The 57671-nt window shown below is 38.5% G+C and carries 53 protein-coding genes, 2 tRNA genes, 1 pseudogene and 1 riboswitch (1 of these 57 running past the window's edge); of the genes and pseudogenes, 11 read left to right on the top strand and 45 right to left on the bottom strand.

Annotated features, from left to right (window positions below):
• Positions 1 to 357: 357 nt before the first annotated feature.
• From BQ7352_RS00570 to tsaE, 9 genes are all read right to left on the bottom strand, one after another.
• A tRNA-Ser gene (locus BQ7352_RS00570) sits at positions 358 to 446 on the bottom strand.
• A gap of 31 nt (positions 447 to 477) precedes the next feature.
• Positions 478 to 563: transfer RNA gene (locus tag BQ7352_RS00575), tRNA-Ser, on the bottom strand.
• 53 nt (positions 564 to 616) lie between these two features.
• A complete protein-coding gene (gene ispD, locus BQ7352_RS00580; RefSeq protein ID WP_072446008.1) occupies positions 617 to 1321 on the bottom strand; it encodes a 2-C-methyl-D-erythritol 4-phosphate cytidylyltransferase in 705 nt (234 codons plus the stop codon).
• A 13-nt stretch (positions 1322 to 1334) separates the two neighbouring features.
• Entirely contained in the window at positions 1335 to 2360 is a 1026-nt protein-coding gene (gene tsaD, locus BQ7352_RS00585) for a tRNA (adenosine(37)-N6)-threonylcarbamoyltransferase complex transferase subunit TsaD (protein WP_072446010.1), read from the bottom strand.
• An 11-nt stretch (positions 2361 to 2371) separates the two neighbouring features.
• The gene (locus BQ7352_RS00590; RefSeq protein WP_072446012.1) at positions 2372 to 3280 is read right to left on the bottom strand and encodes a ribonuclease Z; all 909 of its coding nucleotides are present in this window, start codon (positions 3278 to 3280) and stop codon (positions 2372 to 2374) included.
• Positions 3281 to 3340: 60 nt separating this feature from the next.
• Positions 3341 to 3589: a hypothetical protein gene (locus BQ7352_RS00595; RefSeq protein ID WP_072446014.1), complete on the bottom strand. Its 249-nt coding sequence runs from the start codon at positions 3587 to 3589 to the stop codon at positions 3341 to 3343.
• Positions 3590 to 3702: 113 nt separating this feature from the next.
• Entirely contained in the window at positions 3703 to 4137 is a 435-nt protein-coding gene (gene rimI / locus BQ7352_RS00600; RefSeq protein WP_072446016.1) for a ribosomal protein S18-alanine N-acetyltransferase, read from the bottom strand.
• Entirely contained in the window at positions 4130 to 4852 is a 723-nt protein-coding gene (gene tsaB / locus BQ7352_RS00605) for a tRNA (adenosine(37)-N6)-threonylcarbamoyltransferase complex dimerization subunit type 1 TsaB (protein ID WP_072446019.1), read from the bottom strand. Before tsaB ends, rimI begins: the two co-directional genes overlap by 8 nt.
• Before the next feature lie 15 nt (positions 4853 to 4867).
• Positions 4868 to 5305 carry a tRNA (adenosine(37)-N6)-threonylcarbamoyltransferase complex ATPase subunit type 1 TsaE gene (tsaE, locus tag BQ7352_RS00610; protein ID WP_072446021.1) on the bottom strand — a complete coding sequence of 146 codons (438 nt, stop codon included), beginning with the start codon at positions 5303 to 5305 and terminating at the stop codon, positions 4868 to 4870.
• A gap of 131 nt (positions 5306 to 5436) precedes the next feature.
• On the opposite strand from tsaE, the gene BQ7352_RS00615 reads away from it, so the two are divergent.
• Entirely contained in the window at positions 5437 to 5955 is a 519-nt protein-coding gene (locus BQ7352_RS00615; RefSeq protein WP_072446023.1) for a peptidylprolyl isomerase, read from the top strand.
• 7 nt (positions 5956 to 5962) lie between these two features.
• On the opposite strand, the gene BQ7352_RS00620 is transcribed toward BQ7352_RS00615, so the two are convergent.
• The gene (locus BQ7352_RS00620) at positions 5963 to 6619 is read right to left on the bottom strand and encodes a YigZ family protein (RefSeq protein ID WP_072446025.1); all 657 of its coding nucleotides are present in this window, start codon (positions 6617 to 6619) and stop codon (positions 5963 to 5965) included.
• A 162-nt stretch (positions 6620 to 6781) separates the two neighbouring features.
• On the opposite strand from BQ7352_RS00620, the gene BQ7352_RS00625 reads away from it, so the two are divergent.
• The gene (locus BQ7352_RS00625) at positions 6782 to 9370 is read left to right on the top strand and encodes a transglycosylase domain-containing protein (RefSeq protein WP_072446027.1); all 2589 of its coding nucleotides are present in this window, start codon (positions 6782 to 6784) and stop codon (positions 9368 to 9370) included.
• A 58-nt stretch (positions 9371 to 9428) separates the two neighbouring features.
• Here the strand turns inward: BQ7352_RS00625 and BQ7352_RS00630 are convergent, their stop codons facing one another.
• From BQ7352_RS00630 to ftsH, 4 genes are all read right to left on the bottom strand, one after another.
• The gene (locus BQ7352_RS00630) at positions 9429 to 10370 is read right to left on the bottom strand and encodes an ROK family glucokinase (protein ID WP_072446029.1); all 942 of its coding nucleotides are present in this window, start codon (positions 10368 to 10370) and stop codon (positions 9429 to 9431) included.
• Entirely contained in the window at positions 10370 to 11311 is a 942-nt protein-coding gene (gene hprK, locus BQ7352_RS00635; protein ID WP_072446031.1) for an HPr(Ser) kinase/phosphatase, read from the bottom strand. The genes BQ7352_RS00630 and hprK overlap by 1 nt, the downstream gene beginning before the upstream one ends.
• A gap of 85 nt (positions 11312 to 11396) precedes the next feature.
• Positions 11397 to 13265: an excinuclease ABC subunit UvrC gene (gene uvrC / locus BQ7352_RS00640; protein WP_072446033.1), complete on the bottom strand. Its 1869-nt coding sequence runs from the start codon at positions 13263 to 13265 to the stop codon at positions 11397 to 11399.
• 68 nt (positions 13266 to 13333) lie between these two features.
• Positions 13334 to 15244, bottom strand: coding sequence for an ATP-dependent zinc metalloprotease FtsH (ftsH, locus tag BQ7352_RS00645; protein ID WP_072446035.1), 1911 nt, complete (start codon positions 15242 to 15244; stop codon positions 13334 to 13336).
• Between the two features lie 218 nt (positions 15245 to 15462).
• Here ftsH and BQ7352_RS00650 point away from each other — a divergent pair, with 218 nt between their 5' ends.
• Positions 15463 to 16938: a DUF1846 domain-containing protein gene (locus BQ7352_RS00650; protein WP_072446037.1), complete on the top strand. Its 1476-nt coding sequence runs from the start codon at positions 15463 to 15465 to the stop codon at positions 16936 to 16938.
• A 275-nt stretch (positions 16939 to 17213) separates the two neighbouring features.
• Here BQ7352_RS00650 and galE read toward each other — a convergent pair whose 3' ends face one another.
• The 7 genes from galE to BQ7352_RS00680 form a co-directional block, all read right to left on the bottom strand.
• Positions 17214 to 18230: a UDP-glucose 4-epimerase GalE gene (gene galE / locus BQ7352_RS00655; RefSeq protein ID WP_072446039.1), complete on the bottom strand. Its 1017-nt coding sequence runs from the start codon at positions 18228 to 18230 to the stop codon at positions 17214 to 17216.
• Positions 18231 to 18331: 101 nt separating this feature from the next.
• The gene (locus tag BQ7352_RS00660; protein ID WP_072446041.1) at positions 18332 to 19429 is read right to left on the bottom strand and encodes a phosphotransferase enzyme family protein; all 1098 of its coding nucleotides are present in this window, start codon (positions 19427 to 19429) and stop codon (positions 18332 to 18334) included.
• A 2-nt stretch (positions 19430 to 19431) separates the two neighbouring features.
• Positions 19432 to 20358 (bottom strand): nucleotidyltransferase family protein, encoded by a 927-nt coding sequence (locus BQ7352_RS00665; protein WP_072446043.1) that lies wholly within the window; start codon positions 20356 to 20358, stop codon positions 19432 to 19434.
• Positions 20359 to 20515: 157 nt separating this feature from the next.
• Complete coding sequence (locus BQ7352_RS14580) at positions 20516 to 20683, bottom strand: DUF6903 family protein (RefSeq protein WP_200791350.1); 168 nt, start codon at positions 20681 to 20683, stop codon at positions 20516 to 20518.
• Between the two features lie 12 nt (positions 20684 to 20695).
• Positions 20696 to 21568 (bottom strand): carbohydrate ABC transporter permease, encoded by an 873-nt coding sequence (locus tag BQ7352_RS00670; protein ID WP_072446045.1) that lies wholly within the window; start codon positions 21566 to 21568, stop codon positions 20696 to 20698.
• An 18-nt stretch (positions 21569 to 21586) separates the two neighbouring features.
• Positions 21587 to 22477, bottom strand: a complete 891-nt coding sequence (locus BQ7352_RS00675) for a carbohydrate ABC transporter permease (RefSeq protein ID WP_072446047.1) — start codon at positions 22475 to 22477, stop codon at positions 21587 to 21589.
• Between the two features lie 75 nt (positions 22478 to 22552).
• On the bottom strand, positions 22553 to 23959 hold the full coding sequence (locus tag BQ7352_RS00680; protein WP_442855664.1) for a carbohydrate ABC transporter substrate-binding protein: 1407 nt from the start codon (positions 23957 to 23959) through the stop codon (positions 22553 to 22555).
• Between the two features lie 324 nt (positions 23960 to 24283).
• Here BQ7352_RS00680 and BQ7352_RS00685 point away from each other — a divergent pair, with 324 nt between their 5' ends.
• Positions 24284 to 25744, top strand: a complete 1461-nt coding sequence (locus tag BQ7352_RS00685) for an arylsulfatase (protein WP_072446051.1) — start codon at positions 24284 to 24286, stop codon at positions 25742 to 25744.
• A 300-nt stretch (positions 25745 to 26044) separates the two neighbouring features.
• Here the strand turns inward: BQ7352_RS00685 and BQ7352_RS00690 are convergent, their stop codons facing one another.
• Positions 26045 to 27139: an anaerobic sulfatase maturase gene (locus tag BQ7352_RS00690; protein WP_072446053.1), complete on the bottom strand. Its 1095-nt coding sequence runs from the start codon at positions 27137 to 27139 to the stop codon at positions 26045 to 26047.
• Positions 27140 to 27278: 139 nt separating this feature from the next.
• Here BQ7352_RS00690 and BQ7352_RS00695 point away from each other — a divergent pair, with 139 nt between their 5' ends.
• A complete protein-coding gene (locus BQ7352_RS00695; protein ID WP_072446055.1) occupies positions 27279 to 28172 on the top strand; it encodes an AraC family transcriptional regulator in 894 nt (297 codons plus the stop codon).
• Between the two features lie 91 nt (positions 28173 to 28263).
• Positions 28264 to 28992 (top strand): glucosamine-6-phosphate deaminase, encoded by a 729-nt coding sequence (nagB, locus tag BQ7352_RS00700; RefSeq protein ID WP_072446057.1) that lies wholly within the window; start codon positions 28264 to 28266, stop codon positions 28990 to 28992.
• Positions 28993 to 29172: 180 nt separating this feature from the next.
• Here nagB and BQ7352_RS00705 read toward each other — a convergent pair whose 3' ends face one another.
• The 7 genes from BQ7352_RS00705 to BQ7352_RS00735 all read right to left on the bottom strand — a co-directional run bounded on the left by BQ7352_RS00705 (position 29173) and on the right by BQ7352_RS00735 (position 34749).
• The gene (locus BQ7352_RS00705; protein ID WP_072446059.1) at positions 29173 to 30429 is read right to left on the bottom strand and encodes an ABC transporter permease; all 1257 of its coding nucleotides are present in this window, start codon (positions 30427 to 30429) and stop codon (positions 29173 to 29175) included.
• Entirely contained in the window at positions 30426 to 31322 is an 897-nt protein-coding gene (locus BQ7352_RS00710) for an ABC transporter ATP-binding protein (RefSeq protein ID WP_072446061.1), read from the bottom strand. The genes BQ7352_RS00705 and BQ7352_RS00710 overlap by 4 nt, the downstream gene beginning before the upstream one ends.
• Positions 31323 to 31333: 11 nt before the next feature.
• The gene (locus BQ7352_RS00715) at positions 31334 to 32095 is read right to left on the bottom strand and encodes a DUF3169 family protein (RefSeq protein WP_072446063.1); all 762 of its coding nucleotides are present in this window, start codon (positions 32093 to 32095) and stop codon (positions 31334 to 31336) included.
• Entirely contained in the window at positions 32088 to 32300 is a 213-nt protein-coding gene (locus BQ7352_RS00720) for a helix-turn-helix transcriptional regulator (RefSeq protein WP_009247077.1), read from the bottom strand. Before BQ7352_RS00720 ends, BQ7352_RS00715 begins: the two co-directional genes overlap by 8 nt.
• 208 nt (positions 32301 to 32508) lie before the next feature.
• On the bottom strand, positions 32509 to 33234 hold the full coding sequence (locus BQ7352_RS00725) for a CPBP family intramembrane glutamic endopeptidase (RefSeq protein WP_072446065.1): 726 nt from the start codon (positions 33232 to 33234) through the stop codon (positions 32509 to 32511).
• Complete coding sequence (locus BQ7352_RS00730) at positions 33235 to 34533, bottom strand: glutamate-5-semialdehyde dehydrogenase (RefSeq protein WP_256381122.1); 1299 nt, start codon at positions 34531 to 34533, stop codon at positions 33235 to 33237. It abuts the gene before it with no gap.
• A 21-nt stretch (positions 34534 to 34554) separates the two neighbouring features.
• Positions 34555 to 34749, bottom strand: a complete 195-nt coding sequence (locus BQ7352_RS00735) for a DUF6472 family protein (protein WP_072446395.1) — start codon at positions 34747 to 34749, stop codon at positions 34555 to 34557.
• A gap of 171 nt (positions 34750 to 34920) precedes the next feature.
• Here BQ7352_RS00735 and trkA point away from each other — a divergent pair, with 171 nt between their 5' ends.
• Positions 34921 to 36279, top strand: coding sequence for a Trk system potassium transporter TrkA (trkA, locus tag BQ7352_RS00740; RefSeq protein WP_072446067.1), 1359 nt, complete (start codon positions 34921 to 34923; stop codon positions 36277 to 36279).
• 15 nt (positions 36280 to 36294) lie between these two features.
• A pseudogene (locus BQ7352_RS15110) lies at positions 36295 to 37587 on the top strand (TrkH family potassium uptake protein).
• 49 nt (positions 37588 to 37636) lie between these two features.
• On the opposite strand, the gene BQ7352_RS00750 reads toward BQ7352_RS15110, so the two are convergent.
• From BQ7352_RS00750 to BQ7352_RS00800, 11 genes are all read right to left on the bottom strand, one after another.
• On the bottom strand, positions 37637 to 38038 hold the full coding sequence (locus BQ7352_RS00750) for an arsenate reductase ArsC (RefSeq protein WP_072446069.1): 402 nt from the start codon (positions 38036 to 38038) through the stop codon (positions 37637 to 37639).
• Positions 38039 to 38063: 25 nt separating this feature from the next.
• Positions 38064 to 38399 carry a thioredoxin family protein gene (locus BQ7352_RS00755; RefSeq protein WP_072446071.1) on the bottom strand — a complete coding sequence of 112 codons (336 nt, stop codon included), beginning with the start codon at positions 38397 to 38399 and terminating at the stop codon, positions 38064 to 38066.
• Between the two features lie 16 nt (positions 38400 to 38415).
• Complete coding sequence (locus tag BQ7352_RS00760) at positions 38416 to 39429, bottom strand: permease (protein WP_072446073.1); 1014 nt, start codon at positions 39427 to 39429, stop codon at positions 38416 to 38418.
• 76 nt (positions 39430 to 39505) lie between these two features.
• A complete protein-coding gene (locus BQ7352_RS00765) occupies positions 39506 to 39811 on the bottom strand; it encodes an ArsR/SmtB family transcription factor (RefSeq protein ID WP_004220817.1) in 306 nt (101 codons plus the stop codon).
• A gap of 140 nt (positions 39812 to 39951) precedes the next feature.
• Entirely contained in the window at positions 39952 to 41292 is a 1341-nt protein-coding gene (locus BQ7352_RS00770; RefSeq protein WP_072446075.1) for a sensor histidine kinase, read from the bottom strand.
• Positions 41289 to 41963 carry a response regulator transcription factor gene (locus BQ7352_RS00775; protein WP_072446077.1) on the bottom strand — a complete coding sequence of 225 codons (675 nt, stop codon included), beginning with the start codon at positions 41961 to 41963 and terminating at the stop codon, positions 41289 to 41291. The genes BQ7352_RS00770 and BQ7352_RS00775 overlap by 4 nt, the downstream gene beginning before the upstream one ends.
• 21 nt (positions 41964 to 41984) lie before the next feature.
• Positions 41985 to 43745, bottom strand: a complete 1761-nt coding sequence (locus BQ7352_RS00780; RefSeq protein WP_072446079.1) for a Na/Pi cotransporter family protein — start codon at positions 43743 to 43745, stop codon at positions 41985 to 41987.
• A 99-nt stretch (positions 43746 to 43844) separates the two neighbouring features.
• Positions 43845 to 44348, bottom strand: coding sequence for a GreA/GreB family elongation factor (locus BQ7352_RS00785; RefSeq protein ID WP_072446081.1), 504 nt, complete (start codon positions 44346 to 44348; stop codon positions 43845 to 43847).
• Between the two features lie 116 nt (positions 44349 to 44464).
• On the bottom strand, positions 44465 to 46996 hold the full coding sequence (locus BQ7352_RS00790) for an FAD-dependent oxidoreductase (RefSeq protein ID WP_072446083.1): 2532 nt from the start codon (positions 46994 to 46996) through the stop codon (positions 44465 to 44467).
• A 91-nt stretch (positions 46997 to 47087) separates the two neighbouring features.
• Positions 47088 to 49742: a translation factor GTPase family protein gene (locus tag BQ7352_RS00795; RefSeq protein WP_083429811.1), complete on the bottom strand. Its 2655-nt coding sequence runs from the start codon at positions 49740 to 49742 to the stop codon at positions 47088 to 47090.
• An 83-nt stretch (positions 49743 to 49825) separates the two neighbouring features.
• Complete coding sequence (locus BQ7352_RS00800) at positions 49826 to 51160, bottom strand: MATE family efflux transporter (RefSeq protein WP_072446087.1); 1335 nt, start codon at positions 51158 to 51160, stop codon at positions 49826 to 49828.
• A 149-nt stretch (positions 51161 to 51309) separates the two neighbouring features.
• On the opposite strand from BQ7352_RS00800, the gene BQ7352_RS00805 reads away from it, so the two are divergent.
• The gene (locus BQ7352_RS00805) at positions 51310 to 52068 is read left to right on the top strand and encodes an adaptor protein MecA (RefSeq protein ID WP_072446089.1); all 759 of its coding nucleotides are present in this window, start codon (positions 51310 to 51312) and stop codon (positions 52066 to 52068) included.
• 58 nt (positions 52069 to 52126) lie between these two features.
• Here the strand turns inward: BQ7352_RS00805 and BQ7352_RS00810 are convergent, their stop codons facing one another.
• A complete protein-coding gene (locus BQ7352_RS00810) occupies positions 52127 to 52327 on the bottom strand; it encodes a DUF1858 domain-containing protein (protein WP_072446091.1) in 201 nt (66 codons plus the stop codon).
• Positions 52328 to 52500: 173 nt separating this feature from the next.
• Between BQ7352_RS00810 and BQ7352_RS00815 the strand changes: the two genes are divergently transcribed.
• Positions 52501 to 52671: a DUF362 domain-containing protein gene (locus BQ7352_RS00815; RefSeq protein ID WP_009247091.1), complete on the top strand. Its 171-nt coding sequence runs from the start codon at positions 52501 to 52503 to the stop codon at positions 52669 to 52671.
• Between the two features lie 59 nt (positions 52672 to 52730).
• On the opposite strand, the gene BQ7352_RS00820 is transcribed toward BQ7352_RS00815, so the two are convergent.
• On the bottom strand, positions 52731 to 53168 hold the full coding sequence (locus BQ7352_RS00820; RefSeq protein WP_072446093.1) for a helix-turn-helix domain-containing protein: 438 nt from the start codon (positions 53166 to 53168) through the stop codon (positions 52731 to 52733).
• Positions 53169 to 53281: 113 nt separating this feature from the next.
• Positions 53282 to 53382, top strand: a riboswitch (TPP riboswitch).
• A gap of 82 nt (positions 53383 to 53464) precedes the next feature.
• Between BQ7352_RS00820 and thiC the strand changes: the two genes are divergently transcribed.
• The gene (gene thiC, locus BQ7352_RS00825) at positions 53465 to 54772 is read left to right on the top strand and encodes a phosphomethylpyrimidine synthase ThiC (RefSeq protein WP_072446095.1); all 1308 of its coding nucleotides are present in this window, start codon (positions 53465 to 53467) and stop codon (positions 54770 to 54772) included.
• A gap of 67 nt (positions 54773 to 54839) precedes the next feature.
• Here the strand turns inward: thiC and dnaB are convergent, their stop codons facing one another.
• The 3 genes in view from dnaB to BQ7352_RS00840 are tightly spaced (at most 19 nt apart) and all read right to left on the bottom strand, a layout consistent with a single transcriptional unit that may run on beyond the window.
• On the bottom strand, positions 54840 to 56168 hold the full coding sequence (dnaB, locus tag BQ7352_RS00830) for a replicative DNA helicase (protein ID WP_072446096.1): 1329 nt from the start codon (positions 56166 to 56168) through the stop codon (positions 54840 to 54842).
• A 19-nt stretch (positions 56169 to 56187) separates the two neighbouring features.
• Positions 56188 to 56634 carry a 50S ribosomal protein L9 gene (gene rplI, locus BQ7352_RS00835; RefSeq protein WP_022239557.1) on the bottom strand — a complete coding sequence of 149 codons (447 nt, stop codon included), beginning with the start codon at positions 56632 to 56634 and terminating at the stop codon, positions 56188 to 56190.
• Positions 56631 to 57671: the 3' portion of a DHH family phosphoesterase gene (locus BQ7352_RS00840; protein WP_072446097.1), read on the bottom strand. Its footprint extends 1005 nt past the window's final position; only the last 1041 of its 2046 coding nucleotides appear in the window; its start codon lies beyond the right edge, outside the window; the stop codon is at positions 56631 to 56633. Before BQ7352_RS00840 ends, rplI begins: the two co-directional genes overlap by 4 nt.

The raw sequence follows: 57671 nt of genomic DNA on the forward strand, positions 1-57671 counted from the left end.
TTTTACTGTTTTTGGTTTTTCAAACCGTTTTTAAAAATGAATGTAAAAGAATTTTCGTTTTCATGTGTTTCACTGTTTAATTATCAAGGTTCCTGTCATTTGACAGCTCCGATATTTTATCATATCGTTTTTAGCTTGTCAAGTACTTTTTTAAAAAGTTTTTTGCCGTCTTTCGGCATCTCTGCTCTTTTGCGACAGCCAGACTAGATTATCACATCTGTATCTTTCTGTCAAGAACTTTTCTAACTTTTTTCAGTCTTTTTCGACTGTTTCGTTGTCGTTTTGTGACAGCTGATTTATAATATCACATCAAACTATATTTGTCAACAACTTTTTTTCACAGCTTAACAGCTGTAACGGAGAAAGAGGGATTTGAACCCTCGCGCCGCTATTAACGACCTACTCCCTTTCCAGGGGAGCCCCTTCAGCCTCTTGGGTATTTCTCCTTAGCCTGAGCTTTCAGTTATTTAACCGAAGCGGAGAGAGTGGGATTCGAACCCACGCGCCCTTGCGGACAAACGGTTTTCAAGACCGCCTCGTTATGACCACTTCGATATCTCTCCGAATACGCTGTGTCAGCGACAGGTAGTATATTAACATGCTTTGACAGTATATGTCAAGACTTTTTATAAATTTTTTCCAAATTTTTTTCAGCTATTAAAATATCCTCTGGCGTTGTTATTTTTATGTTTTCGTATGCACCTTCTACCACATATACATCCACATTTTTATACTTTTCCACCACCATAGCATCGTCTGTTATATCACACATAATTTCTTTTCTTGCTAAATCATGAGCTTCCTTAATTAACTGATAAGAAAATGCCTGCGGAGTTTGAACAGACCATACACTGCTTCTTCTGGGTGTACTGGTAACTATTCCTCTGTCATCCACTATTTTAACTGTGTCTTTCGGAGGTACCGCCGCTATACATGCATTATAAGCCAGAACGCCTTCCTTTGTCCGCTTAATAATTTCCTCCGTGACAAAAGGTCTCGCCCCATCATGTATAAACACATAATCTGTATCTGCAGAACACGCAGTTAATCCCGCATAAACGGAGTCATAGCGTTCTTTTCCACCTTCTACAATATTTCTTACCTTTGTAAAGCCATACAAATCTACAATCTCATTCTTGCAATAATCAATGCTATCTTTTCCCGTAACAATGATAATTTCATCTATTTCATCGTTTTTCTGAAAACAAGCAAGGCTATAATACAGCAAAGGTCTGCCCTGCAAAATCAAAAATTGCTTCTGAACCTTACTTTTCATTCGCTTTCCTTGTCCTGCTGCCAGAACAATTGCCGTACACTTCATACCTGCACCCTCCTTATCTTTCTCCCAATTTTAAATTTGGAACTGCATTCAAATCCCATCCGTGGCGAGTACCTTTTAAATATTCATAATACGCTGCCACGCCAATCATCGCCGCATTATCTGTACAGAAAATAGGCGATGGATGATAAAACTTAATTCTATTCTCCTTACAAGCCTCTTCCATGGCACTTCGCAAAGTCTGGTTTGATGCCACGCCGCCGGCAATGGCAAGCTTATCTATCCCATAATCTTTTGCGGCCGCAATCGCATGCTCTACCAGCACCTCCACTACGCATCGCTGAAAAGAAGCTGCAATATCTGCTTCTACAATAGGTTCTCCCTGCATTTTACATTTATTAATATGATTTAAAACAGCAGATTTTACTCCACTGAAGCTAAAATCATAAGGTGCATCTTCGATTTTTGCTTTTGGAAAGTCCATGGCATAAGCATTGCCTTCTTTTGAAAGCTTATCAATTTTCGGCCCTCCCGGATATCCCAGACCAATAGCACGAGCTACTTTGTCAAAAGCCTCTCCTGCTGCATCATCTCTGGTTCTTCCCAAGATTTCAAATTCTCCATAATCCTTTACAATTACCAGATGTGTATGACCGCCTGATACAACAAGGCATAAAAACGGAGGTTCTAACTCTAAATTTTCTATATAATTAGCAGAAATGTGTCCTTCAATATGATGAACCCCCACCAACGGAATATCTTTTGCAAAGCTGATTGCCTTTGCTTCAGCCACTCCTACTAAAAGCGCCCCTACCAATCCCGGTCCGTAAGTAACTCCTATGGCATCTAAATCATCCAGTGTAACATCTGCCTCCTTTAAAGCTTCCTCAATTACCTGATTGATTTTCTCAATATGCTTTCTGGATGCGATTTCCGGAACAACGCCTCCATATAATTTGTGTAAATCTATTTGGGAAGAAATAACATTCGACAAAACAGTACGTCCGTTTTTCACTACAGATGCAGCTGTTTCATCACAGGAACTTTCTATTGCCAAAATCAATACATCTTCCTTATTCATGGGTTCTCTCCTTATTCTTCAAACATCAGCTCCACAGACTGTCTGTCTCTGGCAGCAATTGTATTTGGAAATATATCTGCTGCTTCCTTTACCGCTTCTTCCGGTCTTACCAGAGAAGGGCTATAATGTGTCAGCCACATTTCCGCCACCTGGGCTTCCTTTGCCAACTGTGCAGCTTCTTTAAATGTCATGTGTTTATACGCCTTTGCCTTATCGTCCTTGTCCTGTTCTCCATACATGCCTTCACAAATAAACAAGTCCGAACCTGCTGCATGGTCTGAAATCGCCTTTACCGGTCTGGTATCTGTAGTATAGGTAAGTTTAATTCCCTTTCTGGGCGCTCCTAAAACCATATCCGGTGTATAAGTATTCCCTTCACATACCACCGTTTCACCTTTTTGAAGGGAATTCCAGCATTTCAAAGGAATGTTTTGTTCCTTTGCCCTCTGGGCATCAAATTTCCCTGCCCTTTTAATCTCCAGTGTATAGCCGTAGCAGGTCACATTATGATTTACACGAAAAGCAGTGATATGATAACCATTCAGCTCATAAGTTTCCTCCGGTTGTGTAAGCTCAATACACTGAATTTCAAAAGGAAGCTCCGGTGCAATGACACGAAGAGCAGAAACCACACGAACCAGCCCCTTGGGTCCAATCAAAGTAAGCGGTTCTGTTCTTTCTGCATTCCCCATAGTAAGCAAAAGTCCCGGCAAACCGCTGATATGGTCTGCATGATAGTGGGTAAAGCAAATAACATCAATAGGTTTAAAACTCCATCCTTTTTCCTTTACTGCCACCTGCGTTCCTTCTCCACAGTCAATCATCAGGTTACTTCCATTATATCTCGTCATTAAAGATGTCAATTTTCTTCTGGGCAGAGGCATCATTCCCCCCGTTCCTAATAAGCATACATCTAACATCTCATTATCCTCATTTCTATCTGTTATAGCATTTCTTATCATAGCACAGTTTTTTTCACGCTACAACATTTCATTTTCCATTTCCTTCTCTACCGGAATTTGAAAACCTGCAATCCATTTATCATAACAGCTTTCACATAAATCAAAAGTATGCTTTTCTCCGTCTTTTTCCGAGAAATATCCCCAGAAGGCTGTCACAGGCAGAACCCCTTCCATAATCACACCATCTTTTACATTCATTTTTTTTCCACAACAATTACAGTACACTTCAACAACCTGATTTCCCTTTTTTTCTTCGTATTTTCTCATTTCTTCCTCCTGCTTGTGGAATAATTTTTCGACTACGCTGTTTATTATACATGAAGGCCGTTTCAAAACCCAGTGGGAAATCACTCTAAATCTAGAAAAAGATAGCACTTCTGCTATCTTTTACACATTACAACTCCATTTTCCACCGGTTCTTCATAAAAATTTTTTCTTACACTCAAAACAGAAAAGCCGCAGGACTCATACAGTCTACGGGCATTCTGATTGCTTTCACGCACTTCTAAAAAATATGAGCTTACCCCTTTTATCCTGCCTAAAATTTCCAGTTTTTCTAACAATGCTCTGCCGATTTTTTGCCCCTGGTATTCTTTTTTTACAGAGACATTTGTAATTTCCCCTTCATCAAGCACCATCCACATTCCAATATATCCAGCCATCGCCTTATCCACATACGCCACAAGATACAAAGCTTTTTCGTCCTTTACGGCACCCAGAAAATCTGCTTCTTTCCATGGTTTTGAAAAATTTTCTGCCTCTATCTGGGCTGCTGCTGCTACATCTGACTCCTGCATTTCTCTAATTTCAAGCATTTTCCGTCTTTGCCAGGCGTTCTGCCCGTTCCCTTTCTGCCTGAGATACCCGCAGATAATCCGGCTGATGTTCCACGGCAGTCTGAATTTTTCCCTGCTTAAAATAAATACCAGCCAACGCTCCCACTGCTCCTGCCCGTTGACGATTTAAATGTGCAGGTGCAAAACTGTATTCAACTTTACAATTTTCTCTAATTGTTTCTTTAAAAACAGGAACTCCATCACCTAAAAAGATAACTTTCTTTCCAATTCCATTTAACACCTCTAAAAGTTCGTGAATAGACAATGCATCCTGCTCTTTTACAATAACAAGCTCATGATTTTGAAATTTATAAATACCTGTATATACCTGATTTCTTCTTGCATCCATAATTGGACACACAACAGTATCTTCTCCTGTATCATAGAGATTATATGCCAGTGCGTCTACTGTCGGCACTGCAATCAAAGGTTTGTCAAGAGCCAGCCCCAGCCCCTTCGCTGTGGCAGAACCAATGCGAAGCCCTGTAAATGAACCAGGACCTGCTGCCACTGCAATGGCATCAATGCTGTTTAAATCAAGCTGAATGTTATTTTTTATTTCATTCAGCATAGGAAGCAACGTCTGTGAATGTGTTTTTTTATAATTCATCGTATATTCTGCTACAAGGGTATCATCTTCCATCACCGCAACAGATGCTACCAGCCCGGAACTGTCTAATGCCAATATTTTCATATAAGATACTCCTTTCTATATCTGTAATTCCAATCCCTCAATTATAATTTTTCGATAATCAAAACCTTTTTCCAAATCCTTTTCAATCGTAATGGAAATAATATCAGAAGGTAAAATCTCCTCAATCAGCTCTGCCCATTCAATCAGGCACACACCTTGTCCAAAAAAATAATCATCATACCCTATTTCTTCCATTTCTTCTATATCACCGATGCGGTACACATCAAAGTGGTAAAAAGGAAGTCTTCCTTCTTCATATTCCTGAATAATGGTAAATGTCGGACTGTTTACCGGTTCTGTAATTCCAAGTCCTCTGGCTACCCCCTGAGTAAATACAGTCTTCCCCACTCCCAAATCTCCGTTTAATGTATAAATTTGCCCAGGAAGCGCCTGTTGTCCTATTCTTTCTCCCAGACAAAATGTCTCTTTTGCATTATATGTTTCTATTATCATAGATTGTCCTCTTTATCTTTACTTACTATCAGTTCAGTACATTAGTATAGCACACAAAATTCCAGCTTGCACCTTTTATTTTTTCCGTTTATAATCAAATAAACTACTGAAAAATAAAGGAGATTTTTATTATGGCAAATCCAATCGTAACCATTACAATGGCAAACGGCGATGTTATGAAAGCAGAATTATATCCTGAAATCGCCCCAAATACAGTAAATAACTTCATCAGCCTTATCAATGATGGCTTTTATGATGGTTTAATTTTCCACAGAGTTATCCGCGGCTTTATGATTCAGGGCGGCTGTCCAAACGGTACAGGCATGGGTGGCCCAGGTTATAGCATTAAGGGTGAATTCTCTCAGAACCATTTTGAAAACAATCTGGCACATACACCTGGTGTTCTCTCTATGGCACGTGCAATGCATCCTAATTCCGCAGGAAGCCAGTTCTTTATTATGCACGAAACATCTCCACACTTAGATGGTGCTTATGCTGCATTTGGAAAAATCACAGAAGGAATGGACGTTGTAAATAAAATTGCTGAAACACGTACAGATTACAGCGATCGTCCTTTAGAGGAACAGAGAATTCAAACTATGACAGTGGAAACTTTTGGTGTAGAATATCCTGCTCCTGAAAAGTGCTAATCCCTTTCTAATCATCAAACAGAAGGTATTCTCCTTCTGAAACTGCAAAATACAGTTCTTTCAGGTCTGTGACAGTGGCTCTCGCATTAGTAGCTTCTGTCACAGCCTTTTTTATTTCATCAACTCTGTTTGCAGGTATAAGAACCTGCATCTTTACAGACTCCTCATACTGAGAATTCATAATCGGAATTTCCTTTTGTGCGAACAGATATTGAAGTTTCCCTACTCCATTATAATCTGTCCCCACCTCTGTAAGTATGCCGTGACATTTCGTGATAATTCTGCTTTGTGCCAGCCCTTCCTGTACAGATTTGGAATAAGCCCTTACAAGCCCGCCTGTTCCAAGAAGTGTTCCTCCAAAATATCTCGTTACCACAACGGCTGTATTGTAGAGTTCTTCTCCCAAAAGCACATCAAGCATTGGCTTTCCTGCTGTTCCCTGTGGTTCCCCATCATCACTGCAGCGCATAATCTCTCTTCTTTCCCCAATGACATACGCGGAGCAATTGTGGGTTGCATCCCAATACTTCTTTTTCATTTCTTCTATAAACTTTACAGCTTCTTCTTCTGTCTTCACAAGACGGACCGTAGCGATAAATCTGGATTTTTTTTCTATTAGTTCTCCCTGTCCGCCTTCGTAGATTGTCCTGTATTGCTCTAACATATTATTCCTCATTTCTTTTTTCTTTCCTGCTATTTTAGCATATTTTCCCTGAAATTGGGAATATTTATGACTAAAAAAGCGGAAATCTTACGTGCCGGTTCAAAGTTTCTTGAATTAGGTTCTGTCATTTGATATAATGTACGGGAAAAGGAGGCAAACTACATGAATTTTGGAAAACGCGCCACGAATAAGAAACGCAATGCCCTTACTTCCCGCTCTTCCATGATGGGAAAGAAAGCACATGTTTCTTTTCTACGTATTATTTTCATCTCTCTGATGGCAATTTTGATTATCGGAGGCTGCATGGGTATAGGTGCTTTTAAAGGTCTGATTGATAACGCACCTGATATTTCAGAAGTAAATATTGTCCCCGTTGGCGAAGCTACCTTTGTTTATGATGCTAATGGCAATCAGTTGCAAAAACTGACTGCTCCCAATTCCAATCGTATGCCTGTAAGCATTGAACAAATTCCTCTGGACTTGCAGCATGCTGTGGTAGCTATTGAAGATGAACGTTTCTATGAACATAATGGTATTGATATAAAAGGTATCCTGCGTGCCGGTGTTAAAGGTATTTTAAACGGCGGAAACTTCACTGAAGGTGCCAGTACCATTACACAGCAGTTATTAAAGAACAACGTTTTTACAGGCTGGACAAATGAGTCTGTTGTACAGCGTTTTAAACGTAAGTTTCAGGAACAGTACCTTGCCATTCAGTTAGAAAAGCAGATAAAGGATAAAAACATTATCCTTGAAAATTACTTGAATACAATTAACTTAGGAAATGGTAACTTCGGTGTACAGGCTGCTGCACAGGACTATTTTGGTAAAAATGTCAGTGACTTAACACTTTCTGAATGTACGGTAATTGCCGGCATCAGCCAGAACCCTACAAAGTTTAACCCTGTTATTAACCCTGACAAAAATGCCCTGCGCCGAAAAGATGTTTTAGACCACATGCTGGAACAGGAATATATTACCAAAGAACAGTATGACGAATGTCTGGCTGATAACGTGTATGACAGAATTAAAACCGTTGACCAGCAGCAGGAGCAGGAAACCCAGACTTACAGTTACTTTATTGACGAATTAACAGAACAAGTTGTAAAAGATTTACAGGAACAGCGCGGATTTACAGAAGCGCAGGCTTATAATGCTCTTTACAGTGGCGGACTTCGCATTTACACCACACAGGATCCTGCAATTCAGCTTATTTGTGATGAAGAATACGGAAATCCGGGGAACTTCCCTTCCGGTACTCAGGTAACCTTAGATTATCGCCTGACTGTAAAACATCCAAATGGAGAACAGGAAAATTACAGCAAAGAAATGCTTCAGGAATATTTCATTCAGAATGAAGATAAAGATTTCACATTATTGTTTGACAGTCCTGAAAGTGCTCAGGCTCATGTAGATACTTATAAGGCATCTATTCTGGCAGACGGAAGTGAAGTAATCAGCGAAAATATGTATTTAACTCCCCAGCCTCAGTCATCTATTTGTATTATTGACCAGCACACAGGCTATGTAAAAGCAATTGTAGGCGGACGAGGAGAGAAATCCTCCAGCCTTTCTTTAAATCGTGCAACCAATACTTTACGTCAGCCCGGTTCTACATTTAAACCATTAGCTACTTATGCTGCTGCTTTAAATGAAGGCGGCATGACATTATCTACTACGTTTAAGGATGAACCTTTTAAATACGACAGTGGACAGCCATTATACAACTATGACCGTCAATATCACGGAACTGTAACCATGCGTACTGCAATCATTAAATCTTACAACATTCCTGCTGCAAAAGCCATGGTAGAAATCACACCAGAAGTCGGCGTATCTTACCTGAAAAAATTCGGTTTTACTTCCATTCTGGATACACTGACAGAACTTCCGCAGGGAAGCGGAAACTTCTACACAGATGTGAACGTTGCAACCTCTATCGGTGGTATTACAAAAGGTGTAAGTAATCTGGAACTGACAGCTGCCTATGCCGCTATTGCAAACAATGGAACTTATATTAAACCGGTATTTTATACAAAGATTTTAGACTCTGACGGCAATGTTGTCATTGACAATACTCCTGAGGAAACAAAAGTAATCAAGCCAAGTACTGCATATCTTCTTACTTCTGCAATGGAAGATGTTGTAAAAAGAGGAACCGGTACTCGTTTACAGTTAAAAAATATGCCGGTAGCAGGAAAGACCGGTACAACAGATAACTACAAAGATTTGTGGTTCTGTGGATATACTCCGTATTATACCTGCTCTGTATGGGCCGGATATGACAATAACATTGTTCTCCCAAAAGGACAGGCAAGAACTTATCAGCAAACTTTGTGGCAGAAAATCATGCAGCGTATTCACAACGAGCTGCCGGAAACAGACTTTAAAATTCCTTCCACAGTGGAAAAGAAATCTATTTGTAAGGACACAGGATTATTAGCAAGTTCCTCTTGCGATGCTGTAACGGAATATTATGATACGGAAACACTCCCTAAGAAATATTGTTCCGGCCATGCCAAAGCAAAAGAGGAAGAAGAGGAGGATACAGAAGAAAAACCTCCTAAACCAGATAATTCTGTAGATGTTCCGGAAGAAACCACTCCGGAAACTCCTACTACTCCGGAAACTCCTACTACTCCGGAAACTCCTGCCACTCCGGAAACCCCTACCACTCCGGAAAAACCGACTACTCCAGAAAAGCCGACTGTTCCGGAAACTCCTACCACTCCAGAGGAGGAAAATGATTAAAGACCAAAAAAGGCATTTGTTCAGTTTTTTTATGAACAAATGCCTTTTTATTTTATTTTTATCTACTTAAAATCAATTTTGCTGCTCCGTAAATACCGGCGTCATTGCCAAGTGTTGCCAGTTTAATCGGTGTTTTTTTACATACCGGAAATGCATGTCTTTCGTAATGCCGCTGTACACATTCTACAAGTACATCTCCGGCCTTTGATACACCGCCTCCAATAACAATAACATCCGGATCTGTGACACATGCAAAAATTGCAAGAGCATGACCTAAGTAAGTTGAAAACTTTTCAACGATTTCTCCGGCCAGTTCATCTTTCTCTTTATATGCATCAAACACATCTTTTGCTGTTACCTTTTCTCTGTTTCTTAGAAGAGACTCTTTATCTGATTTTTCCAATGCCTCTCTTGCCAGCTTTGCAATACCTGTAGCAGAAGCATATTGTTCCAGACATCCTTTATTTCCACAATTACATGCGACTGTTTCTTCAGGATTTACTAATGCATGTCCAATTTCTCCACCGGCGCCATGTGCTCCTGTCACAATTTTCTCATTGACAATAATTCCGCCGCCTACACCTGTTCCCAAAGTTGCTAAAATCAAGTTTCTGGCACCTTTTCCGCCGCCTTTCCACATTTCACCAAGGGCAGCCACATTTGCATCATTTCCGGCCTTTACAGGCATTCCTGTTAATTCTCCTAACTCTTTTTCAATATTTTTTCTGCCCCAATGAAGATTGACTGCACATGCAATTTCTCCGTTTTCTTCAATCGGTCCCGGCAGTCCAATACCGATGCCCTCTACTTCTGCCTTATTAATCTGTTTTTCTTTCAGTTTCGCATCAATTCCATCTGCAATATCAGGAAGAATTCTCTCCCCTCCATTCTCTGTGTTTGTTTTAACTTCCCACTTATCTAAAATTGTTCCATCATTTAAAAACAGCGCACACTTAATTGTTGTTCCTCCTACGTCAATTCCAAAGCAATATTTACTCATTACTCTTCTCCATTCCCTCGTTTTTTTGTCATATTTTCCTGCACTCTTCTATATAATTCCTGAGCTGCATTATAACCCATTTTCTTTTGTCTGTGATTAACTGCCGCCGACTCTACAATAACAGCCAGATTACGTCCGGGGCGAATTGGCAGAGAATGGCACACAATTTTATTTCCTAAAAACTCTGTATATTCCTCTTCCATGCCAAGACGGTCGTATTCCTTATCCTTGTTCCATTCCTCTAATTTAATAACCAAATCAATGGACTGAGTATCTTTTACACTCTCTACACCAAATAAAGTCTTAACATCAATAATTCCAATTCCCCGAAGTTCAATAAAATGGCGGGTAATATCAGGTGCAGAACCAACCAGTGTAACGTCACTGACACGGCGTAATTCTACTACATCATCACTGACCAGACGATGTCCTCTCTTAATAAGCTCTAAGGCAGCCTCACTCTTTCCGATACCACTTTCACCTGTAATCAGAACACCTTCACCATAAACATCCACTAAAACTCCATGAATGGAAATACATGGCGCAAGCTGTACATTCAGCCAACGGATAATCTCTGCCATAAACACAGAAGTTGTATTGTGCGTTACCAACACCGGTACATCATATTTCTTTGCAAGACTTAACATATCTTCATCAGGCTCTGTCATGGTAGTAAATACCACACATGGAATTTTGCTGGAGACAAATCTCTCGAAAGCTACGATTTTTTCTTCTCTGCTCAAATGAAGCAGATAGGTATATTCTACATACCCGATAATCTGTACTCTCTCATTTTCGAAATGCTCTAAATACCCTGTCAACTGCAATGCAGGACGGTTAATTTCCGGTGTATTAATCATTTTCTTTGAAATGTCAACTTCCGGTGTTTTATTGTACAGATTTAATTCCTGTACCATTTTCTTCAATTCTACACCATTCATGTTCCCTTCTCCTTCTATTCTGTCTTAAACTTCTTCTTTTATTTTATCATATCTATTTTTACATGACAAGCCAACTGCCCGACCTTTATCGCTCCTTTTTATGAAAAAAGTCATAGACTTGTCTGGCTGCTCTCTCGTTCATAGACTCTATATTAGAAAGAGTTTCCACAGATGCTTCTCTAATCCCTTCCAGACCTTTAAAGTGCTTCATAAGCGCCTTTCTTCTTGTTTCCCCAATTCCCGGAATATCATCTAAAACAGAATGAACCTGTCCTTTACTTCTCAAGGAGCGGTGATATTCAATGGCAAATCGGTGGGCTTCATCCTGTATTCTGGTAATCAGTTTAAAACCTTCGCTGTCTCTGCTGATAGGGATTTCCTGATTATTATAATATAAGCCTCTTGTACGGTGCTTATCATCCTTTACCATTCCGCAGACAGGTATACTAAGATGCAGTTTATCCAACACTTCCAATGCAATATTCACCTGACCTCTTCCCCCATCCATAAGGATTAAGTCCGGAAATCGGGTAAAACTTCCGAATTCATCTTCCAACTGCTGCTGCCTTCTCTCTTCCCGTTCATCCATCCCATGAATAAATCGACGTGTAAGTACTTCTTCCATACTGGCATAATCATTAGGTCCCTGTACACTTTTAATCTTAAACTTTCGATAATCACTGCGTTTAGGCTTTCCTTTCTCATACACCACCATAGAGCCCACCGACTGAAAGCCACTGATATTAGAAATATCATAAGCTTCCATCCTCTGAACACCTGATAATCCTAACAGCTCCTCAATTTCCTTCACCGCCCCTATTGTTCTTCCTTCTTCCCTTTTTATCCGCTCTTTATCCTGCCTTAAAACGAGTTTTGCATTGTGATATGCCATTTCTACCAGCTTTTCTTTTGTGCCCTTTTTCGGCACAGAAATACGCACTTTCTTCCCTTTTCTGCTCTCCAGCCATTTGGCAATCAGCTCTTGATCTTCTACTTCTTCCTGGAGCATGATTTCCTTTGGTATAAAAGGAGTTCCCGCATAAAACTGTTTCAAAAAGCTGGATAAAATCCCTTTTCTGTTTTCTCCCGGCGCTGATTTCATGTAAAAGTGGTCTCTTCCAATAAGCTTTCCATCCCTTACAAAAAATACCTGTACCACTGCATCTGCATCTTCCATTGCCGCCGCAATAATATCTTTATCTTCTCCCGGATGATCTGTAATTTTCTGTCTTTCCCCTATTTTTTTCACACTCTGAATTAAATCTCTATATTGCGCAGCATCCTCGAATTCCATTTTTTCAGATGCTTCATACATTTTCTCTTCCAACTGTGTAAGGATCTTCTTATGGTTTCCATTTAGAAAGTCAAGAAGCTCCTCTACCTGTGCTCTGTAGGCAGACTCGGTAATATATCCCTGACAAGGAGCATCGCACTGCTTAATATGGTAGTAAAGACAAGGCCGTTCTTTTCCTATATCTCTCGGCAGATTACGGCTGCATGTTCTCAAATGATAAAGCTTACGTGTAAGCTCAATAACATCTTTTACGGCTCCTGCACTAGTATATGGTCCAAAGTATTTAGACTTATCCTTTTTCATGCTTCTGGCTGTCATAATTCGAGGAAATGCCTCTCCTGCAGTCACCTTAATAAAAGGATAATTCTTATCATCTTTTAACATCGTGTTATACTTGGGGCAATGCTCCTTAATTAAATTGGACTCTAAAACCAGCGCTTCTAATTCTGAGTCTGTCACAATATATTCAAAACGGGCAATCTGTTCCACCATCTGTTCTTTTTTAATTCCCAGATTTCTGCTTTTCTGAAAATACTGTCTGACTCTGTTTTTTAAACTAATCGCCTTCCCTACATAAATAATGGCATCCTGTTTGTCATGCATAATATAGACCCCGGGAAGGGAGGGTAATTTTTTCAATTCTTCCTCAATATGAAACATTCTGCTATCCTTTCAGAATAATAAATGGAGCTGCCGGATAAGGTTTAAAGCGACAACTCCATTTCTATTTACTCATTTATTTCTGTTTCTGCAACGGTTACTTCTTCTGTAGGCTCCTTTATTCCTTTTATTTCATGGAAAATTTTCATAAATTCCTTACCTGTAATTGTTTCCTTCTGGATAAGAAATTCTGCAATTTTATCAAGAGCTTCTCGATTTTCACTTAAAAGTTTTTTTGCCTCATCGTATGATTTCTTCAAAAGTTTCATAACTTCATGGTCAATTTCTGTAGCTGTAGAGTCACCGCAGTTAAGCATTGTTCTGCCATCCAGATACTGATTTTGGCTCTCTGCAAGTCCCATTAAACCAAATCGATCTGACATACCATACTGAGTAATCATAGCTCTGGCAACCTTTGTAGCCTGTTCAATATCATTTGCAGCGCCGGTGGTAACTGTATCAAACACAATCTCCTCTGCTGCACGCCCGCCTAAGTATCCTACTAACATTGCTTCCAGTTCTTTTTTCGTATTCAAGAATTTTTCTTCTTCCGGAACATGCATAACATATCCCAAAGCTCCCATCGTTCTGGGAACAATGGTAATCTTCTGCACCGGTTCAGAGTCTTTCTGTAATGCACTTACCAGAGCATGTCCCACTTCATGATAAGAAACAATCTTTCTCTCTTCTTTACTTAAAATTCTGTCTTTCTTTTCCTTACCTACCAGAACAACCTCTACGGCCTCTAATAAGTCTTTCTGAGATACAGCCTGTCTTCCGTTCTTTACTGCTAAAATTGCCGCTTCGTTGACCATATTTGCCAGGTCAGACCCAACAGCTCCTGAAGTTGCCAGAGCAATTCCCTCTAAATCTACTGTTTCATCTAAAGATACATTCTTTGCATGCACTTTCAGGATACTAATTCTTCCTTTTAAATCCGGACGATCTACAATCACTCGTCTGTCAAAACGTCCCGGTCTTAAAAGCGCCGGATCTAAAACTTCCGGTCTGTTCGTTGCAGCTAAAATTAAAAGTCCTTTAGAAGTATCAAATCCATCCATTTCAGCAAGAAGCTGATTTAATGTCTGTTCACGTTCATCATTACCGCCATATCTGGAGTCTCTGCTCTTTCCAATGGCATCCACTTCATCAATGAAAATAATACACGGTGCATTTTTCTTTGCTTCCTCAAACAAATCACGTACTCGTGATGCACCTACACCAACAAACATTTCCACAAAGTCAGAACCGGATAATGAAAAGAAAGGTACATGGGCTTCTCCTGCAACTGCTTTTGCCAGAAGTGTCTTACCTGTACCCGGAGGTCCTACAAGCAATGCACCTTTTGGAAGTTTTGCACCAATAGCTGTATATTTTCCCGGATTATGAAGAAAATCAACAACTTCCTGTAAAGACTCTTTTGCCTCATCCTGTCCTGCCACATCTTTAAATGTAATTCCTGTTTCCTTCTGTACATAGGCTTTGGCTTTACTCTTTCCTACGCCGCCCATCATACCGCCATTTTTATTCATACGGCGGAACAGCATATTCAGCAGGAAAAACATCAAAACAATCGGTACAATAAGACTAATCAGACTGAACAGAATTTCCATAACTACATTAGGTTTTTCTGTATAATAATCATTGACACCTGCTCGTTCCAATCGCTTTACCAAATCTGTTTTGTCTTCTGAAAGAACTGTATAGACTTCTTTTTTTGCACCCATACGTTTTTGCTCTTTCAAAGTAACTCTTAAAGTTTCTCCTTTAATCTGTACCTCCTGAACTTTACCCTGGTCCAGTAAATCCACAAATTCACTGTATTTGATTTCACTGGAACCACCCTGCATGGCCATCGTCAGAAGATTTACACAAAACATACTTACCATAATGCAAATTAAAAGCACCAGTAAGGGTTGTTTATTCTTAGGCCCGTTATTATTATTATTTTGAGGACCCTGATTTTGATTTTGTTCCATTTTTATCCTCCTCATACTATCTCTTCTATTATAAAGATTACCGTACTATAAATCAACATTTAGATTGTGAAAAAGCGAACACATTTATTAAACTTTTGTAAATTTATGTTGAATATACACAAAATAAAACATTTTTCCTTTTACCACTGGAATTCTCCCTTGCTTTTGTAGTATACTATCGCAGTGGTTTAAAAAATTTATAGAAAAGGGGCATGAATATGAAAATAGGATTTGATAATGACAAGTACTTATCAATGCAATCAGAACACATTAAAGAACGTATCAGCAAGTTTGATAACAAGCTGTATCTGGAGTTTGGCGGTAAACTCTTTGATGACTATCACGCCTCCAGAGTTTTACCCGGATTTGCCCCAGACAGCAAACTTAGAATGTTAATGCAGCTTTCTGAGCATGCTGAAATCGTAATTGTTATCAGTGCCGGAGACATTGAAAAAAATAAAGTAAGAGGCGACTTAGGAATTACTTATGATCTGGATGTAATTCGTCTTATTGACGCCTTTAAAGAGAGAGGATTTTTTGTCGGCAGCGTAGTTATTACACAATACTCCGGACAAAACAGTGCAAATATCTTCAAATCAAAATTGGAAAATTTAGGAATTAAGGTCTATATTCATTATCCAATTGAAGGTTATCCAAGTAATATTCCTCTCATTGTAAGCGATGAAGGTTATGGAAAAAATGACTATATTGAAACCTCCCGTCCTTTAGTTATCATTACTGCACCGGGACCCGGAAGTGGAAAAATGGCTACTTGCCTGTCCCAGCTTTATCATGAACATAAACGCGGTATTCATGCCGGGTATGCTAAGTTTGAAACTTTCCCTATCTGGAATATCCCATTAAAGCACCCGGTTAATCTGGCTTATGAAGCGGCTACAGCAGACTTAAATGATGTCAACATGATTGACCCATTCCATCTGGAAGCTTATGGCGAAACAACTGTAAACTATAATCGTGACGTAGAGATTTTCCCTGTGTTAAGCGCAATCTTTGAACGTATCTTCGGAAAATGCCCATACCAGTCTCCTACAGATATGGGTGTCAACATGGTTGGGAACTGTATTATTGACGATGAAGTGTGTCGTGAAGCTTCCAAACAGGAAATTATCCGCAGATATTATCAGGCGCTGGAAAGACGTCTGGAAGGGGAAAACAACGATGAAGAAGTCTTTAAATTAGAGCTGTTAATGAAGCAGGCCGGCATCTCCACAGAAGACAGAAAAGTAACAACTGCTGCCCTTAACTGTGCCAAAGAAACAGGCGCACCTGCTGTTGCCCTTGAACTGGAAGACGGAAAAATCATTACAGGAAAAACTTCTGATTTATTAGGAGCTTCTGCTGCCCTGATGTTAAATACCTTAAAAGAACTGGCAGATATTCCTCATAAAGAACATGTCATTTCTCCTGCAGCGATCGAGCCAATCCAGAAACTGAAAACAGAATATCTGGGAAGTCAAAACCCTCGCCTGCATACAGACGAAGTATTAATCGCACTTTCCAGTACCGCAGCTACCAGCGACCTTGCAAAATTAGCATTGGCACAGCTGCCTAAATTAAAAGGCTGTCAGGTACATTCCTCTGTAATGCTTTCTGCAGTAGACAAAAAAGTATTCAAAAAACTGGGTGTTCAACTTACTTGTGAAGCAGTTTATGAACACAAGAAATTATACTAGGTAAAAAAGTGGTATAACGTACGTATAAGGAAGTCCCCTGTATTTCACGCTCAGTCTGCGTTCCCTTTGAGCCTATGGTCTCAAAGCGTACTCGACAAATTCGCTAAAATTCAGGGGACTTTCATATACTGTGCTACACTTGTTTTAAGTATAAATCGAGAAATGTAGTATTTTTATGTACGAAAGGAATTGATTTTTCAGAGAAAAAGAGGAAAGCGTTTGCCTAATATAACTACGGCAAGCTCTTTCCTTTTATCTTGTTTTTTTACTTTATTTTATTCTTCGTATCCGTTTGGATTGTTTGACTGCCATCTCCAGGAGTCTTCGCACATTTCTTTAATGCCGAATTCTGCTTTCCAACCCAGTTCTTCTTCTGCTTTCTTTGCGCTGGAATAGCAGGTAGCAATATCACCTGCACGGCGTGGTTTGATTACATAAGGCACTTTTACACCAGTAGCTTCTTCGAAGTTTTTTACGATATCCAGAACACTGTATCCTACACCTGTTCCCAGATTGTAAATTTTAAGTCCTGCTTTTTCTTCGATTTTCTTTAAAGCTTTTACATGGCCTTTTGCAAGGTCTACAACATGGATGTAATCTCTTACGCCTGTACCGTCATGTGTATCGTAGTCATTTCCAAATACACCCAGTTCTTTTAATTTTCCTACTGCAACCTGTGTAATATATGGCATCAGGTTGTTTGGAATACCATTTGGATTTTCTCCGATTGTTCCGCTCTTATGTGCTCCGATTGGGTTGAAGTATCTTAAAAGAACAATGTTCCATTCTGGATCTGCTTTCTGGATATCAGATAAAATCTGTTCCAGCATAGATTTTGTCCAGCCATAAGGATTTGTACACTGTCCTTTTGGACATTCCTCAGTGATTGGAATAATTGCAGGATCTCCATATACAGTAGCGGAAGATGAGAAAATAATATTCTTTACATTATGTTTTCTCATAACATCTACTAAAGTAAGCGTACCGGCAATATTGTTTTCATAATATTCCCATGGTTTTGCCACTGACTCTCCTACTGCCTTTAATCCAGCAAAGTGAATACAAGAGTCAATATCTTCTTTTTCAAAGATTTCATTTAACGCATCTCTGTCTAAAATATCTGCCTTATAAAATTTAACAGGTTTTCCTGTGATTTTTTCTACTCTTTCCAGAGATTTTTCACTGGAGTTTGAAAGATTGTCTACGACTACTACATCATAACCTGCGCCCTGAAGTTCTACTACTGTATGGCTGCCGATATATCCGGCACCGCCTGTTACTAATATTGCCATTTTTATTCCTCCTTTGAGAAAAGCACTATTTTTTATGTTCCAAAACACTTTTTATGTTTGTTTATACTCTACCACTTTCTTCCTGAAAATTCAAGTAAAGCTTAGCGATATTTATTCACAATTCCATTCATCTGTTCCAACTTTTCTTCCATATCTTTTACCAGTTTAAACTGTGTACGACAACGATCCAGATTATGACCTTCTCTATGTACTTTAAAATAATGGTCACCTTCTAAATAATCAGTAAGGAAACGCATACCACATTCATAAGTCATTGTCATCGCACCGATTGGAAGCATATCCAATTCTTCCTTTGTAAGACTTCCGTTACATCCTTCAATAAAGCCCTTTGTATATAACTCAAACAGTTCCATGCTGCAAGATACTTTTGATAAGTCTCTTTCATCCTCTTCTCCTGTACTTGCGCCGAAACGAATAGAGTCACCAAAATCATTTACTGCAAGTCCCGGCATAACTGTATCTAAATCAATCACACAGATTGCTTTACGTGTTTCATCATCGATCATAATGTTATTTAATTTTGTATCATTATGTGTTACACGGAGAGGAATTTTTTTCTCAGCCTGCATATCACATAAAATATGTGCAAGCTTTTCTCTTTCTAATACAAAATTAATTTCTTCCTGAACATCTTTTGCTCTGCCGCAAGCATCTTCTTCCACTGCTTTTTTAAATTTAGCAAAACGGTCTACTGTATTGTGGAAGTTCACAATTGTCTCATGAAGAGTTTCTGCCGGATAATCTGCAAGAAGTCCCTGAAAATGTCCAAATGCAACAGCGCTCTGATAAAAATCTTCTTTATTCTGAACTAAATCGTAAGTAGTTGCTCCCTCAATAAACAGGTATGCTCTCCAGTAATCTCCTTCTTCATCTACATAGAATGCATTTCCTTCTTTTGTAGGAACAATATTTAAAGTTTCTCTTTCTGTGTCTCCACCATTCTCCTGAATTTTCTTACGCAGCCAGGAAGTAACTCCCACTACGTTTTCCATTAACTCTTCTGGATTTAAGAAAATATTCTTATTCATTCTCTGTAAAATATATCTTCTTGTTGTTCCATTGTCGTCACAAGTAACACGGAAAGTATCATTAATATGTCCGCTTCCGTAAGGAATACATTCTACACAAGTTCCCTGAAACTGAAAGCTCTCGATTGTTGCTGTTTTTACCTCTGCCATTTTTATTTTTCCTCCCACAGTTTTTCAGGATATAATCCACTGTCTTTTAAACTCTGAATTGCCGCTACTACTACCGGTTTATCTTCTTTATAAGTTACACCATACCATTTATCAAGAGATTTTAACACCTGAACAGTCGCTTTTCCTTCGTTTAATAATTCATCTACTACAAATGGCAGGAAATATTCACATTTTAATGGATTTTTCTCCAGATTTTCATCTAAGAATTTTGAAAAACGTGCTTTCAGTTCTGCCAGAATACTTGGTGTAAATCCCCACATATTCATAGATACTGTACTTCCCTCCGGAATAACAGTCCATGTCTGTCCGTCATCTTCTGTATATGCAGTACCATTTTCTCTTTTTTCAATATGTGTTCTTTCATTAATTTTCTGAAGATATCCATTTTCATCTGTTACACAGACACCTCTTGCAACATGTCCGTTTTCTGTCAATGTATTTTCTACTACATATCCAACCATTGTATAACGATATTTATCATCATCTTCATGTGTTGTCAGATAGTCATAAATCATTTTAAATGCGTGGCTTCCATAGTAATCATCTGCGTTAATAACTGCAAATGGAGCATCAATTGATCCAAGACAACTTAAAATTGCATGACCTGTTCCCCATGGTTTCACACGTTCTGCAGGAACTTCATATCCTTCCGGAATATTCTGTAAATCCTGAAATACATATTCTACATCAATAACTTTACTTAAACGATCACCGATTGCAGCTTTAAAATCTGCCTCATTTTCTTTTTTAATAATAAAGATTACTTTTCCAAATCCCGCTTTTACTGCATCATAGATAGAAAAGTCCATAATGATATGTCCCTGTGCATCTACCGGATCAATCTGTTTTAATCCGCCGTAACGACTTCCCATACCTGCTGCCATAACTACTAATACTGGTTTTTTCATAGTAATTTCTCCTTTTCCTATTAAAATATTTTCCTGATTTCTTTATTCTTATTTTAGCAAAAACTCTTTTAAATTCCTTTGCACAAACTGATTTCTTTTTGTCATTTTTATGTAAAAAGGCGTTGCATCTTTCTAATAATGCAACGCCGCTTTTTCTTTATTTATATTTCTTATTATAAAGAAATAATAATACCAACAGACCAACTAACCCAACTAATTCCATAGCCAGACCTGTAAGACTGATATTCTTCTGCCCCACAATAATCAAACCGAGGCAAACAATAAAAACAATACTTTTTATAATAATCTTTACTGCATTATTCATTACTATTTCCTCCTATCCTTTCAGACCGCCGAGAGTCATACCCTCCGTTAAACGTTTCTGTACTGCAATATACAGAATTAATGTAGGAAGCATAACAATTACAAGACCTGCATACATGATACCATAGTTTGTAGCTGTTTTTTCTACTGCCATCAGGTTTTTAAGTCCCATAGATACTGTATCATTTCCATCCATCAATGTGTATGCGATGATATATTCATTCCAGAAAGAAAGGAAGTTAAACAAAATAACAGTAATAATACTTGGTTTTGCCATTGGGATCATAATCTTTGTCATTGTTTTAAAATAACCACATCCGTCAATATACGCCGCTTCCTCAAATCCCTTTGGAAGAGTTTTAAAGTAACCGCTTAACAGATAAATTGTAAACGGAAGACTGGTCGCCGCATAAATCAATGCCAAAAGAAAACGATTATTTAAGAAAAACTCAACACCCAAAGCCTTATTCGCATCTGTTAACATCAAGAAGATTGGAACTACAATATAGTTTACATTGATGAACAGACCGGCCATACAAGCCATATTTAAAATAGCTTTACATTTAAAATTAAATCTTGCCAATACATAAGATGCCGGAAGAGCAATTAAAAGTAAAAGGCAAAGAGATAATGCTGTTACAATTACTGAGTTCAAAAAGAACTCGCCCATTCTCGCGTCCACAAATGCCTGTGTAAAATTCTCCCAACGTGGATTGGATGGAAGAGCCCATGGGTTAATATCTGCACCAATGAATTCTGCGTTTCTCTTTACACTGGCCATGAACACCCAGCCAACCGGCACAACAATAGAAATTGCCAGAGCAAAAAGCGCGATATAGATAATTAATTTATACAAAAACTTACTTATACTGTGTGATTGTTTCATTTCTTTTCGCTCTCCTTTCTAAAATTCTAATGCTTCTCTGTCTGTAATTTTATTTACAACTGCTGCTAAAGCAAATGAGAAGATAAATACAACTACACCGATTGCCATACCATATCCATATACACCTGCGCCATAAGCCTGTTTGTACATATAGTTCAATGCAACCTCTGTTTTTCCGTTTGGTCCGCCATCAGTCATAATCTGAACAAACAGGAAGCTTAAGTTAATCGTACTGATAATATAGAAAGTTAATGTAGTACGAATATTATTCCAAATAAGAGGCAGAGTTACTGTGAAGAATGTATGTATTTCTGAAGAACCATCAAGAGATGCTGCTTCGTATAGATCTTCCGGAATTGCTGCCATACTGGCCATATACATAACCATATAATAACCAATTGCCTGCCATACTAAGGCAAAAATCACTGAATAAATAACAATTTTAGGCTCACCCATCCACTGATGTACCAGCCCGTCTAAATGAATTGCTTCTAAAAATGTATTTAACAAACCTGTACTTGGATTGTAAATAGCACCGAAAATACCTGCTATAACTACGATACTTAAAATATTAGGAATATAAAAAATAACTCGGAATATATTTTTTCCTCTGAAATTACCTCTGGATAACAAAGCTGCAAAAAGGACCGCCAATACAATCGTGCAAATCATAACCAGTACAATAACCAGAATTGTATTCTGCATTGCCTCTAAAAATGTCTTATCTTGCATTAATTTCGCAAAGTTTTCAAATCCGACAAATTCTCTTTTATTTGTAATTCCTCCCATGCGATATAAAGACATATTAAATACTTTTACCGTAGGAACAAAAATAAATATTAACATCAAAAGAACCGCCGGTGCCAGACAGGCAAACACAAAACGCCCCTGAGATTTTTTCCTGTTCATGGTTTTCCTCCTTTTCTTTTAAAAACGGTGAGTTTTAACAACTCACCGTTTTAATATCCATGCTTAAATTTGTGCTTACTTTAAAGCGCCTGCACATTTTTCCCATGTCTCTGTTAACTGTTTCTGCCAATCTTCAACTGTCATATCACCTGTATTTACAGAGTCTGCTGGTCCGTAAACTGCGTCTTTCATGTTCAGACCTTCGATTGGTTCTGTAGCAACCCATCCACCTGTAACAGTAACGATGTTCTCTGCTGTTGATGCTTCATAGCAGTCTTTTGTTGTACCTTCTGGTAATTTTTCAGCAGCGCCTTTTACTGGTGCTACAATTGGTGCTGGAGCTGTTTTTCCTGTTTCTTTATCTGTTGTCTGGTTGTTTAATAAGATATCAACAACTGTATCAGAGTACATAAATTTGATAAATTCTTTTGCTAAATCCATATTTTCAGCCTCTGCCGGGATCCACATCTGCTCTGTAAATGTATACATAGCCTGAGTTTCGTCACCTTCCCACTTAGGAGCAGGCATCATACCCCATCTGAAATCTTCTGGTGTAGAAGCAGCCATTTCACCGATTACCCAGTTACCATTTGGCATAAATAATGCTTTGTTATCAATAACGTTCTGCTGGTTGATTTTGAAACCACCATCAGCATTTGCATTTGCTACTGTATCTTTTTCTGTATAATCAGCAGATACCAGTTTTCCTAATGTATCAAGAACTTTTTTACCTTCTTCAGATGTCCAAGTGTCTTTGTCATATTTGATTGCTTTCTGGTAGAATTCTGTTCCGCCGGCCTGTGCTAACATGCTGTAGATTGTTGCATCTAAGTAACCGGACTGTGGATATGTAAATAAAGCAATTCCATCAGCTTTAGCCTGATCACCTAAAGCAAAGAATTCTTCCCATGTTGTTGGAAGATCATATTTTTTGTTGTCGCCTTCAAACAGATTTTTGTTATACCAAAATCCTGTTGGTGTATAGAAGATAGGTGCAAGATAAATTTTGCCATCAGCGAATGGCTGTGCATCTGTACCATCTGTGATACCATCTAATAATCTGCCTTTTAATTCTTCGTCAGCGAATACATCTGAAATATCAGCAATTGCGCCTTCTTTTAACATTGTTTCTGTAAATCCGCTCTTCTGTCCTAAGTTGTAGTATACTACATCAGGGAATTCACCTTTCTGAATAGATTTTGTTAAATCCTTGTCCAATTCAGAAGAAAGTTCTAATTCTACTTCAACACCTTTTTCTTCTTCAAAAGCTGCTTCAATATCTTTCCAGATCTGTTCTCCGTTACCGCCTTTGAAAGCTGCTACTTTAAGAACTTCTTTTCCTTCAGATTTTCCTTCTTCTTTACCTGTTTCTTCTTTTTTGTCTGTTGTTGCTTCTTCGTTACCGTTTCCACAAGCAGCAAGTCCAGATAAAGCCATTGTTGAAACAAGAGACATAGCCACAAGTTTCTTTACCATCTTCATTTTCATTACTGTTTCCTCCCTAACTTTGTAGATGATAAACATCTTTTTGATTTTTATACATCACATTATAACACATTTTTCAATTTTGTATTTGTATTATTTATTTCATAATTTGCACAATCCGTTTACTTTATGGTGATTTTGCTCAAAATCTATCTGTTTTTCTTGTCATTTTATGTCTTTCCTCTATTTCTTTCTAAATAACAGCCATTTTATATTCGTCACCTTAACCAACACCTTCTGGTGATTTTGTGAATTATCTTGTATTTTTCAGAGAATTCTCGTATAGTTATAAATAATTTGAATGAATGGAGGAATAAAATTTTGACTCAGCCCAATATTTTACTTATTATGACAGACCAGCTTCGCGGCGATTGTCTGGGATTTGCCGGACATCCTGATGTAAAAACGCCCTATCTGGATACCCTTGCCAGCAGAGGGATTTCTTTTGACAATGCCTACAGCTCCTGTCCCAGCTGCATTGCTGCCAGAGCTGCCCTTCATACCGGTATGGCACAGGAACACCACAAGCGTACAGGATACGAGGATAACATCCCCTGGGAATACCCTCATACAATGGCCGGAGAACTTTCTCAGGCCGGATACTACTGTCAGTGTGTAGGAAAAATGCATGTCCATCCTCTTCGGAATTATCTGGGATTTCACAACGTAGAGCTCCATGATGGATATCTTCACAGCGCACGTTATACCAATGTGCCATGGCAGGAGTCCCAGAAAAATGCCGATGATTATTTCCACTGGTTAAAACAGGAAAAGGGAATTGACGCAGACGTAACGGATACCGGACTGGAATGTAACAGTTGGGTAGCACGTCCCTGGATTTACGAAGAAAAATATCACCCTACCAACTGGGTAACAGACAGAAGTATTGATTTTTTAAGGAGAAAAGACCCACAAAAGCCTTTCTTTCTTATGGCATCTTATTTAAGGCCCCATCCTCCTTTTGATGCACCGGCCTATTATTTTGACTTGTACAGCAGAAAAGAACTCACACCGCCTGCTGTGGGTGACTGGGAAACAACTGAAGATTTGCAGAATATGGGACGTATCTTTGACTCAAAATGCGGTCCATCTGACCCGGAGCTTATCAGGGAAGCACAAATTGGTTATTATGCCTGCATTACTCATCTAGATCATCAAATCGGCCGCTTAATACAGGCGCTTGTAGAATATGAAGTTTACGACAATACTCTCATTCTCTTTACCTCTGACCACGGAGAAGAGCTGTGTGACCACCACATGTTCCGAAAATCCAGACCTTATCAGGGAAGCATCCGGGTTCCTATGATTTTGTCCGGAAATGACAACCTTCTTCCCGGTATTAAACAGGGAACGGTTTCTCATAGCGTTGTGGAACTTCGTGACATCATGCCCACTCTCCTTGATTTTGCCAAAGCAGATATTCCTGAAAGTGTAGATGGAAAAAGTATGCTTCCGTTAGTGGAAAATCCTGATAAAAAACTGCGTGACGTGCTTCATGGAGAACACTCTTATGGGCCTTACTCCAATCACTGGCTGGTTTCCTCTTACGACAAATTTATCTGGTACAGCGAAACCGGTACAGAACAATACTTCCGCATCAGCGAAGACCCAAAAGAACTTCATGACGAAATATCCAATCCATCTTACAGAAAACGCATTGAAGAGCTTCGTAACACTTTAATCAAAACCTTAAAAGACCGCCCCGAAGGCTTTTCAGACGGCACGCAGCTCATTACCGGCTGCCCATACCCACCTTACATGCCGACAACCAATCAGAAATAAACTCTATTTTATAAAATTCGCTGCCTACGACTGGTTGCAGCTGATTACTTCAGCAACATAATACCTGTCGCCGCAGCATAATTCTTGCAGAGTAGTAAAATATTTAAGATATCCATTCAGCCTTTCATTGGCAAACGATTAGAACATTTCCGCAATTTTTTGAGCATAGCGATGCCTTGGAAACCATGTCTGAGTGCGCTAGCACGAGTTCGGTGGACAAGGCATCTATAAGCGGCACAAAAAATAAGGAAATGGACTTTGTTTGCCGTGAAATGGCTGAGTAAATATCTTATTTATTTTTCATACTCTTGCCGCCAGCCATTCCCATCTTGCAATCGTATATTCAAAGAATTCTTTATATGCTTCACAAAAATAGTTCTTATTTTCTTTTGTATAATTTCTCCTACAGCCGCCTCTGCAAAGCGGATACCATTTACACGCTTTACAGTCGTCTCCTCTTTTCGCACCTTCTTTAAAAAATTCCATCTCCGGCAAAATCCCCTGAAAAAAGTGGAAATTTTCATCCTTCACGTTAGCAACTTTACAATCATCCAACACATAAAAATCACATGGATAAATATCCCCATTTGCTTCCACAATATTCTGCATAGAACATCTTCCTGTCTGAGAGCAGGCTTCCGGAGGCATTCCTTTTAACATAGAAAGCCAATTATCAAATTCGCGGATGGATACAATTGTTCCTTTCTGAATATCCTCAAACCATAAATCAAAAAGTTCTTTCAGTGCCTCGGCATATACCTTAGGAGTTAAAGACCAGGGATACTGTCCTTCTTCCTCTCCCAAAGGATCCAAACACGGAATATACTGCTGGTAATAAAATCCTTCTTTCTTTAAGAAACGATAAATAGATGATATTTTTTTCGCACTCTGTTTTGTCAAGACACAGAGAATATTTACTTCTACCTGATTTTTCAACAACTCTTTCGCATTTTTTAAAACAAGAGTGAAAGTTCCTTTCTTTTTTATGTCCTGTCTGTTTCTGTCATGGATTTCTTTTGTTCCGTCTAAGGAAATTCCTACTAAAAAGTTATTTTCTTTTAAAAATTTTACCCACTGATCATCTAAAAGTGTTCCATTGGTCTGAAGACAGAAATTTACTTTTGTTTCTTTCTTTTTATATTTTTTCGTACACTCTACAAATTTCTCAAAAAACTCCATCCCTGCAAGAGTAGGTTCTCCTCCCTGAAATCCGAAAGTACAGAAATCCTCCGCCTCATTGAGCGCTTTCTTTACCAAAACTTCCATGGTATCTTCTTTCATTATCCCATAGGAAGGGATTTCTCTATTTTTACATTCATCTTCATAAAAGCAATATGAACATCTTAAATTGCAATTTGAAGATGCCGGTTTTATCATCATTTGCATATACTTCATATTTCTTCCTCTTTCTCATCTTATTTCCTTTATTGTAGCTTTTTCCCTCTACAAATACAACATTTTTATACAAATGTAGATTTTTCTTATCTTTTCCTTTATAATAAAATTAATATTCATTCTTTTTAGGAGGTTTCGCATGCCATTTAAAAGTTTAGAATTAATCGAAGATGTGAAAATTGACAGCATTATTACTATTCACTATTTTGAATATATGAGTGATTATAGTTTTCCTGGAGAACGTCATGACTTTTGGGAATTTTTATGTGTAGATAAAGGAGAAGTAGAAGTTACTGCTGACGGTAAAGCCTATACTTTGAAAAAAGGAGAAATTATCTTTCATAAGCCTAATGAATTTCATACAGTTCGTGCAAATGGAAAAATTGCCCCTAATCTGGTTGTAATTTCCTTTGATTGTACATCTCCCTGTATGGCTTATTTTCAGAATTTGAAAACCAGCATCGGTGAACCCGAACGAAATCTCATTGCTCAGATTATTTATGAGGCAAAACGTTGTATTAAAACTCCTTTAAATGATCCACAGACAATGGAAATGGTTCGAGATACAGATGCTCCTTTCGGCTCTGAACAATTAATTAAAATTTACCTTCAGGCCCTCTTGATTGCCATGATACGCAATCTGCAGTTGGGGCAATACTCTGCCCCTGCCATAAAATCCATGAAATTAAAAAGTGATGACTTATTATATAATAAAATAACTACTTATTTAGAAGAGCATATTCGAGAACATCTCACCATTGAAAGAATATGTAAAGATAATTTGATTGGTCGTTCTCAATTACAAAAGCTTTTCAGAGAGCATGACCAGTGCGGTATCATTGATTATTTTTCCCGATTAAAAATAGAGCTTGCAAAACAGCTAATTCGAGAAAATCATCACAATTTTACACAGATATCCGAATTTATTGGTTATACATCCATTCATTACTTTTCACGACAATTTAAAAAAATAACAGGAATGACACCTTCAGAATATGCATCTTCTATTAAGGTAATATCTGACAGAAAATAGGCTTTTTGTATTTTAGCATTGAGTTTCCACCCTTTTCATATTATAATTTAGAAAAAAGCACTCAAATATTTAATAAAAAGGAGAATGGGGAATGAAAATCTATAAAACAAAAAATTATGATGACATGAGCAAAAAAGCAGCTCATATCATTGCTTCTCAGGTTATTTTAAATCCTGACTGTGTACTTGGTCTTGCAACAGGTTCTACACCTGTTGGCACTTATAAAAATCTGATTGAATGGTATCAGAACGGAGATTTAGATTTTTCACAGATTACTTCCTGCAACCTTGATGAATACAGAGGTTTAAGCGGAGATAATGACCAGAGCTATCGCTATTTTATGAACCACAATCTTTTCGACCATGTAAATATTCGCAAAGAATGTACTTATGTTCCTGATGGATTAGACAAAGACAGCGATGCAGCATGCCAGGCTTACGAAGAAATCATTGAAAAAGTAGGCGGCATCGACTTACAGCTTTTAGGTCTCGGTCATAACGGACACATTGGTTTCAACGAACCTGCAGATGAGTTTCCAAAGACAACACACTGTGTAGACTTAACAGAAAGCACAATCCAGGCAAATAAACGCTTCTTTGAAAATGAAGCTGATGTACCTCGTCAGGCATACACAATGGGGATTGGTACAATTATGAACGCAAAAAAAATCCTTGTTGTTGTAAGCGGTGAAGACAAAGCTGAAATTTTAAACAAAGTAATCAACGGACCAATTACTCCACAGGTTCCTGCTTCTATCTTACAGCTTCATCCGGATGTAACAATCGTAGCTGATGAAGCAGCTTTATCTAAAACAAAATAATTTTTTATAAAATATAATTACTATAGAAGAATGCTGTCGCTTTAAACATTATCCAAAAATATTTATACACTTTTAGCGAATTTGTCGAGCACGCTTTGAGATTACAAGCTCAAGATAAGCTCAGACTGAGCGTAAAGTGTATAAATATTCAAGATAGGTAGTTAATACGACAGCATTTTTTTAATTCGTCTTAATTTTCTTTAATTCTTTCCACTTCAGCCGATTTCCATAATGCATAACAGATGCACTGTATATACGAACAGAGAATGTGGTCACAATTACAATAGCAAGAACCAGAAGAAGAATAGAAATTCCTAATTCCTGCATATTGATTTCTCCTGTAATCAGCTTAAACGGTACTGCAAAAGGTGAAGAAATCGGCAGATAAACTGCCAGTTTGGAAAGTGCTCCACTTCCTCCTCCCATGACAGAAGTAAAATATCCCAGATAAAATCCGATAATCACAAGAATACTCACCGGCATCATAGCAGAATTTAAATCCTCGATTTTGCTTACAGCAGCTCCACATACAGAGTTCATTACTGCATAAAGAGCATAACCTAAAATAAAATAGATAATCAAAAATATCAATGTCTTAGGTGTAAAACCTGAAACAGCTAAATCTACACCTGCAATCTGAAATCCTTCCGGGAGAATAAATTTATAGCAAAAACCTGCAAAGGCCATTAATCCCCCCAGTTGAAGAAGTCCTACAGTTCCCATAGCCAGACATTTTCCAATTAAGATTTTGGAAGGCTTGGCTGAAATAATCAAGGTTTCCATAACTCTGGAAGTCTTCTCTGAGGAAATGGACATTGCCACACCATAGCCATAATAATATACGGCAAAGAACATGACAAAAGTAAGCAAAAGTCCTACTATATATTCTGTTAAATTCATATTTCCAATGAACTTCTCCGTATAGATAAGGGGTGTCTGAATAACAGCAACCTCTCCTTTTTCCAGTCCTTTTTCTGTAAGGAGGTGGGACTGCCATATTTTATTACAGGCATCTGCAATGGTATCCACCTGTACCTTACTTAAAAAATTGCTCACTGTAATCTCAAGAACCGGAGCTGCCTCCTTTTCCTGAATAGAAAGAATAGCCACATTTCTGCTTTTACTTTCATCCACAGCTTTTTCCAGCCCTTTTATCTCATCCTGTTCTATGGATTTGAAATTCATTCCCGGATAAGCTGCTTTTAAATATGGTATTTCTTTCTCAAATACCCCTGTTTCATCAGCCATATAACAGGTCCCGCTGTATTCTGTCTTAGTTTCTGCACTTTCTTCCCCTTTATCAAACAATGTCATCACACGGGGAATCGCACACATTACCCCTAGAAGCACCATAATCACGAGGGTAGAAATCCAGAAAGCTTTCTTTCTGACTCCCTCTTTAAATGTATAAGAAAATACGGTTAAAATCTGCTTCATTTGCTCTCCCCTGCCTTTCTGACGAAAATTTCCTGTAAGGACGGTTCACGGATTTCAAATTTTAAAGGATAGATGTTTTCCTCTGTCATTCGTCTTAAAAATCTATGGGCCATCTCATCCCCCTGTATCTTATATTCCGTCTCTGCAGCCCTCTTTTCAAACAGCTCCAGTCCTTCTGCCTGTGCCAAATTGCTTACATCTTCATGTGCAGATACCACCAGATTGGTATGTCCATACCCTGCTTTGATTTCTTTTAAATTTCCTTTTAAAAGCGTTTTTCCTCTGTCTAAAATAACCAGATTTTCACAATATTCTTCCACTGTTTCCATTTGATGTGTACTTAAAATAATATATTTTCCTTCTGCCACAAGCTCCTTTACCAGATTTCTTAAAACCTGTGCATTTACAGGATCTAAGCCGGAAAAAGGCTCATCCAGAAAAATCAGTTGAGGATTATGTATAATCGCTGCAATTAACTGGATTTTCTGCTGATTTCCTTTAGAAAGCTTTTCCGCCGGTGTGTTCTGGTATTCCATTACCTGCAGTCTTTCCATCAGACGCAATGCGGATTTTTTTGCATCTTCTTTTTTCATGCCTCTTAATCTTCCAAAATAAATCAACTGTTCCAATACTTTGGTTTTCATATAAATGCCTCTTTCCTCCGGAAGATATCCGAAAGAAAGTGTTTCCCTTGTAATAGGTGTGCCATTCCACAATGCCTCCCCCTCATCCGGCTGCATAATTCCCAGAATATTACGGATTGTGGTAGTCTTTCCTGCTCCATTTGTTCCTAAAAGACCAAACACCCCCGGACCTTCCATCTCAAAAGATAAATGGTCTACTGCTGTTTTTTCTCCGAATTTTTTTGTAATTTCTCTTACTTCTAATCCCATACTATGCCTCCTTATCTTTTCTTTTCGTATTCATACCAGTAGATCAATGACTGAGAAACCCATATCACCATTAAAATCACAAATGGCACAACTCCCACTTCCACGGCATTGGATACAAGTAAAAGCCCGATAAAAACTGCCAGATAGACAAACTGTGTTCTCAAATGAGTATAGTATGCTGCCTGAAACAATCTTAATTTTTCTCTTTCATCACAGCTTGCCAGCCATTCTTTATTAAAGTTCCAACTAAAATAGTTTCCTCTCTTTTCCGGATTGATTTTCTTGTCATACTTTATCAATTTTCCTATAAAAAATAAATTCCAAAAGATGACAGCTGCATAAATCAAAACAGCTGTAACAGATAACATGGCAGCAGTATGCGCTTCTGTATGTAAATTTGCAATGGAAATTCCTGAAACACACATCTCCCCTACCATAAAAATAGATAAAACGCTCTGATACCTCTGAATGCTTCTTTCCAATCGTTCTGTTTCTTCCTCTGAGTCTTCATCCCATTGTTTCATCTTTTTTGCTGCTATAAAAGTGAGCAAAGGCGCTAAAATAAAAAGTACCAAGGATAAAAACAACAATGCCCAATCACTGTAATTTCCTGTAATATTTTCAGCTTCCCGCAGAATATTTGCAATATCATCTTTAAAGATAAAGCAGACGGCACTTCCTGCTCCTCCGATAAATGCTCCTAAAAGCATCAAGAGTACCATTTGTATTATGCCCTGCACACGTCCCGTTTCCTTCTTCTTTTTCTTACTCATCTTCGTCCTCCTCGTATCTGAATATTTCTTCCACGGTTGCATTACATTCCTTTGCAATTTTCAAGGCAAGAGTTACAGACGGAGAATAATCTCCCCTCTCAATTAAACTGATGGTCTGTCTGGAAGCTCCAACCCTTTTTCCCAGCTCCTGCTGGTTAATACCAAGTCTTGCCCGATATTCCTTCAGACTGTTATATAATGGCATTTCTCATTCGACTCCTCCCAATTTTTGACTCATTTTCTTGTCATAATGACAATTATATTTGTCATTATTGTAACAGATGACAATTTTCCTTGTCAAGTGTATTTATCTGCCGCAGTACAATCCTCGGTTTCACAGGACGCAATTTCCCATGAAATAAAAAAAGAGAGTGTCGCATTATCATTAAGTGACAACCTCTCTTTTCATAAACTCAATTCTTTACTTTTCTTTTTTCCATTCCCCACAAAATCCCCAGTGGAACTATGGTAAGAAGAATTCCCAACCACAGTGGAACAGGAAACATTCCCACGGCCATGCCTAAAAAATTCACAAAGAAATGGCACCAGATTACACATTTTAAATTTTTATATTTATACATCACAGAGCCAAATAACAACCCTGCCAAGAAGGCATAAGATGACTGGATAATATTTCCATGTATAATTCCAAAATACAGCGCCTGTAAAATATTAGCAGCCCAGAATGGAAAAGCTTTTTCCAATATTTTCAAAGTCAGCCCTCTGAAAATCAATTCCTCCACAAAAGGCGCTAAAAGCATGGTATATACCACAGAAAAAAAAGTAGGGCTGTACATTCCAAGACTTTCTATAACCTCTCCATAGTTTTCCATTTCCTGAGGAAACAGTCCTGAAATCCCGGTAAGTGCAAAGCTGGTGCAAAACTGAATTGCTCCCCCTAAAAGTGCAAGTCCAATCCATCCTTTCGGTGAAACAATTATTTGCACAGTATCTTCCTTTTTTTTCAGACTCTGATACCAAAATCCGCCTATGAGCAGAGTCACAAAATTAATCAGCACTCCGTCAAAATAAGGAGGATAATCTCTCCAGAATAAAAATACAAGGCTTACCACGCTCTGAACTGCCAGCCACATCACAACCGGCAGAAGACTTTGTAAGATTGCTTTTGATTTTTCCATTTATTTTTCTTCCCCGCTTATTTCTTCAAAGTGAAATGCTTTCTTTCCTGAAGCATAATCCTGTACAATCTGTCCATGTCCGAATAATTTATATTTATAAGTCACCAGACCTTCCAGCCCTACCGGACCTCTGGCATGAATTTTTCCTGTACTAATTCCCACTTCCGCTCCAAATCCATAACGGAAGCCATCCGCAAATCTGGTAGAACAATTATGATACACACCAGCAGAGTCCACAAGCTGCATAAATCTTTCTACGTTTTCCTGATTTTCACTTAAAATGCAGTCTGTATGGTGAGAGCCATATTCATTGATATGATAAATCGCTTCCTCCACATCTTCTACAATTTTCACGGAAATTGTCATGTCTAAATACTCTGTATGGAAATCTTCTTCCTGCATTTCTTCACACTCTATTATCTGCTGTACTTCTTTTGTTCCCCTTATGCTTACACCTGCTGCTTTTAACGCTTTTTCTGCCTCTGGCAGGAATTCTTTTGCAATCTGTCTATTTACCAGTAATGTTTCCACCGCATTACAAGCTGCTGTATACTGTGTCTTAGCATCCACAAGAACAGGAATTGCCTTCTCTATATCGTAGGAATTATCCACATAAATATGGCACACTCCATCTGCATGTCCCATAACAGGGATTTTCGTATGGTTCATAATATACTGCACAAAGCTGTTAGAACCTCTTGGAATTAACAGATCTACACAATCATGGCAGGAAAGGAGCTCGTCAATTTCCTGATGCTGTTCCGCCTGAAGCATACAGCCATTTGGCAATCCGCATTTTGTCACTGCCTGATAAATAATCTCAAATAAAACCTTATTTGTTCGTGCTGTTTCTTTTCCACCTTTTAATACAGCACAGTTTCCGCTTTTGATACAAAGAGAAGAAATCTGTACTAAAGCATCCGGTCTTGCCTCAAAAATCACTCCGATTACTCCAATGGGACAAGTTACTCTGTATAATTCTAAATTTTCATCCAGTTTTCTTGCCAGCTGTATTTTTGACAATGGATCCGGCAGTTTTATCAACTGCTCCATACCTTCTATAACTGCTTTCAGTTTTTCTTCGTCAAACTTCAGCCTTTTCATTACAGAAGGCAAAACACCTGCTGTTTGTGCTGCTTCCATATCTTTTCTGTTTGCCTGAAAAATTTCTTCTCTATATTCCTGTAATGCCAACGCAGCTGCTTTTAGCGCCTGATTTCTGGTTTCCAAAGAAAGCGCAGCCATTTTCGGACTGTCTGCTTTCATCTTCCCTACTGCATTTCTGATATCCATATTCATCCCATCCTTTACTCCATCTTTTTACATCTGTTTTCTCACAATCTTATATTCATCCTCCATCTGAAAATAGGGACAATTATAAAACGTATCCGACAGAAAACGGCTCATCTCGTCTTCATCTAAATTCACATCACAAATATAATATCCTAAATCTTCATCATAAATATAGTTGCTGCAATATTCACAGCCAGCTGTTTTTCCTGATTTTTTTGCTATTTTTTTCATCCCCTTTCTATGCTTTCCATTCAGATATATCAAAAACCTTATTCTTTGTCAAATACTCATTGCAAATATACTTATTAGTGCTATAATGTAATTTTATTTTTATATAATCTTTATGTCATTCTAATTTTTTTTATATTATCTTAATAACATTTGGAGGTTCTTATGAAGATTATTATTGTGGGATGCGGCAAGATTGGAAGTACCTTAGCTGAACAGCTCAGTTACGAGCAGCATGACCTTGTTGTCATTGACACGAACCCTCAGAAAATTCAGCAATTATCTGAAAGCATTGATGTCATGGGGATTGCAGGTAATGGTTCCAGTGTCAACGTACTTTCTGAATCCGGTATTGAAGATGCCCATATCCTTATTGCTGTTACAGGTTCTGATGAATTGAATTTACTTTGCTGTGTCATTGCTAAAAAAGTAAGTAAATGCCACACAATTGCTCGTGTCCGCAATCCTATTTACAATAAAGAGCGGAATTTTATCCGAAAAAGCCTTGGAATTTCCATGATTATCAATCCGGAATATTCTGCGGCGCTGGAAATTTCAAGACTTCTGCGTTTTCCTTCTGCTATCAAACTGGATACCTTTGCAAAGGGCAGAGTAGAATTAATGAAATTTAAAATTCTGCCGGAGTTCCATTTAGACGGACTCTCTATTATGGAAATTATTGATAAACTGAAATGCAATATTCTAATTTGCGGTGTTGAAAGAGAAGATGAGGTATTTATACCTTCCGGAAACTTTGTTTTGAGGGACTATGATTTTATTTCCATTGTTGCTTCCCCTGCTAACTCTGCAAAATTTTTCAAAAAAATCGGAGTTACCACAAATCAGGTGAAGAATGCCATGATTGTAGGCGGCGGAACTTTAGGATATTATCTGGCAGCGCTCCTTGATGAATTGAAAATCAATGTTCGTATGGTAGAGTCCCGCATTACCCGCTGTGAAGAATTAAGCGAACTTCTGCCAAGAATTACTGTTATCTGTGGTGATGGAACAGATAAAAAGCTGCTTTTAGAAGAAGGTCTTACCCAAACAGAAGCCTTTGTCACCCTCACAAATATGGACGAAGAAAATATTCTTTTATCTCTTTTTGCTAAAAAGAATTCTCATGCCAAACTGATTACAAAGGTAAATCGTATTGCTTTTGATGATATTATTGATGGGTTGGATTTGGGCAGTGTAATTTATCCAAAATATATTACAGCCGATTATATCCTGCGATATGTTCGTGCCATGGAAAATTCTTTGAGCAGTAATGTGGAAACTCTTTATCATATTTTGGATGGACAGGCTGAAGCTTTGGAATTTGCTGTAAAAGAAGCTTCTCCTATTACAGATACACCTTTATCTGACTTGAATTTAAAAGATAACCTTTTAATTGCCTGCATTAACCGAAACGGCAATATCCAAATCCCAAGAGGGCAGGATACCATTCAGGTGGGCGATACAGTGGTTGTTGTAACATCTATTCCAGGTTTACGTGACTTAAAAGATATTCTGAAAAAATAAAAATCAGGAGATATTATGAATTACTTAATTGTAAAATCCATTATTGGCAGGGTATTGTATTTTGAAGCAGCTTTCATGCTTCTTCCCTGCATTACAGCCCTTATCTATCAGGAATACAGCGGCTGGTCTTTTGTATTTACTGCACTTTTATGTATACTGATTGGTGCAGTTTTAACACGAAAAAGGCCTGAAAATACGGTCTTCTATGTTAAAGAAGTTTTTGTAACTGTGGCACTGAGCTGGATTGTACTAAGCCTTATGGGCGGACTTCCTTTTCTTTTCAGCGGTGTCATAAGCAACCCGATTGACGCTCTTTTTGAAACAGTCTCCGGTTTTACCACAACCGGCGCCAGTATTTTAAAAGATGTTGAAGTGCTTCCCCGCTGTATGCTTATGTGGCGAAGCTTCACCCACTGGATCGGAGGAATGGGCGTACTGGTATTTCTCCTTTCTTTTATGCAGATGCACGGCGGCTCTCACATGAATTTAATGAAGGCAGAAAGTCCCGGTCCCTCTGTAAGTAAACTAACACCGACTGTACAATCTACAGCAAAAATTCTTTACATTATCTATATTGTTGTAACTGTCTTCATGATTTTGTTCGGTGTCAACTTTAACGCTTACTTTTTAATCTGGTGCAGGAAATTTACACAGGCTTTCCGTATGGAGGAAGTTCGCTGTTACTTTGGAATTATTTTTGCATCCATTGCAGTAATTACTTTAAATATTTCCCACCTTTATTCCAGCGTTAGTGAAGCTTTGCGTCATGCAGCCTTCCAGGTTGGCTCCATTATCACCACGACCGGATATGCAACTACAGATTTTAACCTGTAGCCGCAGGCTTCCAGAACCATTTTAGTTCTTCTGATGTTTATTGGTGCATGTGCAGGCAGTACAGGAGGCGGTATTAAAGTATCACGTTTCATTATTTTAATTAAAACAATCAAAAAAGAACTGAATACTCTACTCCATCCTCGCAGTATCCGCAAATTAAAGCTGGATGGTCATACGTTGGAACATGAGGTAGTTCGTTCTACAAATGTATTTCTGATTGCCTATGTTTTAGTTTTTGCCTTTTCCATTCTCCTTATCAGCTTTGATGGATTAGATATGGTAACAAACTTTACCGGTGTTACTGCAGCGCTGAATAACATAGGACCCGGATTGGAATTAGTCGGTCCGACACAGAACTTTTCCATTTTTTCTAATGGTGCAAAGCTGGTGCTTACTTTTGATATGCTTGCCGGAAGACTGGAATTGTTCCCAATGTTGTTGTTGTTTGTAAGGGAAACATGGAAGAGATATTAAAATAAAGAGTTGCTACAGGAAAGAAGTATTCCGAATACCTCTCAATGTATCAGCTCTTTTTTATTTTCTCTGTTAATTCAAGTATTTTTGCATGGATTGCGTGTATCGTTTTTGAAAATTCAACATCATCCTTTCCGGTAGGGTCATCCAATCCCCAGTCTTCTCTATATTGGCATGGTATTGCAGGACAATTTACATTACATCCCATTGTAATCACAATATCTACCGGAGGTATTTCAGACAGCAATTTGGAATATTGTGTTTTTTCCATATCTATCTGATACATTTCTTTCATTAAACGAACTGCATCTTGATTGATTTGCGGTTTTGTTTCTGTTCCTGCAGAATAACTCTCAAAAACATTCGAAGAAAGGTATTTTCCCAACGCTTCCGCAATCTGACTACGGCAGGAATTATGAACACATACAAAAGCCACTTTAGGTTTTTTCATAATAAATCACCGACCTTTCGTTGTTTTATTGTTTCATCAACAATTCTTTCACTTCTTCTACCGTTAATACTTTTCCATAGGATATTACTTCTCCGTCAAGCACTAATGCCGGTGTAGACATGACTCCATAACTGGCGATTTCCGCAAAGTCTGTTACATGGTCAATCTCGTAGTCTAATTGAAGCTCAGATATTGCCGTTCTGACTGCTTTTTCTAATTCCATACATTTTGCACAGCCTGAACCCAGTATTTTAATACCCTTCTCTTGTTTTTTACTTTCTGCATTTTCCATTGTTTCTGATGTGCAATTTCCATTGCAGCAACATGTTTTTGTTTCTTTTTTCTTTCCAAATAATTTCATTTCTTATTCTCTCCTTTTAAATAAATAGTGTACTAAACATATTAAACAAATAGCCTACAAGGATAATCCCAAACGTACAAATGGCAATAAATAGAGCTAATAATTTAGTCTTTACTGCTTTTTTCAGCATGATTAAAGACGGTAAACTAAGTGTTGTTACTGCCATCATAAATGATAAAATTGTACCCAACTGTGCTCCTTTTGCAAGCAAAGCCTCTGCAACCGGAATTGTTCCAAAAATATCAGCATACATAGGTATTCCCACAAGTGTGGCTAAAATAACTCCAAATGGATTATTACTTCCCAAAATATTTTCAATCCATATTTCCGGTATCCAGTTATGAATAATTGCACCAATCCCTACGCCAATCAGAATATATGGAAATACTTTTTTAAATGTTCCCACAACCTGCTCTTTCGCATATTGGACTCTATCCTTTTTCGTTAAGACAGGAGAACTAATATCAACCCTGCTTGCATTTTTGACGAAATCCTCCACATATTTTTCCATGTGTAATTTTTCAATCAAACTACCGCCAACTACAGCTATTATCAAACCGACAATTACATACGCAAAAGCAACCTTTGCACCAAAAATACTCATTAACAATACAAGACTTCCTAAGTCCACCATAGGGGAAGAAATCAAAAAAGAAAAAGTTACCCCTAGCGGTAATCCCGCGCTTGTAAACCCGATAAATAACGGAATAGAAGAACAGGAGCAAAATGGTGTAACCGTTCCCAGCAATGCGGATATGATATTAGCTCCGATACCATGAAAACGTCCTAGAATTTTCTTGCTTCGCTCCGGTGGAAAATAACTCTGAATATACGAAATACAGAAAATTAACAGGCATAGTAAAATTGTAATTTTGATTACATCGTATAGAAAGAACTGAACGCTTCCCCCTAAACGGCTGTGAATGTCTAACCCTATCAGTGACAGTCCCTGCCCGATAAAACCATTTAACCATTTCATACCTAATATTTGGTCTTGAAAAAACAACCACATTGCATTTAATACTTCCAAAAAATCCCTCCTTCATCTAACATATCAACTTTTTTTGATGTGAAAGTTTTTTATAAAAGCCATCTTCCGATGACCTTTATTTACAACAACTTGATTGGTTTTCAATATTTGGTGTTGTTAATTCTAACAATCGTTTTGAGGCATATTCGCTTCCGCTTTTACTGAGGCTGTAATGCGTCCACTTTCCCTCTTGTCTTGCAATGACAATGCCGGAGTCGCAAAGTATTTTCATGTGATAAGACAGGGCTGACTGTCCTATGTTCATATTTTCAATTAGAACACATGCGCATTTTTCTCCACTTTTCAGATAATCTAAAATAGTTAATCTTTTTGTATCGCAGAGAGCCTTGAATATTTTCGCGTCTTTTGAAAAATCAGTCATTATCACCACTCCTCACATCAAATTATTTTGATGTATATATTCTAAATCTGATAAATAGATTTGTCAATACCTCATATCAAAATATTTTAATATGTTTTTTCAAATTTCCTTCCCTCTTAAGACTAAAAGTGATATATTTCTTATGATTTTTTGAAGAAAACTTGTATTTTTGTGCCTTTCTCAGGTTCACTGTTTAAAACGATCTGTGCATGGTGTAATGCTGCTCCGTGTTTTACAATAGAAAGTCCCAGACCGGTTCCCCCTGTTTTTCTGGAATGGCTCTTGTCCACTCGGTAAAAACGCTCGAAAATTCGTTCTTGCTCTTCTTTGGCAATTCCAATTCCATTATCTTCCACAGTAAAGCACACATGGTCTTCTGTGGTACTCAAAGAAACCTTTACATATCCACCTTCTCTGTTGTATTTCATGGCATTATCCACCAGATTGTAACACATCTCATATAAAATATGGCGGACTCCATAGATTTCCACATTGCTTCCCTCTATGGAAAGGGTTACATTTTTCTTTTTTGACTGCAAAGTTAAATTCTGACAAATATCCTGCGCAATTTCATAGATATCTACATTTTCAAATGGCATTTCTCCGCTTTTTTCATCTAATTTGGATATTTCAATAATATCCTGTACAAGGCTTGTCAGGCGGCTTGCCTCGTCATAGATACGTCCTGCAAACTCGGATATATCCTGCGGTCTTACCATGCCGTTTTTCATAATCTCCGCATAACCGGATATGGACATCAACGGTGTTTTCAACTCATGGGAAACATTTGCGGAAAATTCCCTGCGAACTGCCTCCGCCTGTTTTAATTCTTCTACCTGACTGGCAATCTGCTTATTCTGCTCATCGACACGATTTAAAAGAGGGCGAAGCTCCTCGTATTCCACGTTCTTCAAAGGCTGCTCTAAATCCAGTCGGTTAATAGGCTCTATCAGCTTCTTGGTCTGTCTCTCAATTAACAGAAATCCCAGTGCAAGAATAATTAAAAATAAAACGCCCATGAGGGTAAAACTGGAAACCATAGTATGAAAAACACTGTCTGTTGTTTTGGCAACTCTTAAAATATCGCCGTTATCCAACTTGACCGCATAATAAAAGGTCTGGTCTGAAAGGGTTTCGGAAAAGCGAACCTGTTCTCCCTCCCCCTTTTCCATTGCCTCCTGAATTTCCGGACGGTTTCCGTGATTTTCCAGTTCTTTTGGGTGACGTTCGGAGTCATACAAAATCTTGCCTTCTGCATTTAAAAGAGTAATTCTGCTGGTAGTAAGCTGTCCTGTTTCCTGAGTAAGGTACTCTATTCCGGTATTTTCCAAACCATAGCGAATATATTCCGCTTCGTTTTTTACATCCTGCTGCATGTAGCTGTTATATTTATCGTACATAATGCCGCTGGCGGCAAGGAAACTCAAAAAAATTCCCAATGCCACCAGCACGCCTACATTATTCATAATTCTCTGCTTCATTGGCTGTCCCCAATCCGATAACCCACACCTCTTACGGTTTCAATTAAAAATCCTGAGTCACCCAGCTTTTGTCTGAGAGTTCTGATATGTACATCTACGGTTCTTGTCTCTCCCGCACATTCATAACCCCATATTTTCTCTAAAATTTCATCTCTGCTTAAAACAATTCCCTTATTTTCAACCAGATAGCGAAGTAAGTCAAATTCTTTTAAAGTCAGCTCTACCAGTCTGTCATTATCAAAAACTTGATGTTTTTCTACATTTACTGTCAGGGTTTTATAATGATATTCCTTCTTAGAAGAATGTTTTTTCGTTCTTCGAAGAACTGCTTTGACCCTTGCCAAAAACTCCATCATTCCGAAAGGCTTTGTGATGTAGTCATCTGCCCCACCTTCCAGTCCGCGCACCTTGTCATACTCAGCTTCTTTGGCTGTTACCATAATGACAGGAATTTCACTGGTACTGGGTTCTTTTTTCAGTTCTTCCAAAAGGCTGTATCCGTCTTCTCCCGGAAGCATAATATCCAGCAAAATCAGCTCCGGTAATTCTTCTTTTAAAGCTTTTTTAAACTCTTTTCCATCACTAAATCCTTTTGCCTCAAATCCTGTTGTTCCAAGAGTATATACCAGAAGTTCTCTGATATTTCGTTCATCTTCTACACAGTAAATCATGTATTTCCCTCATCTTCCCCATTATGGCAGCGGATACTGCTTTCTTGTTTCTTCCATTCTTCTTTGGAACGTTTCATTATCCTCTCTCTTAACTGCATTTAAATAGCTGTGTGTATCGAAACTGTCCTCTGCTACCTGTAAAATGCAAACGGCAATATTAGAACAGTGGTCCGCAATTCGCTCTAAGCTTGTAGTAATATCGGATAAGATAAAGCCCTGTTCAATGGTACATTTACCTTCTCTTAATCGTCTGACATGACGTGATTTTAATTCTTTATTTAATTCATCAATAATTTCTTCCAGAGGTTCTACCTTTTTCGCACTTTCAATATTTGTATTTTCAAATACCTCATAAGAAATACTAACAATATCTACTACTGCTTTAGAAATTACTTTTAATTCCTCTAATGCTTTTTCAGAAAATCTTAAATCTTTTTCATGCAGCTCTTTGGCTGATTCCATAATGTTAACTGCGTGGTCAGAAATTCTCTCAAAATCACCGATACAGTGGAGAATAATAGATAAATCTCTGCTATCGTGAACATTTAAGTCCTTCTGACCTAATTTTACCAAATAACTTCCCAGAGCATCTTCATATTCATCTACATTATTTTCTTCTGCAACTACTTTCTCTGCATCAGCCTCTCTGTAATCCCCCAGCATGGACAATGCTGTAAATAAAGACTCTTTTGATGCTTCTGCCATTTTTTTCGCTGCGTTACGGCTCTGCTCCATAGCAAACGCCGGTTTCTCTAAGAAACGTACGTCCAGAAGCTGTGCTGCTTCGGACTGTGGCTCTGTTTCTTCCTCGTCACGGATAGTAAGACATGCCAATTTCTCCAGTCCTGATGAGAACGGAAGTAAAATTGCTGTGGCAAATATATTAAATGCACTATGTGCAACGGCGATACCTGCCGCATCTGCCGCCTGTCCCAAAAATTCGAAATGCAGTACCATATTTAAACCGTAAAATACAATGAGGAACACGGTTGTACCGATAATATTAAAATACAGATGTACCATAGCTGCTCTTTTTGCATTCTTCTTCGCTCCAATGGCAGATAACAGAGCAGTTACGCAAGTACCAATATTCTGTCCTAAAATAATCGGAATTGCCACGCCGTAACTTACTGCTCCTGTTACACAAAGCGCCTGTAAAATACCTACAGATGCAGAAGAACTCTGAATAACAGCTGTAAGCAGGGCACCTGCCAGCATACCTAAAAACGGATTTGAAAAAGCTGTCAAAATTCCGGTAAATTCCGGTACGTCTGCCAGCGGTTTTACTGCTGCACTCATACTGTCCATACCAAACATCAACACTGCAAATCCAAGGAAAATCGTACCAATATCTTTTTTCTTTTCACTTTTTGCAAACAACAGAAAAGCTACACCAATAATCGCCAAAATCGGTGAAAAAGATGTAGGCTTAAACATTTGAATAAAAAAGCTGTCGCTTTCAATGCCGGAAAGACTCAAAATCCAGGAGGTAATAGTTGTACCGATATTTGCACCCATAATTACCCCAACTGCCTGAGATAATTTCATGATACCGGAGTTTACAAATCCTACCACCATAACTGTGGTCGCAGAAGATGACTGAATAACTGCTGTTACCAATGCGCCCAGCCCTACTGCTTTTAAAGGATTGGAGGTAAGTCCCTCTAAAATCTTTTCCATTTTCCCGCCGGAAACCTTGGAAAGTCCGTCTCCCATAACGTGCATTCCGTACAGGAAAAGCGCCAGACCTCCTATCATACTTAAAACACTAAAAAAGTCCATTATATTCTCCTTTTGTTTCTTATATTCTTTGGTTTTTTCCTCATTATATAAATTTTATGTAAATATTGCTAGGGGGTTATGTTAAATCTATGTAAAATCTTAAAAACTTTTAATTTCATCTTCCGTATCATCGGTATTTTTAAAAATTTTCTTAATAACAATATAGTATCCGACATTTTCCTTTATTTTTACCCAGACTCTGTCCCCTTCTCGATGCCCTAAAATTGCTTTTCCAAGAGGAGACTCAATACTGATTTTATTGTCCAGGGAATTTCCTCTGATTGACGTTACCAATTTATAGGTTTCTGTTTCATCGTCATCTTCAAAATACACTTCAATCACATTATTCATTCCTGCTTCATCTGCCTTTGAGTCCTCTGAAACAATCTCTGCTGTTTTCAACATTCTTTCCAGATAACGAATGCGGCTTTCATTTTTATTTTTATCTTTTTTGGCAGCATAATACTCAAAGTTCTCACTTAAATCCCCCTGAGCTCTTGCTTCCTTTACAGCCTCAATGGCCTCTTTACGGACAGTCAGCTTTCTGTACTCTATTTCTGCCTGGATTTTTTTTACATCATTTTCAGTAAGACGCTCTCCCATATCCATCCTCTTTTCTAAAATTTATTCCACTTTAGTATACCTCTTACAGAAAAAATGGGCAATCCCCATTTCTTTCCATAAATGAAGAATTGCCCATAAAGTATACTTATTATCTTTTATTTCATCATTTCTTTATAAGAACTATGCTTCTCCAGTGCCTGTGTCAGTTCTGCCATACGGCTTACATCACCAATGAGAATAACACCACAAAGTCTGTTATTCAGGAAATAATATTTGCGATACTGTTTTTTGCCCATATCTTTAAATTCAACTGTTTTGTAAATAAGATTTGGATTTTTACCATTATCTCCTGCTGCAAACAAAGCTGTTTTCATTCCGTGGAAACTAAGAGCAGCCGGAACAGTCTCGTATACTGCTTCATCTCCTGCGGCACTTGCACCGGCAACTTTTCCCTGCTCTACTGCCTGTGGCCAGATTGCATAATTAATATTATTATACTGAGCACAGTCACCGCAAGCATAAATACCGGAAATATTTGTTTCCATTTTTTCGTTTACAATCACACCTCTGTCAATTTCAATACCTGCTTCTTTTGCCAGCTGCGTGTTTGCACGAACACCACAGGACATAATTACCAGTTCTGCCGGAATTACTTCTCCGCTTCCCAGTTTTACGCCTGTTACATGGTTCTCACCCTGAATTTCTTCAATCTGGACACCTGTGTGGATCTGAATACCCTGGTTTTCACTAATAAGTTTCAGCATATCTCCTGCTGCATCGTCAAGCTGACGTGCCATAAGTTTTGGAGCAAGCTCCAATACTGTTACGTTGCATTTTGCTTTTTTCAGCTCCCATGCAGCTTCCAGTCCTAAAACACCGCCGCCGATTACTACTACATTCTTCACTTCCGGTAATATCTTGTCAATTTTTCTGGTGTCTTCCAGACGGCGAATAGCTGCCACACCTTCTTTATCATGTCCCGGAATTGGAGGAATAAAGCTTTCTGAGCCAAGGGCATAAATCAGTTTTGTATAAGTCAGTTTCATGCCGCCTTCTAATACCACTTCTTTTGCATCTGTATGAATAGCTTCAATCTCTTTTCCAAGTACAAGGTGAATATTCTGCTCCTCGAACCATTTTTCATTCTGAATTTCAATCTGTTCTTCTGTCAAATCTGCCATAAGTGATTTTGTCAGCATTGGACGGTTATAAGGACGATATGGTTCATTGGATACCATAACAATAGAGCCTGTCTTATCCCTTTCCCGAATGGCTGAAGCTGCATAAAATCCTGCTGCACCGGAACCTAAGATTACATAGAAATCTTTCGTATCATTACGGTAAGTATTCTCTTCTACTTCTACCTCTACAAAGTTTTCTTTTCCAACACCGCATACCGGGCAAATTTCCATAGAAGAGTCAAAAATCTCTCCACATACAAGGCATTTCACAAGTGTTCTCGTTCCTGATGATTTCTTCACATTTTCTTTATTCTGAAGAAGACAACCAAAATTATAACCATAGTCGTAAGCATCAATTAAGTTATCTTCTCCCGGTTTAAATTTCACACGAAAACCTTCATCCGGCACTCTCATCTTTAACTGTTTCAGTCTTTCAATTAAATGAGGCACAGCTTCGCCGCTCCATCCATAGCTTCCGAAAGCGCTTGCCAGTTTACCGCCATGGGTTCCTGCAAAAATAGAAGTAGTTAAATCCCAGATTGGTTTTAATGCTTCTCCAACGATAGTCGGTGAGCCAAAGAGAATACCGTCTGCAAAGCCCAGTTCTTCCAGTACCTTTGCCTGCTCAGCCTCTACCATATCGTAGCAGCGCACGTCAATATCTCCGCTTTCCTCAATCCCCTTGGCAATGGTTTCTGCCAACTGTTTTGTATAGCCATAAGCGCTTACATAAGGAATAATCACTGTTTTTCTCGGATTTGGATTAACTACGGTACACCATTCTTCATAAGTATCCAGCATAAAGTCAATTCTTGCATCCAGAACAGGTCCATGTCCTGTACAAATCATGGAAATATCCAGTTTACGCACTCTGTCCAGAGCTTTTTTCATATATGGTTTGAAAGGTCCGATAATATTATCAAAATAATATTTTGTAGCTCTCATGTAACCTTCTTCATCTGTTACTTTACTTACTAAAATATCATGGAAACCATAATGTGATCCAAAGGAGTCACAGGTTACTAAAATCTGCTCTTCCTCAATGTAAGTATACATGGTGTCCGGCCAGTGAAGATTTGGCACAAGAAGGAATTTCAGTGTCTTATCACCGATTTTCATCTCCTGATTGTCTTTTACTACAATTGCTGTAAACTCACCATTCACAATCTCCTTTAAAAAGTTTACTGCACATCCTGTTGCAATAATCTTCATTCCCGGATTGATTTCCAAAAGTTTTTCCACACTTCCGGCATGATCCGGTTCTGTATGGCTGACTACTAAATAATCAATTTTGGATACATCTGTAAGTTCCTTTAATTTTTCCAAATATTCATCAAAAAACTTTGCCTTTGCAGTTTCGAATAAAATTGTTTTATCTCCTGCTTTCATCACATAGGAGTTGTAGGTTGTTCCAAATTCTGTATACATTATAATGTCAAACACACGCAAATTATCATCTACAATCCCTGTCCAATAAAAATTCTCTCTTAATTTCAGTGATTCCATTTTGGAAACCCCCTTTATGTGTATTTACAGATTTTTTTCGCTGTTACCTATAGTATAATACTAACTGGACAAAAATACTACTGTTTTTTCTTTATTCAAAACTTTTTCTTCCCAATCGCACATCTTCCATAAATTCTGTCCATTCTTCCGGAAGATTATCAAAGAGATAAGTTCCGCTTTTCTTCTGCTTTTCAATATAAAACTCTCTTATTTCCTCTTTCATCTGCTGTACTTCCTCCAACAGATTTTTTGCTGACATTCTGGAAGCTCCCTGTCCCAGAATAATCACCTGTTCCATAGCATCTGAAGTAGCAACCGTCACATGATATTTCCGCCCTATCTCATGGACAGTCTTCTCAATATACTGGTCTGCAGTTTCAGCCTCTTTTGTATATACCACATGAATATTGTGGTATTTCTGCACAGAACCCTGATTTCCTTCCACTTTATAAGCATCAAACACAAGAATAAGCGTACATTTCTTATATCCCTGATAATTACAGAGAACGTCCATCAATTTATTTCTTGCAGCTTCAATATTTACTTTTGCCAGTTCGTTTAACTCCTCCCATGCAAAAATAATGTTATAACCGTCTACCAGAAGATATTCTTTCTCCACCTGCTTTTTTGCAGGTCTTGGTTCTACTGTTTTTGCAGTAACCGTATGGGAAGTTTTCTGAAATCCATTTCTTTCCCGCTTGATAGGACCGTAAGTTCTGGTAAAAATTTCTTCCAGTTCCTGTTCATCCAATCGAATTTGTGAAAAGCTTGTTCTGGGCGCTTTTTCTGTCGGTCTTTCCTTTGCCTTATTCCACCCCGTATCAATATGGGCATATTCATCTACTTTATCCCAGCTTACATGAAAGCCTGCGCCGTGTGAGCAGAAAACAGAACCTGTGGGATTTTCCAAATCATTTTCAGAATTATAATTTATTTCTGCAAGAACTTCTTCGGAATTATGGCAGGGCTCATATCCCTTTAAAGAACAAAACAGCCTTCCCATGCCTCTTGTATAAGAAATGACTTCTCTTTGATAGCCACGCATGGTTACCACAGGAGCTTCCCCGGTAAGGACACACATTTCCCCCTCAGTTTTCGGTGAGTCAAAGCTACCATACATTTTCTGAATATCAGTCATGGCTCTGCCAATCATCTCCTGCGGCACTTCCAGCCGATACTCATATACCGGTTCTAATAAAATGCTTTTCGCCTTTTTCAATCCCTGACGCACAGCCCGATAAGTTGCTTGTCTGAAGTCTCCTCCTTCCGTGTGCTTTGTATGAGCTTTACCTGCAATCAACGTAATCTTCATATCGGTAATCTCTGAGCCGGTAAGCACACCTCTGTGAGCCTTTTCCTCTAAATGGGTGAGCACCAGTCTCTGCCAGTTTCTGTCCAGCATATCCTCACTGCAGTCGGAGGCAAATTCCAGCCCGCTGCCACGCTCCAGAGGTTCTAATAATAAATGCACTTCTGCATAATGGCGCAAAGGTTCAAAATGTCCAATTCCTTCCACTTTATCGGTAATGGTCTCTTTATATACAATACTTCCTGAGCCAAATTCCACAGAAATCCCAAAACGCTCCTGTATCATACTCTTTAAAATTTCAATCTGTACCTCTCCCATAACCTGTGCATGGATTTCTCCCAACTGCTCATTCCATAAAATATGCAGTAAAGGGTCTTCCTCCTCCAGCTCACGGAGTTTTTTCAGCATGTTTTGTACATCACATCCTTCCGGAAGCTGAATTTCATAGGTAAGCACCGGTGTTAAAACAGGCTCTTTTCCCATCTGCTCTGCCCCCAGACATGCCCCTGCAAAAGTATGAGAAAGCCCGGTTACCGCACACACACTTCCTGCCAATGCCTCATTTACAGAAGAAAAACCCGCACCATCATAAACACGGATTTGGTCTGCCTTCTCCTCCCAGTCCTTGCCTTTTATCATCTGCTTCACTTTCAAAGTTCCACCTGTAACTTTTAAATGTGTCAGCCTGTTTCCCTTTTCATCTCTGGAAATTTTAAACACTTTTGCAGCAAATTCTTCTTTATACTTCGGACATACTGTATACAAATCCAGTCCCTCTAAGAATTCCTGAATTCCCTGAAGCTTTAGCGCAGAACCGAAATAACAGGGAAATACCTGCCGTTTTCCTATCATCTTCTGAATGTCCTCTGCAGACACCTCTCCCTGTTCTAAATACTTCTCAAGAATATTCTCATCACAAACTGCCAGTTCCTCCAAAAACTCAGAACTGCTTTCCTTGGCAAAGGTAAAGTCAACACAGCCCTTATCCAGTCTGTTCTGCAGCTCCCAAAGCAGTTTTTCTTTGTCCGTTCCTTCCTGATCCATTTTATTAATAAAAATAAATACAGGAATTTTATATTCTTTCAACAACTTCCACAAGGTCTGTACATGTCCCTGCACACCATCAGCACCGCTGATTACAAGAATTGCATAATCTAATACCTGCAGCGTTCTCTCCATCTCAGCAGAAAAATCCACATGTCCCGGTGTATCCAGAAGGGCAATCTCCTTGTCATTTAATGTAAAACCTGCCTGCTTGGAAAAAATAGTAATTCCTCTTTCTTTTTCCAAAGCATAGGTGTCCAAAAACGCATCCTGATGGTCCACACGTCCTACTTTCCGAATACTCCCTGTATGATATAAAATTCCCTCCGCAAGGGTTGTCTTCCCTGCATCTACATGGGCCAAAATCCCCACTGCCAAACGATTTGTCTCCATAATTTCCCTTCCTATCTTTTCTATTCTCAGTTTGGGCAATAGTAATGTTCCAAGCATATTCTAGCTGCAAATAAAATATGTGCTTAAACGTTTCTTTTTTGCCCCAATCTTTTGTAATATAAAAATCCTGCTAAATCAGCCAGTCCCCAGCCAATAGGCACGGACCACCAAATTCCCGTTACTCCGATTTGAGGAATTGCAGACAGTACATAAGCCAGAACAACTCTTGTACCAAGTGAAATCACTGTAAGTATCAATGACATACCCGGCTTTTTCACTGCCCGATAATATCCATACAATAAAAACAAACAGCCTATGCCGCAATAAAAACTACCTTCAATTCTCAGGTATTCCACTCCGGCACTTAAAATTGCTGTTTCTTCCGGATTTATGAAAATCATCATCAACGGCTTTGCAAAGAAAAAGACCAGCACTGAAATGCACAGAGAAAATCCCACTGAAAATCCAACTGCCTTCTTAATTCCTTTTTTTATTCTCTCTTCTTTTCCCGCTCCATAATTCTGTGCCACAAAAGTAGAAAATGCATTTCCAAAATCCTGCACCGGCATATAAGCAAAGGAGTCAATTTTTACAGCAGCCGCAAAAGCCGCCATAATCACTGTTCCGAAGCTGTTTACAAGTCCCTGCACCATGAGAATTCCTAAATTCATCACGGACTGCTGCAAACAAGTTAAAACAGAGGATTGTCCGATTTCTTTCATCATCTCTATTTTCGGACGTATATATTTTCCAATTCCGCGAAAGTATGGCAGCTTCATTCCACTGTAAACGGAAATTCCAATACCGGCTGCATACTGTGAAAAGACAGTAGCCGCGGCAGCTCCTGCCACACCCCAGTCAAGCCCCAGTACAAACCACAAATCCAAAATAATATTTAACACCGCACTCACGGCCAAGAACATTAAAGGCACTACAGAATTTCCTACTGCTCTTAGTAAAGATGCAAAATAATTATATAAAAAAGAAGCAAAAATCCCCCAGAAAACAATCCAGAGATACTCTTTCATCATTTCATAAATTTCTTTTGGAACTTGCAAAAAATGCATAATAGGATGAATACAGAGAAAAACAAAAATATTCAAAACCAAAGTCACTATTAAAATCAGCCAGAAAGAAGCTGCCATGCTTTCTTTTAACTTGTTTTCATTCCGTTCACCATAATAAATAGAAAAAACAGCTCCGCTTCCCATGGACAATCCTAAAAGTATGGATATGAAAAAAGTCATCAATGTATAAGAAGACCCTACTGCTGCCAAAGCCTCTGCACCTAAAAAACGTCCTACAATTAAAGTATCTGCTATGTTATAAAATTGCTGTAATAAATTCCCCGCAATCATGGGCAATGCAAAAAGCAATAATGTTTTTGTAATTGAGCCTTCTGTTAAATCTTTCTGCATCACGTACTCCTTTCTACGTTTCCTATTCTACCATAATCACCCGGATTATGAAAAGTAACTATTCCGTCTTTACAAGCTTATCACGCATAGTATATAATGTAAAAGAGAAAATAGCATCTTTAGATAATAAGCAGACAGGATGTGATGTTATGAAAATAGAAAAAATTAATGAAAATCAAATACGCTGCACACTTACAAAGGAAGATTTAGAAGAAAGACATCTCCGTTTAAGTGAACTGGCGTATGGAAGTGATAAAGCAAAAGATCTTTTTCGAGATATGATGCAGCAGGCAAACCTGCAATTTGGATTTGAAGCAAATGATATTCCTCTCATGATTGAGGCAATTCCCATTTCTTCAGAAAGTATTATTCTGATTATTTCCAAAGTAGAAGATCCTGAAGAGCTGGACACCCGCTTTTCAAAATTCACCCCATTTGGTGACGCATCTCCTGAGCCTTCTTCTCCTATTGAAACAGAAGGCGCAGATGACATTTTGGATCTTTTTGCAAAAATTTACAAAGCCAGTGAAGAACGTAAAAAGAAAAAGGAAAAAGCAAAGACAAAAGAGAGTCTTCCTGCTGAACCAGAAGCAAATACTGTTTCTGAACATATTAATTTAAGACGAGAATATGTTTTTCCTGATTTAGATACGGTTATTGAAGCTGCTCACGGTCTGAACAATTTCTTCCAAGGTTTCAACTCCCTGTATAAAGATAAAAAAGCAGATACTTATTCTTTGCTTCTTCATCAGGATCAAACTTCGCCGGAAGATTTCAACCGTGTTTGTAATATGCTTTCTGAATATGGAAGCGGCAAGAAACTGTCACCTGCCAGAGAAGCTTTTCTTGCAGAACATGAGGGATGTATTCTCCCAACTGAAGCTTTACAAAAACTGACACTCATCTAAGATGCTAAAAGGAGTTGTTATATCCCCTGCAATACGGGATACAGCAACTCCTTTTTCATTATTTATTTTCTAAAAAATCGTTAATCTGAGCAACTAACATATCACCATCAATTCCGTGAACCATAGCTGCCTCTGCAAGACTTTCTCCCTGTGCGGAAGGGCATCCAATGCAGTGCATACCAGATCTCATGAGAATTGGAATAATATTTTCGTCTAAACGGATTAACTCACCAATTGTCATATCGGCTGTTACTTTCATGAATTGTTCCTCCTTGTTCTGTTTTATAAATTTTATTATAATCGCTTTCCTTCTTATGTTCAACTCTTTTTCTATATTGTTTCTAAATTAAGACTTGTATTATAGAAGTAAATATATTAGAATACACCTAAGAACTGAATTCTTAAATTCAGAATATAAAGGAGGATATAATCATGGCATACGTAATTACAGATGAATGTGTAAGCTGCGGAACATGCGCTGGCGAATGTCCAGTTGAAGCTATTTCTGAAGGTGATGACAAATACGTTATCGACGCTGATACATGTGTTGACTGCGGAACATGCGCTGGTGTTTGTCCAACAGAAGCTATTGTTGAAGGCTAATATCTTTTAGAAAAGAGGCAGAACTTCTAAAGTCCTGCCTCTTTTCATTGTAATAATTTTCATCTTCTTTGAAATATTCCTTTCTTTTTGGAATTTTTCTTTTCAAAAGCAGCCGCTACTTCACGTCTTGACTGCTGATAGTTGCGAATTCTTTCATCTAATTTCTTATATCGGTCTTCTCCTGTTTTTTTCTCTTTTAGCTGCGCCTTTACAAGCTTACTTATAATCTCCATAAATTCTGCAGAAATCTTACTCTCTTTCTCCTGTTTCTCATAAAAAAGATCAGCCAGCTTTCCAATTTCTTTTAATGAATATCCTTTTTTCTTTAGTTCCTTAATACTCAAAAAAACCTGAATATCCCATCGGGTGTAGTATCTGTGTCCCAACTCGTTTCGTTTAATAGGAAGTTTCATTTCTTCTTCCCAGTACCTCAGCACATGAGATTGAAGCTCTAAAATTCCCACTGCTTCTGAAACAGAGTAAATGGTTTCCTGCATACCTTAACCCCTTTCTCACTTTCTCTTAATTATTATAACAAACACACTTTAAAATGCAAGAAAATACGTTCGACAAAAACATTGACAAGTCCCCACAGCAGTGCTACACTGAAAAAAAACAACCAGGGAGCCTAAGGGCTGAGAGGAAGTCTGACTTCGACCTGTATTACCTGATTTGGATTATGCCAACGTAGGGAGTTTATACCAGCATTTACAGTGTCCGTATACCCTTTTTTGGTACGGGCACTTTTTCTATTTCGGGGAGTTTTTTAATAAAATAAGATTGGAGAATGAACATGACGTACACAACGCAAATGAATGCCGCTCGACAGGGTATCATTACCAAAGAAATGGAAGCTGTAGCTGCCAAAGAACAAATGGATGTGCAAAAACTTCGTCAGCTTGTTGCTGAAGGAAAAGTGGCAATTCCTGCCAATAAGCTGCATACCTGTCTGGAAGCAAATGGAATTGGCTCAATGCTGAAAACAAAAATCAATGTCAATCTGGGAACTTCCAGAGACTGGAAAGACCTGGATATGGAGCTTGAAAAAGTAAACGATGCTGTAAAAATGGGCGCTGAGTCTATTATGGATTTAAGCTCTTTTGGAGATACTCAGAAATTCCGCCGCAAATTAACTTCTGAATGTCCGGCAATTATCGGTACTGTACCTATTTATGACGCTGTTGTATACTACCACAAACCATTAAAAGAAATCACTTCTGAAGAATGGATTAATATTGTAGAAATGCACGCAAAAGACGGTGTGGATTTCATGACTATTCATGTAGGTATCAATAAAAATACTGCCAAACGCTTTAAAGAAAACAAGCGCCTTACCAACATTGTTTCCAGAGGCGGTTCTATTATCTTTGCCTGGATGGAAATGACAGGACAGGAAAATCCTTTTTATGAGCATTACGACCGTATTCTAGATATCTGTCAACAATATGATGTTACTATGAGTCTGGGAGATGCCTGCCGTCCAGGCTGTATTGCTGATGCCGGAGATATTTCTCAGATTGAAGAACTGGTTACTTTAGGAGAACTGACAAAACGTGCGTGGAAAAAAGATGTTCAGGTTATCATTGAAGGTCCGGGGCACATGCCTTTAAATCAAATTGAAGCAAATATGAAGATCCAACAGACCGTATGCCAGGGCGCACCTTTCTATGTACTTGGGCCACTTGTAACAGATATTGCTCCCGGATATGACCATATCACCGCAGCAATCGGCGGTGCGATTGCTGCCACTTACGGAGCTTCTTTCCTGTGCTATGTAACACCTGCTGAACATCTCCGCCTTCCTGATGTCAATGACGTAAAAGAAGGCATTATTGCATCCAAAATTGCCGCTCATGCCGCTGATATTGCCAAAGGTATTAAAGGCGCTGCTGACTGGGATTATGAAATGAGTACTGCCAGAAAAAATCTGGACTGGGAAGAGATGTTCCGGCTTTGCATTGACCCAGAAAAAGCAAGACGCTATCGTGCAGAGGCAAAACCAGAAAAAGAAGATACCTGCAGTATGTGCGGAAATTTCTGTGCCGTGAAAAATATGAACCGCATTTTAGATGGGAAAATTGTAAATATTTATGATGAATAAAATATCGTATAGTACCGCATAGAAAAAACCACCCTTAAAACTTTGACAGGTGACAGGGTGGTCTTTTCTATTTCTTCATATTCACAAACTTTGTATAATTTGGCAGCCATACCAGATTTACTGTTCCGATAGGACCGTTTCTCTGTTTAGCAATAATAATCTCTGCTATGTTCTTATTTTCGGAGTCTTTATTATAATAATCATCACGATAAATAAACATAACCACATCGGCATCCTGCTCAATAGCTCCTGACTCTCGAAGGTCCGAAAGCATTGGTCTGTGATCAGGACGCTGCTCTACGGCACGGCTTAACTGAGAAAGCGCTACAACAGGCACGTTCAACTCTCTGGCAAGTGCTTTTAAAGAACGGGAAATCTCTGAAATTTCCTGCTGTCTGGACTCACTTCTTCCACTTCCTGTCATAAGCTGCAGATAATCGATAAAAATAATTCCCAGATTATGCTCCATCTTATACTTTCTGCACTTGGAGCGCAGCTCTGAAATGGAAATACCCGGCTTATCATCAATGATTAAATTAGATTTTCCAATAATATTTGCACCTTCAATGAGCTTTGCCCATTCTTCGTCCTCCAGATTACCTGTTCGGATGTTCTGTGAGTCTACCTTTGACTCCAATGCCAGAAGACGATTTACCAACTGTTCCTTTGACATTTCCAAGCTGAAAATTGCCGCTGTCACATCATTATGAAATGCCATATACTGAGCAATATTCAAAACAAAAGCTGTCTTTCCCATAGAAGGACGAGCTGCTACTAAAATCAAATCAGAAGGTTGAAAACCTGACATTTTATAATCCAAATCAATAAAACCTGTGGGAATACCGGTTACACTTCCCTGACTTCTGGAAGCTTTTTCGATTTTCTCAATGGCATTTAACACTACCTGACGAATGGGAACAAATTCCTCACTGCCTCTGTTCTGCACCAAATCAAAAATTTTCTTTTCTGTAACCTCTAAAATATCCTGTGTCTTTTCTTTTCCCAGATAGCAGGCATTGGTAATTTCCTCTGTAGTTTTTATCAGCTTCCTCAGCATAGATTTCTCTGCCACAATTTCCGCATAATACTTTACATTTGCAGAAGTCGGCACAGCTGACAGCAAATCCCTTACAAACTCCATACTGGAAATCTCAGGCGGCAAGTCTTTCTCTTTTAACCGCTCCTGCAATGTAATCAAATCCACTGCCTTTCCTTCATCATGAAGCTCAATCATTGCCTCAAAGACTATCCCGTACTGCTGCTGGTAAAAATCTGCTCCTGTAATAATCTCAGAAGCCTCCACAATGGCATCTCTGCTCATAATCATAGAGCCAATAACCGATTGCTCCGCTTCTGGACTGTGAGGCAAAATTCGTTTTATCAGTGCTTCTTCCATGTTGGTGAAGACTCCCTTCCTATGCTTCCTTTACCACAACCTTAAGCTGTGCAGTAACCTGTGTATGAAGCTTTACAGGAACCATGGTTGTTCCTAATTCACGAATTGGATTAGAAAGCTGCATTTTCTTCTTGTCAATATCATATCCTAACTGCTTTTTCACTGCTTCGGAAATTTCTTTCGTGGACACAGAACCAAAGGTTCTTCCGTTTTCTCCCACTTTAATTGCCAAGGTTACCTGCTTTGTCTCTAATTCTTCTTTAAATTCTTTTGCAGCCTGAAGATTTTCTTTTGCCACTTTTTCTTCATGCGCTTTCTGAAGTTTTAAATCGTTAATGTTTTTTGCTGTTGCTTCCACACCTAATTTCTTAGGGAAAAGCATATTTCTTGCATATCCGTCGCTTACGTTTACAATTTCACCTTTTTTTCCAAGAGATTTTACATCTTCAATTAAAATTACTTTCATACCTCTATATCTCCTTCTTTTATCATCTTGTCAATGGTATTTTTTAACTGTCGGATACCTTCCTCTACGGAAACTCCCGGAAGCTGTGCGCCCGCCATATTAATATGACCGCCGCCGCCCATTTTTTCCATAATCAACTGTACATTTACTTCATCAATGGCTCTTGCGCTGATATAAATCTTGCCCTGATAATCGGTAAGCACAAAGGTCGCCTTAATACTGTCTACATTTAAAAGCTCATTTGCCGCCTGAGAAGCTACAACCGTGGGACTGTCAATACCTTCACTTGGGCAAACCGCAATGGCAAAACAATTCTTGTAGGTTTCCACATGACGAATTGCCTCTGCCTTGGCACGATAGGATTTCACATCGTCACGGAACATTTTCCGTACTCTGGTAACGTCTGCGCCGCAGCGGCGGAGAAATGCTGCTGCTTCAAATGTACGAACTCCTGTCTTCGCTGTGAAATTATTGGTGTCAATAATAATACCGGAATAGATAGCATCTGCTTCAATATTGTAGATTTTAATATCATCAGAAAAATACTGAAGGATTTCCGCTACCATTTCGCAGGAAGAGGAAGCATAAGGCTCAATATAAGACAATACAGCATTTTGAATAACCTCGCTGCCCTGTCTGTGATGGTCTAATACCACAATGGTCTTTGTCTTGTGCAGAAGCTCTTCACACTCTGTATAGCTTGGCTTATTGGTATCTACTACTACTACTACGGTATTATTATCTACAATTTCTTTTGCTTCATCACTGTCTACAAACATATCCTCATCATAGTCAGGATTATCTCTGAAATTTTCAATAATCGGACGTACCGACATTGTCGGGTTGTTCACAACAATATGTGCCTTCTTGTTTAAGGACTTCGCTGCTCTGTAAATACCAATGGCTGCACCGATGGAGTCCACATCAGAAATCTTGTGTCCCATAACCACAACTTTATCCTTACTTACCATAAATTCCCGCAATGCGTGAGCTTTTACACGAGCCTTTACACGGGTATTCTTTCCTGCGTGCTGAGA

The organism is Blautia sp. Marseille-P3201T (genome assembly GCF_900120295.1).
Lineage (GTDB): Bacteria > Bacillota > Clostridia > Lachnospirales > Lachnospiraceae > Blautia.

Coding starts and splice junctions, on each gene's coding strand:
- BQ7352_RS00815 (WP_009247091.1), top strand. CDS start 52,501: ATGGCATACGTAATTACAGATGAATGTGTAAGCTGCGGAACATGCGCT.
- BQ7352_RS00805 (WP_072446089.1), top strand. CDS start 51,310: ATGAAAATAGAAAAAATTAATGAAAATCAAATACGCTGCACACTTACA.
- BQ7352_RS00630 (WP_072446029.1), bottom strand. CDS start 10,370: ATGAGTAAATATTGCTTTGGAATTGACGTAGGAGGAACAACAATTAAG.
- BQ7352_RS00765 (WP_004220817.1), bottom strand. CDS start 39,811: ATGACTGATTTTTCAAAAGACGCGAAAATATTCAAGGCTCTCTGCGAT.
- BQ7352_RS00620 (WP_072446025.1), bottom strand. CDS start 6,619: ATGTTAGAGCAATACAGGACAATCTACGAAGGCGGACAGGGAGAACTA.
- BQ7352_RS00820 (WP_072446093.1), bottom strand. CDS start 53,168: ATGCAGGAAACCATTTACTCTGTTTCAGAAGCAGTGGGAATTTTAGAG.
- BQ7352_RS14580 (WP_200791350.1), bottom strand. CDS start 20,683: ATGAATAATGCAGTAAAGATTATTATAAAAAGTATTGTTTTTATTGTT.
- rplI (WP_022239557.1), bottom strand. CDS start 56,634: ATGAAAGTAATTTTAATTGAAGATGTAAAATCTCTTGGAAAAAAAGGT.
- galE (WP_072446039.1), bottom strand. CDS start 18,230: ATGGCAATATTAGTAACAGGCGGTGCCGGATATATCGGCAGCCATACA.
- BQ7352_RS00665 (WP_072446043.1), bottom strand. CDS start 20,358: ATGAAAAAACCAGTATTAGTAGTTATGGCAGCAGGTATGGGAAGTCGT.
- BQ7352_RS00755 (WP_072446071.1), bottom strand. CDS start 38,399: ATGAAATTATTTGGAAAGAAAAAAGAAACAAAAACATGTTGCTGCAAT.
- BQ7352_RS00710 (WP_072446061.1), bottom strand. CDS start 31,322: ATGGGATTAGAAGTAAGAGAAATTACAAAAAAATTCGGAGAAAAAACA.
- tsaB (WP_072446019.1), bottom strand. CDS start 4,852: ATGAAAATATTGGCATTAGACAGTTCCGGGCTGGTAGCATCTGTTGCG.
- BQ7352_RS00705 (WP_072446059.1), bottom strand. CDS start 30,429: ATGAAGCAGATTTTAACCGTATTTTCTTATACATTTAAAGAGGGAGTC.
- BQ7352_RS00650 (WP_072446037.1), top strand. CDS start 15,463: ATGAAAATAGGATTTGATAATGACAAGTACTTATCAATGCAATCAGAA.
- BQ7352_RS00690 (WP_072446053.1), bottom strand. CDS start 27,139: ATGAAGTATATGCAAATGATGATAAAACCGGCATCTTCAAATTGCAAT.
- rimI (WP_072446016.1), bottom strand. CDS start 4,137: ATGCTTGAAATTAGAGAAATGCAGGAGTCAGATGTAGCAGCAGCAGCC.
- BQ7352_RS00810 (WP_072446091.1), bottom strand. CDS start 52,327: ATGAAAGTAACAGCCGATATGACAATTGGTGAGTTAATCCGTTTAGAC.
- BQ7352_RS00720 (WP_009247077.1), bottom strand. CDS start 32,300: ATGCCATTATATAACAGTCTGAAGGAATATCGGGCAAGACTTGGTATT.
- BQ7352_RS00770 (WP_072446075.1), bottom strand. CDS start 41,292: ATGAAGCAGAGAATTATGAATAATGTAGGCGTGCTGGTGGCATTGGGA.
- BQ7352_RS00675 (WP_072446047.1), bottom strand. CDS start 22,477: ATGAACAGGAAAAAATCTCAGGGGCGTTTTGTGTTTGCCTGTCTGGCA.
- BQ7352_RS00725 (WP_072446065.1), bottom strand. CDS start 33,234: ATGGAAAAATCAAAAGCAATCTTACAAAGTCTTCTGCCGGTTGTGATG.
- BQ7352_RS00715 (WP_072446063.1), bottom strand. CDS start 32,095: ATGAGTAAGAAAAAGAAGAAGGAAACGGGACGTGTGCAGGGCATAATA.
- hprK (WP_072446031.1), bottom strand. CDS start 11,311: ATGAATGGTGTAGAATTGAAGAAAATGGTACAGGAATTAAATCTGTAC.
- ftsH (WP_072446035.1), bottom strand. CDS start 15,244: ATGGAACAAAATCAAAATCAGGGTCCTCAAAATAATAATAATAACGGG.
- dnaB (WP_072446096.1), bottom strand. CDS start 56,168: ATGGAAGAAGCACTGATAAAACGAATTTTGCCTCACAGTCCAGAAGCG.
- BQ7352_RS00730 (WP_256381122.1), bottom strand. CDS start 34,533: ATGAATATGGATATCAGAAATGCAGTAGGGAAGATGAAAGCAGACAGT.
- nagB (WP_072446057.1), top strand. CDS start 28,264: ATGAAAATCTATAAAACAAAAAATTATGATGACATGAGCAAAAAAGCA.
- ispD (WP_072446008.1), bottom strand. CDS start 1,321: ATGAAGTGTACGGCAATTGTTCTGGCAGCAGGACAAGGAAAGCGAATG.
- tsaE (WP_072446021.1), bottom strand. CDS start 5,305: ATGATAATAGAAACATATAATGCAAAAGAGACATTTTGTCTGGGAGAA.
- BQ7352_RS00590 (WP_072446012.1), bottom strand. CDS start 3,280: ATGTTAGATGTATGCTTATTAGGAACGGGGGGAATGATGCCTCTGCCC.
- BQ7352_RS00800 (WP_072446087.1), bottom strand. CDS start 51,160: ATGCAGAAAGATTTAACAGAAGGCTCAATTACAAAAACATTATTGCTT.
- BQ7352_RS00785 (WP_072446081.1), bottom strand. CDS start 44,348: ATGGGAGAGCGTCTTACTGAAAATGATGTAAAAAAAATCCAGGCAGAA.
- uvrC (WP_072446033.1), bottom strand. CDS start 13,265: ATGTTTCATATTGAGGAAGAATTGAAAAAATTACCCTCCCTTCCCGGG.
- thiC (WP_072446095.1), top strand. CDS start 53,465: ATGACGTACACAACGCAAATGAATGCCGCTCGACAGGGTATCATTACC.
- BQ7352_RS00775 (WP_072446077.1), bottom strand. CDS start 41,963: ATGATTTACTGTGTAGAAGATGAACGAAATATCAGAGAACTTCTGGTA.
- BQ7352_RS00660 (WP_072446041.1), bottom strand. CDS start 19,429: ATGGCAGAGGTAAAAACAGCAACAATCGAGAGCTTTCAGTTTCAGGGA.
- tsaD (WP_072446010.1), bottom strand. CDS start 2,360: ATGAATAAGGAAGATGTATTGATTTTGGCAATAGAAAGTTCCTGTGAT.
- BQ7352_RS00595 (WP_072446014.1), bottom strand. CDS start 3,589: ATGAGAAAATACGAAGAAAAAAAGGGAAATCAGGTTGTTGAAGTGTAC.
- BQ7352_RS00625 (WP_072446027.1), top strand. CDS start 6,782: ATGAATTTTGGAAAACGCGCCACGAATAAGAAACGCAATGCCCTTACT.
- BQ7352_RS00790 (WP_072446083.1), bottom strand. CDS start 46,996: ATGGAATCACTGAAATTAAGAGAGAATTTTTATTGGACAGGGATTGTA.
- BQ7352_RS00670 (WP_072446045.1), bottom strand. CDS start 21,568: ATGAAACAATCACACAGTATAAGTAAGTTTTTGTATAAATTAATTATC.
- BQ7352_RS00680 (WP_442855664.1), bottom strand. CDS start 23,959: ATGAAGATGGTAAAGAAACTTGTGGCTATGTCTCTTGTTTCAACAATG.
- BQ7352_RS00750 (WP_072446069.1), bottom strand. CDS start 38,038: ATGAAAAAACCTAAAGTGGCTTTTGTATGTGTTCATAATTCCTGCCGT.
- BQ7352_RS00615 (WP_072446023.1), top strand. CDS start 5,437: ATGGCAAATCCAATCGTAACCATTACAATGGCAAACGGCGATGTTATG.
- BQ7352_RS00795 (WP_083429811.1), bottom strand. CDS start 49,742: ATGGAGACAAATCGTTTGGCAGTGGGGATTTTGGCCCATGTAGATGCA.
- trkA (WP_072446067.1), top strand. CDS start 34,921: ATGAAGATTATTATTGTGGGATGCGGCAAGATTGGAAGTACCTTAGCT.
- BQ7352_RS00695 (WP_072446055.1), top strand. CDS start 27,279: ATGCCATTTAAAAGTTTAGAATTAATCGAAGATGTGAAAATTGACAGC.
- BQ7352_RS00780 (WP_072446079.1), bottom strand. CDS start 43,745: ATGGACTTTTTTAGTGTTTTAAGTATGATAGGAGGTCTGGCGCTTTTC.